Origin of the sequence: Nostoc paludosum FACHB-159 (assembly GCF_014698835.1) — a bacterium.
Taxonomy (GTDB): Bacteria; Cyanobacteriota; Cyanobacteriia; order Cyanobacteriales; family Nostocaceae; genus Nostoc; species Nostoc paludosum.
Window position 1 is genome coordinate 57,672 of record NZ_JACJTU010000024.1, and the last position, 57,671, is coordinate 115,342.

At 40.9% G+C, this 57,671-nt stretch carries 50 protein-coding genes (2 of these 50 cut by a window edge); 36 read left to right on the forward strand and 14 right to left on the reverse strand.

Translation table 11 applies throughout. The annotated features are described in order from the left end of the window. From der to H6H03_RS23135, 10 genes are all read left to right on the forward strand, one after another. Window positions 1–894 carry the 3' portion of a ribosome biogenesis GTPase Der gene (gene der / locus H6H03_RS23090; RefSeq protein ID WP_190957403.1) on the forward strand. It extends 468 nt beyond the left edge of the window, so only the last 894 of its 1,362 coding nucleotides appear in the window; the start codon falls outside the window, past its left edge; the stop codon is at window positions 892–894. Window positions 895–1,233: 339 nt separating this feature from the next. Next, window positions 1,234–2,154, forward strand: a complete 921-nt coding sequence (locus H6H03_RS23095) for an energy-coupling factor transporter transmembrane component T family protein (RefSeq protein ID WP_190957404.1) — start codon at window positions 1,234–1,236, stop codon at window positions 2,152–2,154. Window positions 2,155–2,191: 37 nt separating this feature from the next. Further along, the gene (locus H6H03_RS23100; RefSeq protein WP_190957405.1) at window positions 2,192–3,772 is read left to right on the forward strand and encodes an anthranilate synthase component I; all 1,581 of its coding nucleotides are present in this window, start codon (window positions 2,192–2,194) and stop codon (window positions 3,770–3,772) included. A gap of 82 nt (window positions 3,773–3,854) precedes the next feature. After that, window positions 3,855–4,013 (forward strand): hypothetical protein, encoded by a 159-nt coding sequence (locus tag H6H03_RS23105; RefSeq protein WP_190957406.1) that lies wholly within the window; start codon window positions 3,855–3,857, stop codon window positions 4,011–4,013. A gap of 173 nt (window positions 4,014–4,186) precedes the next feature. After that, window positions 4,187–4,465, forward strand: coding sequence for a transcriptional coactivator PipX (gene pipX / locus H6H03_RS23110; protein ID WP_096536564.1), 279 nt, complete (start codon window positions 4,187–4,189; stop codon window positions 4,463–4,465). Beyond that, on the forward strand, window positions 4,462–5,130 hold the full coding sequence (locus H6H03_RS23115) for a YggS family pyridoxal phosphate-dependent enzyme (RefSeq protein ID WP_190957407.1): 669 nt from the start codon (window positions 4,462–4,464) through the stop codon (window positions 5,128–5,130). Before pipX ends, H6H03_RS23115 begins: the two co-directional genes overlap by 4 nt. Before the next feature lie 384 nt (window positions 5,131–5,514). Next, window positions 5,515–6,126, forward strand: coding sequence for a cell division protein SepF (locus H6H03_RS23120; RefSeq protein ID WP_190957408.1), 612 nt, complete (start codon window positions 5,515–5,517; stop codon window positions 6,124–6,126). Between the two features lie 202 nt (window positions 6,127–6,328). Beyond that, window positions 6,329–7,147: a pyrroline-5-carboxylate reductase gene (gene proC, locus H6H03_RS23125; protein ID WP_190957409.1), complete on the forward strand. Its 819-nt coding sequence runs from the start codon at window positions 6,329–6,331 to the stop codon at window positions 7,145–7,147. Between the two features lie 221 nt (window positions 7,148–7,368). Continuing rightward, window positions 7,369–10,041: a DEAD/DEAH box helicase gene (locus tag H6H03_RS23130; RefSeq protein ID WP_190957410.1), complete on the forward strand. Its 2,673-nt coding sequence runs from the start codon at window positions 7,369–7,371 to the stop codon at window positions 10,039–10,041. 266 nt (window positions 10,042–10,307) lie between these two features. After that, the gene (locus H6H03_RS23135) at window positions 10,308–10,454 is read left to right on the forward strand and encodes a hypothetical protein (RefSeq protein ID WP_190957411.1); all 147 of its coding nucleotides are present in this window, start codon (window positions 10,308–10,310) and stop codon (window positions 10,452–10,454) included. Window positions 10,455–10,459: 5 nt separating this feature from the next. Here the strand turns inward: H6H03_RS23135 and H6H03_RS23140 are convergent, their stop codons facing one another. Further along, window positions 10,460–10,834: a hypothetical protein gene (locus tag H6H03_RS23140; protein WP_190957412.1), complete on the reverse strand. Its 375-nt coding sequence runs from the start codon at window positions 10,832–10,834 to the stop codon at window positions 10,460–10,462. A gap of 390 nt (window positions 10,835–11,224) precedes the next feature. On the opposite strand from H6H03_RS23140, the gene H6H03_RS23145 reads away from it, so the two are divergent. Continuing rightward, complete coding sequence (locus H6H03_RS23145; RefSeq protein ID WP_190957413.1) at window positions 11,225–11,785, forward strand: hypothetical protein; 561 nt, start codon at window positions 11,225–11,227, stop codon at window positions 11,783–11,785. Between the two features lie 204 nt (window positions 11,786–11,989). Here H6H03_RS23145 and H6H03_RS23150 read toward each other — a convergent pair whose 3' ends face one another. Beyond that, the gene (locus H6H03_RS23150) at window positions 11,990–12,790 is read right to left on the reverse strand and encodes a DUF1838 family protein (protein ID WP_190957414.1); all 801 of its coding nucleotides are present in this window, start codon (window positions 12,788–12,790) and stop codon (window positions 11,990–11,992) included. Between the two features lie 156 nt (window positions 12,791–12,946). On the opposite strand from H6H03_RS23150, the gene H6H03_RS23155 reads away from it, so the two are divergent. After that, complete coding sequence (locus H6H03_RS23155; protein WP_190957415.1) at window positions 12,947–14,218, forward strand: HEAT repeat domain-containing protein; 1,272 nt, start codon at window positions 12,947–12,949, stop codon at window positions 14,216–14,218. 66 nt (window positions 14,219–14,284) lie between these two features. On the opposite strand, the gene H6H03_RS23160 is transcribed toward H6H03_RS23155, so the two are convergent. From H6H03_RS23160 to H6H03_RS23175, 4 genes are all read right to left on the reverse strand, one after another. Beyond that, window positions 14,285–15,070 carry an FHA domain-containing protein gene (locus H6H03_RS23160; RefSeq protein WP_190957416.1) on the reverse strand — a complete coding sequence of 262 codons (786 nt, stop codon included), beginning with the start codon at window positions 15,068–15,070 and terminating at the stop codon, window positions 14,285–14,287. Between the two features lie 55 nt (window positions 15,071–15,125). Beyond that, complete coding sequence (locus tag H6H03_RS23165) at window positions 15,126–16,901, reverse strand: sensor histidine kinase (protein WP_190957417.1); 1,776 nt, start codon at window positions 16,899–16,901, stop codon at window positions 15,126–15,128. After that, window positions 16,898–17,962, reverse strand: coding sequence for a substrate-binding domain-containing protein (locus tag H6H03_RS23170; protein WP_190957418.1), 1,065 nt, complete (start codon window positions 17,960–17,962; stop codon window positions 16,898–16,900). The genes H6H03_RS23165 and H6H03_RS23170 overlap by 4 nt, the downstream gene beginning before the upstream one ends. 162 nt (window positions 17,963–18,124) lie before the next feature. Continuing rightward, window positions 18,125–20,827 (reverse strand): PAS domain S-box protein, encoded by a 2,703-nt coding sequence (locus H6H03_RS23175; protein WP_242057954.1) that lies wholly within the window; start codon window positions 20,825–20,827, stop codon window positions 18,125–18,127. 823 nt (window positions 20,828–21,650) lie between these two features. Between H6H03_RS23175 and H6H03_RS23180 the strand changes: the two genes are divergently transcribed. Both H6H03_RS23180 and H6H03_RS23185 read left to right on the forward strand, forming a co-directional pair. Then, window positions 21,651–23,123 (forward strand): sensor histidine kinase, encoded by a 1,473-nt coding sequence (locus H6H03_RS23180; protein WP_190957419.1) that lies wholly within the window; start codon window positions 21,651–21,653, stop codon window positions 23,121–23,123. Window positions 23,124–23,456: 333 nt separating this feature from the next. Beyond that, window positions 23,457–24,128, forward strand: coding sequence for an AIM24 family protein (locus H6H03_RS23185; protein WP_190957420.1), 672 nt, complete (start codon window positions 23,457–23,459; stop codon window positions 24,126–24,128). Between the two features lie 55 nt (window positions 24,129–24,183). On the opposite strand, the gene H6H03_RS41420 is transcribed toward H6H03_RS23185, so the two are convergent. Both H6H03_RS41420 and H6H03_RS23190 read right to left on the reverse strand, forming a co-directional pair. Further along, window positions 24,184–24,309: a hypothetical protein gene (locus H6H03_RS41420; protein ID WP_277926177.1), complete on the reverse strand. Its 126-nt coding sequence runs from the start codon at window positions 24,307–24,309 to the stop codon at window positions 24,184–24,186. A gap of 216 nt (window positions 24,310–24,525) precedes the next feature. Then, window positions 24,526–25,728 carry an aminotransferase-like domain-containing protein gene (locus H6H03_RS23190; RefSeq protein ID WP_190957421.1) on the reverse strand — a complete coding sequence of 401 codons (1,203 nt, stop codon included), beginning with the start codon at window positions 25,726–25,728 and terminating at the stop codon, window positions 24,526–24,528. A 164-nt stretch (window positions 25,729–25,892) separates the two neighbouring features. On the opposite strand from H6H03_RS23190, the gene H6H03_RS23195 reads away from it, so the two are divergent. The 3 genes from H6H03_RS23195 (at window position 25,893) to H6H03_RS23205 (ending at window position 30,495) form a co-directional block, all read left to right on the forward strand. Beyond that, the gene (locus H6H03_RS23195) at window positions 25,893–26,690 is read left to right on the forward strand and encodes a basic amino acid ABC transporter substrate-binding protein (RefSeq protein ID WP_190957422.1); all 798 of its coding nucleotides are present in this window, start codon (window positions 25,893–25,895) and stop codon (window positions 26,688–26,690) included. A 288-nt stretch (window positions 26,691–26,978) separates the two neighbouring features. Then, entirely contained in the window at window positions 26,979–29,021 is a 2,043-nt protein-coding gene (locus H6H03_RS23200) for a serine/threonine phosphatase (RefSeq protein ID WP_190957423.1), read from the forward strand. A 190-nt stretch (window positions 29,022–29,211) separates the two neighbouring features. Further along, window positions 29,212–30,495 (forward strand): protein kinase domain-containing protein, encoded by a 1,284-nt coding sequence (locus H6H03_RS23205; protein WP_190957424.1) that lies wholly within the window; start codon window positions 29,212–29,214, stop codon window positions 30,493–30,495. A gap of 106 nt (window positions 30,496–30,601) precedes the next feature. On the opposite strand, the gene H6H03_RS23210 is transcribed toward H6H03_RS23205, so the two are convergent. Next, window positions 30,602–30,820 carry a DUF4327 family protein gene (locus H6H03_RS23210; protein WP_096535973.1) on the reverse strand — a complete coding sequence of 73 codons (219 nt, stop codon included), beginning with the start codon at window positions 30,818–30,820 and terminating at the stop codon, window positions 30,602–30,604. A gap of 766 nt (window positions 30,821–31,586) precedes the next feature. On the opposite strand from H6H03_RS23210, the gene H6H03_RS23215 reads away from it, so the two are divergent. The 14 genes from H6H03_RS23215 to H6H03_RS23280 all read left to right on the forward strand — a co-directional run bounded on the left by H6H03_RS23215 (window position 31,587) and on the right by H6H03_RS23280 (window position 47,099). After that, window positions 31,587–32,015: a tetratricopeptide repeat protein gene (locus tag H6H03_RS23215; RefSeq protein ID WP_190957425.1), complete on the forward strand. Its 429-nt coding sequence runs from the start codon at window positions 31,587–31,589 to the stop codon at window positions 32,013–32,015. Between the two features lie 45 nt (window positions 32,016–32,060). Further along, complete coding sequence (pseB, locus tag H6H03_RS23220; protein ID WP_190957426.1) at window positions 32,061–33,050, forward strand: UDP-N-acetylglucosamine 4,6-dehydratase (inverting); 990 nt, start codon at window positions 32,061–32,063, stop codon at window positions 33,048–33,050. A gap of 29 nt (window positions 33,051–33,079) precedes the next feature. Further along, window positions 33,080–33,886 carry a hypothetical protein gene (locus tag H6H03_RS23225; protein WP_190957427.1) on the forward strand — a complete coding sequence of 269 codons (807 nt, stop codon included), beginning with the start codon at window positions 33,080–33,082 and terminating at the stop codon, window positions 33,884–33,886. A 9-nt stretch (window positions 33,887–33,895) separates the two neighbouring features. Continuing rightward, window positions 33,896–35,065 (forward strand): UDP-4-amino-4,6-dideoxy-N-acetyl-beta-L-altrosamine transaminase, encoded by a 1,170-nt coding sequence (gene pseC / locus H6H03_RS23230; RefSeq protein ID WP_190957428.1) that lies wholly within the window; start codon window positions 33,896–33,898, stop codon window positions 35,063–35,065. Then, window positions 35,062–35,793, forward strand: a complete 732-nt coding sequence (locus tag H6H03_RS23235; RefSeq protein WP_190957429.1) for a cytidylyltransferase domain-containing protein — start codon at window positions 35,062–35,064, stop codon at window positions 35,791–35,793. Before pseC ends, H6H03_RS23235 begins: the two co-directional genes overlap by 4 nt. A gap of 17 nt (window positions 35,794–35,810) precedes the next feature. After that, window positions 35,811–36,839: a UDP-2,4-diacetamido-2,4,6-trideoxy-beta-L-altropyranose hydrolase gene (gene pseG / locus H6H03_RS23240; RefSeq protein WP_190957430.1), complete on the forward strand. Its 1,029-nt coding sequence runs from the start codon at window positions 35,811–35,813 to the stop codon at window positions 36,837–36,839. Between the two features lie 53 nt (window positions 36,840–36,892). Next, window positions 36,893–37,816, forward strand: coding sequence for a phytanoyl-CoA dioxygenase family protein (locus H6H03_RS23245; RefSeq protein WP_190957431.1), 924 nt, complete (start codon window positions 36,893–36,895; stop codon window positions 37,814–37,816). Continuing rightward, the gene (gene pseH, locus H6H03_RS23250; protein WP_190957432.1) at window positions 37,797–38,357 is read left to right on the forward strand and encodes a UDP-4-amino-4,6-dideoxy-N-acetyl-beta-L-altrosamine N-acetyltransferase; all 561 of its coding nucleotides are present in this window, start codon (window positions 37,797–37,799) and stop codon (window positions 38,355–38,357) included. The genes H6H03_RS23245 and pseH overlap by 20 nt, the downstream gene beginning before the upstream one ends. Before the next feature lie 4 nt (window positions 38,358–38,361). Beyond that, window positions 38,362–39,420 carry a pseudaminic acid synthase gene (gene pseI, locus H6H03_RS23255; protein WP_190957433.1) on the forward strand — a complete coding sequence of 353 codons (1,059 nt, stop codon included), beginning with the start codon at window positions 38,362–38,364 and terminating at the stop codon, window positions 39,418–39,420. A 185-nt stretch (window positions 39,421–39,605) separates the two neighbouring features. Further along, complete coding sequence (locus H6H03_RS23260) at window positions 39,606–40,316, forward strand: cytidylyltransferase domain-containing protein (protein ID WP_190957434.1); 711 nt, start codon at window positions 39,606–39,608, stop codon at window positions 40,314–40,316. Window positions 40,317–40,330: 14 nt separating this feature from the next. Then, window positions 40,331–41,302 carry a Gfo/Idh/MocA family protein gene (locus H6H03_RS23265; RefSeq protein WP_190957435.1) on the forward strand — a complete coding sequence of 324 codons (972 nt, stop codon included), beginning with the start codon at window positions 40,331–40,333 and terminating at the stop codon, window positions 41,300–41,302. 8 nt (window positions 41,303–41,310) lie between these two features. After that, window positions 41,311–42,579 (forward strand): DegT/DnrJ/EryC1/StrS aminotransferase family protein, encoded by a 1,269-nt coding sequence (locus H6H03_RS23270; RefSeq protein WP_190957436.1) that lies wholly within the window; start codon window positions 41,311–41,313, stop codon window positions 42,577–42,579. Beyond that, a complete protein-coding gene (locus tag H6H03_RS23275; RefSeq protein ID WP_190957437.1) occupies window positions 42,576–43,556 on the forward strand; it encodes a hypothetical protein in 981 nt (326 codons plus the stop codon). The genes H6H03_RS23270 and H6H03_RS23275 overlap by 4 nt, the downstream gene beginning before the upstream one ends. A 123-nt stretch (window positions 43,557–43,679) precedes the next feature. Continuing rightward, window positions 43,680–47,099, forward strand: coding sequence for an O-linked N-acetylglucosamine transferase, SPINDLY family protein (locus H6H03_RS23280; protein WP_190957438.1), 3,420 nt, complete (start codon window positions 43,680–43,682; stop codon window positions 47,097–47,099). Between the two features lie 99 nt (window positions 47,100–47,198). Here H6H03_RS23280 and H6H03_RS23285 read toward each other — a convergent pair whose 3' ends face one another. After that, a complete protein-coding gene (locus H6H03_RS23285; RefSeq protein ID WP_190957439.1) occupies window positions 47,199–49,415 on the reverse strand; it encodes an O-linked N-acetylglucosamine transferase, SPINDLY family protein in 2,217 nt (738 codons plus the stop codon). Between the two features lie 167 nt (window positions 49,416–49,582). Then, window positions 49,583–50,149, reverse strand: a complete 567-nt coding sequence (locus tag H6H03_RS23290) for a type IV pilin-like G/H family protein (protein WP_190957440.1) — start codon at window positions 50,147–50,149, stop codon at window positions 49,583–49,585. A gap of 473 nt (window positions 50,150–50,622) precedes the next feature. Here H6H03_RS23290 and trxB point away from each other — a divergent pair, with 473 nt between their 5' ends. Beyond that, window positions 50,623–51,993 carry a thioredoxin-disulfide reductase gene (trxB, locus tag H6H03_RS23295; RefSeq protein ID WP_190957441.1) on the forward strand — a complete coding sequence of 457 codons (1,371 nt, stop codon included), beginning with the start codon at window positions 50,623–50,625 and terminating at the stop codon, window positions 51,991–51,993. 132 nt (window positions 51,994–52,125) lie between these two features. Here trxB and H6H03_RS23300 read toward each other — a convergent pair whose 3' ends face one another. Continuing rightward, window positions 52,126–52,530, reverse strand: a complete 405-nt coding sequence (locus H6H03_RS23300; RefSeq protein WP_190957442.1) for a four helix bundle protein — start codon at window positions 52,528–52,530, stop codon at window positions 52,126–52,128. 189 nt (window positions 52,531–52,719) lie between these two features. Between H6H03_RS23300 and H6H03_RS23305 the strand changes: the two genes are divergently transcribed. The 3 genes from H6H03_RS23305 (at window position 52,720) to H6H03_RS23315 (ending at window position 55,029) form a co-directional block, all read left to right on the forward strand. Next, window positions 52,720–53,616 (forward strand): ABC transporter permease, encoded by an 897-nt coding sequence (locus tag H6H03_RS23305; protein ID WP_190957467.1) that lies wholly within the window; start codon window positions 52,720–52,722, stop codon window positions 53,614–53,616. A gap of 69 nt (window positions 53,617–53,685) precedes the next feature. Then, window positions 53,686–53,889 (forward strand): hypothetical protein, encoded by a 204-nt coding sequence (locus tag H6H03_RS23310; protein WP_190957443.1) that lies wholly within the window; start codon window positions 53,686–53,688, stop codon window positions 53,887–53,889. Between the two features lie 240 nt (window positions 53,890–54,129). Continuing rightward, window positions 54,130–55,029: an ROK family protein gene (locus tag H6H03_RS23315; protein WP_190957444.1), complete on the forward strand. Its 900-nt coding sequence runs from the start codon at window positions 54,130–54,132 to the stop codon at window positions 55,027–55,029. A gap of 223 nt (window positions 55,030–55,252) precedes the next feature. On the opposite strand, the gene H6H03_RS23320 is transcribed toward H6H03_RS23315, so the two are convergent. Continuing rightward, window positions 55,253–55,675, reverse strand: a complete 423-nt coding sequence (locus H6H03_RS23320) for a hypothetical protein (protein WP_190957445.1) — start codon at window positions 55,673–55,675, stop codon at window positions 55,253–55,255. A gap of 138 nt (window positions 55,676–55,813) precedes the next feature. After that, window positions 55,814–57,445, reverse strand: a complete 1,632-nt coding sequence (locus tag H6H03_RS23325) for a CTP synthase (RefSeq protein WP_190957446.1) — start codon at window positions 57,443–57,445, stop codon at window positions 55,814–55,816. Between the two features lie 85 nt (window positions 57,446–57,530). Between H6H03_RS23325 and H6H03_RS23330 the strand changes: the two genes are divergently transcribed. Then, window positions 57,531–57,671 carry the 5' portion of an N-acetylmuramoyl-L-alanine amidase gene (locus tag H6H03_RS23330; protein ID WP_190957447.1) on the forward strand. 1,689 nt of this gene lie beyond the right edge of the window, so only the first 141 of its 1,830 coding nucleotides appear in the window; its start codon is at window positions 57,531–57,533; its stop codon lies beyond the right edge, outside the window.

Here is a 57,671-nt window from a genome sequence, read left to right on the forward strand (position 1 = left end):
TTACTTGATGAGTTAATTAATCACATACCTGTTGTTGGAGAAATCCCAGAAAGTAACGAAATCAAAGTTGCAATCGTGGGACGGCCAAACGTGGGCAAATCTAGTTTACTCAATGCTTTTGTTGGCGAAGAAAGAGCAATTGTCAGCCCGATTTCTGGTACAACCCGCGATGCAATTGATACCGTTGTTGAGCGAGAAGGGCAAACCTATCGCTTGATTGACACCGCTGGGATTCGGAAAAAGAAACAAATAGAATACGGCACAGAATTTTTTAGTATTAACCGCGCTTTCAAAGCAATTCGCCGCGCTGACGTGGTTTTATTAGTACTAGATGCCTTGGATGGAGTCACAGAGCAAGACCAAAAATTAGCTGGGCGGATTGTTGACGAAGGTCGAGCTTGCATCATCGTAGTTAATAAGTGGGATGCTGTGGAAAAAGACTCTTACACAATCTACGACTACGAAAAAAGTCTGGAAGCGCGGTTACATTTTACCGAATGGGCAGAAACAATTTTTGTGAGTGCCTTGTCAGGACAACGGGTAGAAAAGATTCTAGATTTAGTAAACACAGCCGCCGAATCTCACAAACGCCGAGTCAGTACGTCAGTGATTAATGAAGTATTAACAGACGCTGTAAGTTGGCATTCACCACCAGCATCCCGCAGTGGGCGTCAGGGCAAGATTTATTATGGTACACAAGTGAGTAGCCAACCGCCAACCATCGCCTTATTTGTCAACGACGCCAAACGCTTTAACGACAACTACCGCCGCTACATTGAGCGCCAATTCCGGGAACAGCTAGGATTTAAAGGTAGCCCCATTCGTTTGCTTTGGCGGAGTAAAAAAGTTCGTGATGTTGAAAGTGGTAACGTTAATCGAGCAACACGCGTTTAATCAAGTTAGGAGTTATGAGTTAGGAGTTATGAGTTAAAGCCAAAATTGCTAACTATACAGCCCTATGGACTTGAGTTTGATACACGCATTTAATCAAGTTAGGAGTTATGAATTAGGAGTTATGAGTTAAAGCCAAAATTGCTAACTATACAACCCTATGGACTTGAGTTTGATACACGCATTTAATCAAGTTATGAGTTATGAGTTAGGAGTTATGAGTTAAAGCCAAAATTGCTAACTATACAACCCTATGGACTTGAGTTTGATAGTAATGCAAGGTGAAAGTTATAACTTAAAGTCAAAACTCCTCACTCCTAATTCTTAACTCCTAACGCTAAAATGGATTTACTGCGATCGCTACCACTTGGACTTTATTTAGAACAACCCCAAACTTGGTTGCATAAAATCGATCCGCGAGTCAAGTTTGCCTGGTTGATGAGCTTTTTAACCAGCTATGTATTAGCAAACAACTTATGGCGGGTGCTGTTGGTGCTAATATTGATTATTGCTACCTTATTTGCAAAAATTCCCCGACGAGTATGGCGGCAGCAAATGGGTTGGCTGTTGATGCTATCATTTTTCGTCTTAGCGATCGCGGCCATCAGTCCCGATGCAATGGGTGTAGATTATCAGCCACGCCTACCAGCAAACGAACAAATATTAACCCAGCCACCAAATTCCAATAATGTAGCTCAAGAAGAAACAACCGAAGGGCAAAAATACAGCTACGTGCTATTTCATAAAGGCCCAGTCAGAGTAACTCGTCGTTCTTTGGAATTAGGAGTTAGTCTGAGTTCGATTATTTTTACCGTGATTTACAGCACCAACCTGTATCTACTGACAACCGCACCAGAAGAAATTACATCTGGCATAGAAAGCTTAATGCAGCCCCTACGGCGTTTGAAGTTGCCTGTTACAGAAATTGCTTTAACTTTAACTTTATCTTTGCGCTTTATTCCCTTAGTTTTAGAAGAAGTACAAAACTTATTCCGTTCTGTAATGACAAGGGCAATCAATTGGAAAAAGCTGGGATTAAAAGGAGCATTTAAAGTTTGGATGACAGTGGCAGAGAGATTGTTAGATAATCTCCTCTTGCGAGCCGAACAAATGGCGAATGCAATGATGGTGCGAGGTTTTACCAGTCCCAACGAACATCGAGTTCAGTGGCACGACTTACGATTAAAAGGCCTTGACTGGCTTGCTATTGCAACTTTAGTCTTATTCTGGGGAATACGGCTAGCTGTAGGAACTAAAGTCTAATTTGCCACCCTTGAAAATCGAAAGTTTCTAATATAGTATGACCAAGGCTTGGTATTGGCGATCGCTACCCTTAGAAAAGCGCACAGGTTCCGAAGTTTTTGCTGCCTTGTTTCGCCCCACCACAACGGGAATTGCTACCTTACTGGAAAGTCCTTACCCAACGCCAATCGAACATCCCCAACTAAGTCGATATTCTATCTGTGCAGGCGCTCCTCGTCTAGTCGATGGCATCCCACAAATGTGGACACCAGCACTAGGGAAGGTTTTCCCCTTCCTAGAAAAGTTGTTGCAGCAAGGGTTAGAGCCAGATGGGGAGACGGGGAGATGGGGAGATGGAGAGAATAACCAATACCCAATCCCCAATCCCCCACCTCACCTTCCCTTCCTCGGTGGTTGGTTGGGTTGGCTAAGCTACGATGTCGCATGGGAAATTGAACAGTTACCTTCTAAAAAAATTGATCCCCTGCCATTTCCTGTAGCTTTTTGGTACGAACCAGATTGTTTTGCAGTTTTAGATCACGCCGAACAAATCCTTTGGTTAGCTGCGGGCGATCGCACTGGACTTGATGATTTACAGGAAAAATTGCACAAGAGACAAATGGATGAAAAAGAGGCAGAGGGCAGGGAAGAAAATCCTCTCCCTTGCACCACTTCGGCTACGCTCAGCGATCGCCTGCCCCCTGCTCCCCCTCCTCTTTTTTTGACATCACAAGCAGATTATGAAACGTCTGTCAACCAGGCGAAAAAATATATTCAAGCTGGAGATATCTTTCAGACAAATCTTTCGTTGCGATTTCAAGCATCTACAGCGGCTTCTGGTTGGGAAATTTACCAAGCCCTACAAAAAATCAATCCTTCTCCCTTTGCTAGCTATTGGCAAACGCCTTGGGGAGAAGTGATGAGTTGTTCGCCGGAACGGTTGGTATTGTTGCAAAACCGACAAGCGCAAACCAGACCGATCGCCGGGACGCGATCGCGTGGCACAACCCCAGAACAAGATATGCAACTGGCGCAAGATTTACTCAGCAACACCAAAGAACGTGCAGAACACATCATGCTTGTGGACTTGGAACGCAACGATTTAGGGCGAGTCTGCCAATGGGGAAGCGTTGTTGTAGACGAATTGCTGACAATTGAGCGATATAGCCATGTGATGCATCTTGTCAGCAACATCAAAGGTACTTTAAAAAGCGAATCTACCAGCATTGATTTGATTCGTGCTACCTTCCCAGGTGGCACAATTACAGGTTGTCCCAAAATCCGCTGCATGGAAATTATCGAAGAATTAGAACCCGTGCGACGCAGCTTATTCTACGGTTCCTGCGGCTATTTAGATTGGCGCGGTAATTTAGACTTAAATATCTTAATCCGCACTCTGCTACTAGCACCCGCGTCTCAAACTCAAGAGGACGCGGGGACGGGGCGACACGGGGACGCGGGGAGTCTATCACAAATCCTGTCTGCGTCTTCCCCATCCCCCCACCCCTCACTCAACATTGTGTGGGGACAAGTTGGCGCGGGAATTGTCGCAGATAGCGATCCTGAAAGAGAATGGTATGAATCTCTGCACAAAGCTCAAGCACAACTAGCAGCACTGAAAATGCTGAATAATCAATAAGGGAATGGGGCATAGGGGATGGAGCATGGGGAGATGAGGAAGACGCGGGGACGCGGGGACACGGAGACGCAAAGAAAAACTAATGACAAATGCCCAATGCCCAATGCCCCATGCCCATTCACATAAGTTATTTTGCTCCATTAGGCGACAGTTGTGGCAGTATGGAAAGAAGTTAGAAAATTGGTCGGGGAGCCGTTGGGAAGTTTATCGGGTGTTTTCCCTTGCTAGACCAAGCTTTTAACAACTTCCGCCTCACTACCGCTAGCTTAAGAAGCTGATTAAAAACTAGATCAAGGTCTTCAAAACCATAGTTTCGCATTTTAAGAAAATATTCTGGCGAAAGGAAGGTATTATCGTCTGAATGTTTGGAATGAACTGCGAAAGCACATACATATCTCCCACCTTGACTATTCAATGAATCCAGAAAACGCAGAAACTTACATAAATCATCCAACTTGGGGTTTACTTTACAAGATCTGTATGGTTGATGAGAACCAGGATCTATTCACTACACTTTATGCCCAGCGTTTATTTTTTTTGGTGGCAAATGACATTAAAGGTGTTAAGTTCCAGCCTATCGGACGGACTGAAGCTAGAATGATGTTGGAAAATCGCTTACGTACTCTGCGTCGCACAGGGCAATCTCAGGAGTACGATCAGCTTCAGAGTGTTTTCCAACGCACCTTCCAATGAACAGTTCGATTTACGAACGTATTGTTACCATTCGTTCCTCGCTACCAACTTCAGTCAGATTGATTGCTGTCAGCAAGCAAGTTCCTGCTGAGGCGATTCGCTGTGCATACAACGCAGGAATTCGTGATTTTGGCGAAAGTCGTATCCAAGAAGCCACCATTAAACAAGCCCAGTTGCAAGACTTACCGGATATTACTTGGCACTTTATTGGACATTTGCAAAGCAATAAAGCCAAAAAAGCCATTGAACAATTCCACTGGATTCACTCCGTAGATAATTTAAAGCTGGCAGTGCGCTTAGAACAATTGGCGCAACAGCTAGGAGTGAGTCCCCAAGTTTGCTTGCAAGTGAAAATTCTCCCCGATCCTAACAAGTCGGGTTGGACTGTACCTGAACTTTTGGCTGATTTACCCGCTCTTAATCAATGCAAAACTTTACAAATTCAAGGTTTGATGACAATTCCGCCTTCAGGATTGGCTGATGCTGAAATTTTGAGTGTGTTTAATCGATGTCGCGAACTGGCAAAAGAAATCCAACAGAAAAACTGGCCGCACATAAAAATGCAGCAGTTATCTATGGGTATGTCAGGCGACTACGAACTGGCAGTGCAAGCAGGCGCAACGATGGTACGATTGGGAACCATCTTATTTGGCGATCGCCTCTAGCATACTAGTGTCAAGCTTGTTCTTGAGTATTAATTAAAAGATCGGGATTTGATGACAACAATTTTGTAACAGACTGGTGCAATTGGAAACAAAGGATATAGTATTGACAAGAGCAATCGCCAAGTAAAATTCGGGTAAAAGAACTTTCCTTTGGACAAACCTTAGGATATAATCTTGACTCATTATTGTGTTTAGGCGATGTACAGGCCTTGCTAAAAGTGTCCGTTCATCGCCAAAGCCCGTAGTATAGGCTACAAATAGCAATATATTTGCTCAAGTATCCACCCATGTAGCGATGCCTACGGCGGGCTGCACCTACGCAGATGGCTAAATTAATCCTTTAAGCCAAGTCAATACCGACTATTCGCACCAGGAGAGTACAAAATGAACAACATCTTTTCCAAACTCAGGGACTTCGTAGGTCTAAATGAGCAAGTGGAATACGAGTATTACGAAGAAGAACCAGATACAGACAATAATTACCAAAATCTGTATCAGCAAGAAAATCCCCAACCAGTGCCACAAGAAGCCCCAGCAACTCAAAATCGACGTTGGCGGGAACCAGTGCCTACAATGGGAGAAGAGATAGCAGCAGCAGCAGGTTCAAAGCCAATGGGGAATGTGATTGGTATGCCAGGAGCAATTAACGGAATTTCGGAAGTTTTAGTACTCGAACCACGCACCTTTGAAGAAATGCCTCAGGCAATTCAAGCGCTGCGAGAACGCAAGTCAGTGGTATTAAACCTGACAATCATGGACCCAGATCAAGCTCAACGAGCAGTAGATTTTGTCGCAGGTGGTACTTACGCTTTAGATGGACATCAAGAGCGCATCGGTGAGAGCATCTTTTTGTTTACGCCAAGCTGTGTACAAGTTAGTACCCAAGGTGGAGTTCTTCATGAAGTACCACAACCGCCAGCCCGTCCTTCTCGCCCCGCAGGTTCTTCATCTACAAATCAAACTTGGGGCAACGAACCTAATCGGATGGCACAATAAATTTAAATTAGTCTTTTGTCCTCTAATACAAAGTTAAGCCACTGCCTTGGATGGGTTTCCCAACTGAAAGCAAGTGGCCTTTGATGGTCGCAAACCTCAACCAAGACTTTGCGCTTTGTCCTTTGTTAGTTAACAATAAACTAATGACGAATGACAAATGACCGACGATGACAAATGACTAATGACCAATGACTAATGACTAATGACTATTAAATTTGGCTTAATTGGTGGTGGGGTAATGGGAGAATCGCTGTTATCCCGCCTTATCGCGCTTGGAATCTATCAATCCTCAGAAGTCATAGTTAGCGAACCGCTACCCTCACGCCAGGAATTTTTAAAACAGCACTACAATGTCGCTGTAACAAATGATAGTAGCCAGGTTTTCACCCAAGCAAAAGAAGTAGTGTTTTTGGCAGTGAAACCCCAGGTATTTAGTACTATTGCTCAAGAATTAGCTGATATTGATATTCTGAATATACAACACCCACCATTGATTATTTCCATCTTAGCGGGCGTGCCTTTAAGTCAGTTAGAAGCTGCATTTGTGCAATTGCCAGTAATCAGAGCAATGCCCAACACTCCAGCAACGGTGGGAGCAGGAGTTACCGCGATTTGTTCGGGTGCATATACCAACCAGAAGCATTACCAAATAGCACATAAAGTTTTTTCTGCTGTGGGTGAAGTCGTAGAAGTTTCAGAAGTGCTGATGGACGCAGTTACAGGGTTATCTGGTAGCGGCCCGGCTTACGTGGCGCTATTGGTAGAAGCACTTGCTGATGGCGGAGTAGCCGCAGGTTTACCCAGAGTGATTGCCAATCAACTTGCCTTGCAAACAGTACTGGGAACAGCAAAACTGTTGCAGGAAACCAAAATGCACCCAGCAGAACTCAAAGATCGCGTTACCAGTCCAGGTGGTACAACAATCGCCGGGATTGCTCAACTAGAAAAGGCAGGATTTCGCTCAGCTTTAATTGAAGCAGTAAAAGCTGCCACACAGCGATCGCAAGAACTGGGAAAATAAAAAATGGGGCATAGGACATGGGGCATGGGGCATGGGGGATGAGGAGGCAGGGGAAAAGGTTAAAGGGTAAAGGGTAAAGGGATAAATTTAACCTTTCCCCCTTACCCCTTTCCCTTTCCCCATTCCCAATGCCCAATGCCCAATGCCCAATGCCCAATTCCTAACGAAGTTGACAAAAGACCCGTTAGTATAGTAAACAGTCTGGTTGCAAATGTGATTGAGTGAATTATCCCGCGCCGTCTCCTGAACTTGACCTGAGGTCGATATTTCCCTTTGAACTGGATCGGTTCCAGAAAGATGCGATCGCATCCCTTAACGCTGGACGTTCCGTAGTTGTATGTGCGCCTACAGGTTCGGGCAAAACATTAGTAGGGGAATACGCCATTTATCGCGCCCTGTCGCGAGGAAAACGTGTGTTTTACACTACTCCCCTGAAGGCGCTGTCGAATCAAAAATTACGTGATTTTCGAGAAAAATTCGGGTTCGATCTGGTGGGACTGTTAACTGGAGATGCTTCCATTAACAGGGATGCGCCCATTTTAGTGATGACTACAGAAATTTTCCGAAATATGCTCTATGGTACACCCATTGGGCAAGTTGGAATTTCGTTAGTGGACGTTGACGCAGTGGTGCTGGATGAGTGCCACTACATGAACGATCGCCAACGCGGTACAGTTTGGGAAGAATCTATCATCTACTGTCCCCGTGAAGTTCAACTGGCAGCCCTTTCCGCAACTGTAGCCAATAGCGATCAACTCACCGATTGGCTCAATCGCGTCCACGGGCCAACAGACCTGATTTACTCGGATTTTCGCCCAGTACCATTGGAATTTCACTTTTGTAATGCCAAAGGCTTGTTTCCGCTGTTGAATGACAGCAAAACCAAAATTAACCCCCGTCTGGCGAATCGGGGCAAAAGAAGACAAGGCGATCGCACAAAAGCTGGTAGACCAGAGGCTCCTGGTATAATTTATACCTTGAACCACTTGCAGCAACGGGATATGCTACCAGCCATTTACTTTATCTTCAGCCGCCGGGGATGTGATAAAGCAGTGGCAGAAGTGGGTGATTTATGGCTGGTAAATAATGAAGAGTCCCAAATTTTACGGGAACAAATTGATGAGTTTTTAAACCGCAATCCGGAGGCAGGACGTTCTGGACAAATTGCCCCGCTGTACCGAGGAATCGCCGCCCACCACGCCGGGATTTTACCTGCATGGAAAGCATTGGTAGAAGAATTATTTCAGCAGGGGCTGATTAAAGTCGTCTTCGCCACCGAGACACTAGCAGCGGGAATTAATATGCCCGCCCGAACAACGGTAATTTCCACCCTTTCCAAGCGTACTGATACTGGACACCGCCTGCTGAACGCTTCCGAATTCCTGCAAATGGCGGGACGGGCAGGCCGCCGGGGGATGGATAAACAAGGTCATGTGGTGACTGTACAAACTCCCTTTGAAGGAGCCAAAGAAGCTGCGTATTTAGCCACATCCAAGCCAGATCCGCTAGTTAGCCAGTTTACGCCAAGTTATGGTATGGTACTCAACTTGCTGCAAACCCATACCATAGAGCAAGCCAGGGAACTGATAGAACGCAGTTTTGGGCAGTACATGGCGACTTTGCATTTAAGGCCAGAATACGATGAAATTGCCGAATTGCAAGGGCAATTAGCCCAACTTCAGGAGCAAATCGCCGCCGTTGATGAAAATGAACTGGCTGTTTATGAAAAATTGCGGCAACGGTTGAAAGTAGAACGCCAGATATTGAAAACCCTGCAAGAACAAGCGCTTTTAGATAGGCAAGAACAACTGGCGATGATGTTGGGCTTTGCAGTGTCAGGAACTCTGTTGAGTCTCAAAGGTAAAAATATCCCAGTGTCTACACCTGTAACCGCAGTGTTAGTCGGAAAAACCCCTGGTTCTGGTGACGCTCCTTACTTGGTATGCTTGGGACACGATAACCGTTGGTATGTGGCAACTACAGCAGATGTAGTGGATTTGTATGCCGAACTGCCGCGAGTTGAAGTGCCACCAGAAGTGCTACCACCAACAGAAATGCCCTTGAAGCCGGGACAGCCAGTGCTTGGTGGTCAAGAAACATTTGCGATCGCCACCCAAATCCCAAATCCGGTAGAGTCTTTGTATATGGCACCAGAGGTAGCCGAACAACTCAGCCGTGTTACCGCCATTCAAGAGCAAATAGAAGCTCATCCCGTACATCAATCAGGCAATGCCGGAACGATTTTCAAACGCCGGGCCCGCTACGTCGAACTAGAAGCCGAACTCGAAGAGTTGCAAGGAGTAGTAGAGCAACAGTCCCAACGTCATTGGGAAGAGTTTCTCAATTTAATCGCAATTCTGCAACACTTTGGTGCATTGGATAACCTAGTACCCACACAAATAGGACAAATTGCTGCTGCCATTCGTGGTGAAAATGAATTGTGGCTGGGTTTAGTATTCGCTAGCGGTGAACTGAACAACTTAGATCCGCACCATTTAGCGGCGGCGGCGGCGGCTTTAGTGACAGAAACTCCACGTCCAGATAGCAAGGTTAACTTTGACCTCAGTAATGAAGTCACAGAAGCCTTGGCAAAACTACGGGGAATCCGTCGTCAGATGTTTCAACTGCAACGGCGTTATAACGTAGCATTACCTATATGGTTGGAGTTTGAGTTAATTGCCCTAGTGGAGCAATGGGCACTGGGTATGGAGTGGACAGAACTGTGCGACAACACCAGTTTGGATGAAGGTGATGTGGTGAGAATTTTACGGCGGACGTTGGATTTATTATCGCAAATACCCCATGTTCCCCACTTACCAGATTCTTTTCAGCGTAATGCTTATCGAGCGATGCAGCTGATTGATAGATTCCCTGTGAATGAAGTGGTTGAATGAAGAGGACACAGGGACGCGGAAGGGGACAAGGGGACAAGGGGGACATAGCAACGCCGAAAAATTAATCTGTTCATCTTTATATATCTCCGTCCCCGCGTCTCCCTGTCTCCCCCTCCCCGCGTCTTCTTCCCTCTGGTTGTAATTAAAAATGCTTTTTTTGGTTTGTATACTTTCTACCAAATTTAGGATAAGTAGTATTGTTTGGAATTCCTGGAATAGCTTTGTAATTAGGGCTTTTAATCCAAAATCGTTCGACTGAGCGACTTGTGCCGAGCGTTCGCGTAGCGTCTCGCAGAGAAGTCGAGGTAAGCCGAAGTCCAAAATCTAAAATCCAAAATCGGTACACTTATGCAAACTATTGGGATGTTGTTAACAGTTTAATAGAAGTTATTGCGATCGCCATCAAGACTTGAACAGTCTAATACACCAAGTTTCCAGTACCACGCAACTGACGTAAAGAATTTATGCAATATGGACAGTCGCAGGCAAATAATTTAATTGCAGCTTCGCTTTCCTCGTCAGTAAAGTCCAACATAGCAATATTCTCATCTGATACTGATGTCACAACGGTTGAGGAACGTTGCGAAGTATAAGGGCGCTTTCTCTCAGAATCTCGAATGCATATAAAATCTTTTCCGCCATGTGGGTTAGTGATACATGTACGGCCGTCTTGTGTGTGCATTAATCGCTGAGTAATACTAGCATGGGCAGGATGAAATACTCCCAGGGTGGACATCAGCGAAGTAAAAATTGTGGAACTCGAAAGCAAATTAAGTATTAGTTTTCTGTTCATCGGTTTCCCAATAAAATGTTTCTGAACGCTAAGGCTATCCGATTAATAGTTATAGGTCAAGTGACCTTTTATCTATTTTTATCTCTACAATCAAAAATTTATCAGATTTTTAAGCCCAAACCTGTAAGAGCAGTGGACTAGGGACTGTAGAGAAGTATTTTTGCTCAGTATTGAGCAATTTCAAGTTAGACGATATGAAAATGGCGCGTTGGGCTGCGCGACAACTCACTCTATTATTGTTTAATCTTAAATTAGGTTGTGCTGTTTAGCCGAATCTATTTTGTATTTTATTATTCCCAGCTTTTGTACTTTTCTATTTATAAAATGCGTAATTTGATACTAAAAATGGGTATTACAAATAAGGCTTTGAGATGAAATAGGTTTGTAATTATGATTTTAGGCTTTAGAAAAATTGGTGCTGTGTGTGCTGTGTTTTTATTAGTTAGCCCTAGCAGCTTTCCCAAGTCAGCAGTAGCGACTGTTAACAATCAAGCTCAACTGATAGCACAAGGACAGACTAAAATCCAATCACATCCAGTTTTTAAGTCTATTTTGCCGAAATTAAAGCAAAAAACTAAAATCAAGATTTTATTACCGAAGTTTATTCCTGAGTCGGATGGAGAAAACCCGATTTACGCGATTATAGAAACTGCTAGTCAAAAAAAGTACGATATTTTACTTGGTTTTAGTCCTGACTGTAATGGTGGAACTGCTTGCCGTTTGGGTGTGCTTTCTGCTGAAGCAGTAACCCAAAAAACGCCTCGCCTCACCGGGAAACGCGTGTCTTTAGCTAAGGGCATCACTGGTTATTTTGTGGATTTTAGTTGTGGTGCTAATTGTTCAGATGCTACCTTGACTTGGCGACAACAGAGCGTGCAATATACTGTTGGATTGAAAGCAGGCGATCGCACTTCTTTAGTGAAAATGGCTAATTCTGCAATTAATCCCTGAATCGGTTTGGATGATACAGCAGATTGCATGTTGGTGAGGTACAGATCATTGTAGGGGCACACAGTACTGATGACAGCTGTGCGCCCTACCCGCGTACTTCATTTACCTGAAAAACGCTCCCTCGATTGTCAACAGTCAACAAACAATCAACACCCACTACTGATATTTTTCACAACTTCAATAGAATTGCTATCCAAAAACCAATCAAGAGGTTTCCTCTAATGGGAAAATCTCGCCGCGCAAGTAGGAGTCAAAGTGTTTTTTAAAGTACTGAATACTCGTTATATTCGGTTCATCACTTTCTTCTGGCGTGAATTCATAAATTGGTACTTTTTCTCTCACTAGTTTCACCAATTTAGGATCGAGTTTATCAAAAGCATCTACTCTGAATATTGTAGTTTCAAATCTTAATTTTGCTGGATGAGCATATCCTAATTTCATCCAAGGCATCCAAGGACAATCTCTTGCCCATTTAGCAGGAGGAACTTCAGTGACATCGGGTCGGCAGGCATTTGATATAAAATATTCAACTCCTTTAAACTTTTCTCCAGGGCAATAATCTAAGTATTTACTATCTCCTGCTAAGGGATGGGGATATTCTAAAGGAATTTCCATTACAGAAGTAAGATATGGCTTTCCTTTAGGGATGATAAATTTCTTGGGTTTGACTGAGCCTTGGACAATTCTGTTAGCTATATGTACTACTGGTACTGGTTGACTTGCTGTTGGAGATTGCCAAAAATGTAGAATTTCTTGAGTATTTGGATCACAAAATAGACCTAATTCCCGATTTATCCGATATCCAACTTCACCAAACTCGGAATCAGGTTTGATAAATACTTTTGTTGCATTCATCCCAATAATAGAGAACAATTTTTCTTTTGGTTTGTCTGGTGTTTCTTGCCACCAAATTTCTCCAGACCAATTGTAATAAAGCTGTAATCCATGATTTTTTTTGTAAAAATCAAGATTATTCAGTTCGTAATCATCTAAATAATCACTCATATTGATTTTGGATTTTGGATTTTGGATTGAGAGTGCTATCTGTTGACTGAGGAGTTATTTACCCTGTCCCCGCATCTTTGCGCCCGCTTCTCGCTGCGTCCCCACTCCCTAGTACGATGGTAAACGTGATAATTCTTCTCAGCAATTAACAAATCAATGGATAAACGGTTTTTTAGCATTTTTGGGCTAACAGAAGAACAAGCGATCGCCATTATCGATACACCTTTAGAACAACTTGAAGACGCTTCTGATAAATACATTGCTGTTTCGCATTTGATTAATTTCCCCACAGAACAATCCATCGCAGCTTTGGTACGGGCGATTGAAACCAGTAATCCGGCTGAGTTAGACCACCGCATTGTCCGACGTAAGGCTGTAGAAAGTCTGGGACGATTACAAGCTGAATCAGCTTTACCTGTGATTCGCCAGTGTCTGAAGGACGATGATATTTATACTGTGGAAAATACTGTATGGGCAATTGGCGAAATTGGGACTAAAGACCCGGAAATTCTAGAAGAAGTAGCACAATTACTGGATAAACCAGGTCAAATTTATCGAGTAATTATTCATACTCTAGCTCGTGCTAATTATCAACCATCTTTGGAGCGTATCCGTAAACTTACTGAAGTAGAGGACGAACCTACCCGTAGTGCAGCGATCGCTACAGTTTGTCGTTTTACGGGTGACTATTCCCAAATAACTGAAGTTATGGCATTGTTGCAGAGTCCCAATGTCAATGCACGACGCAGTTGTATTCAAGATTTAATTGATTCGCGCTATTACAAAGCTATTCCAGAAATCGCTCGTTGTCCTGTCTCTTTGGTGTTCCGATTGCGAGGATTGCGAATGCTTTTAGATGCAGGTGTTCCATCGGGTGAAATTACTTTTGCAGAGGTTAAACCTTACTTAGAACAAGTATTGTACGATCATCCGAAAGACATTGATTTAGTACATGAATATGATGTTACGCCTGTATTGAATTTTGTCATTGAAGAACTTTATCAAACTGATTTTGGACGTTGTTATTTAGCAACAAAAACTTTATTAGATATCTATCACCAAGAAGCACCAGTAGCACTTTTAGCGACCTATGCAGATAAAGCATATAACGATTATGGCGCTCATTATCATGTGATGAAACTATTGGGTTGGCTAAAATATGTTCCTGGTTACGATTTGCTAGTAGAAAATTTGCACAATCGCGAACCGCAATTTCAAAAATCTCGTGCTGCATGTGCGATCGCTCTTGGCGAATTGGGTAACCCAAAAGCAATTCCTGAACTCAAAATTTGCCTAAATTCACAAATTTGGGATTTGAAATATGGTTGTTTATTGGCCCTAGACCGCTTAGGAGATTCCTCTGGTCGGGAAATTGCTGCTCAGGATAGTGACTGGTTAATTAGAGCTAAAGCAGAGAGCAATAATTAGTTAAGAATCATTCAATTTTGGATTTTAGATTTGAGGATAAATCCAAAATCCAAAATTATTGATGGTTTATTTTTTAATTAAATTCTGGAGCGATCCTAAATCATAATTCAATATTTTTCCAGTATTTAATAGTTGATATCCGGCGAATAACAAAGCAGAAGCTACTACAATAGTTAAAAAGTTAGCTGAGACAAATACATTGCCAGTCAAAGCGATCGCTACAATTCCTAGTGCTAGTAAAATCCATCCTAAGTTAGGATCTATCCGCTGCTGACAAAGGATAAAAATACCAGAGATGCATAGCAACAAACCAGGAATTCCAAAAAATATACCAACTCGAATATTGGCAATTAAAATTATGATACCTGCAATCATCAAAGCAAAACCTACAGATTTTGTTGCCCGATTCACTGGAGTTTGTCTGCTGAGAGGATCGATTTGAGTTGCTATTTCTGTGGAGTTTAAAGCAGTAAAAATATTTTGTTGATGTTGTATTTTATTCTGAAATATAAATGTTACTTTTTCTCCCTGTCCCAGATCAATTTTATCTCCTAAATTAATTTGATAAGGTTTTTTAGGTTCTAACCTAATATTATTCACAAATGTTCCATTAGAGCTTCCCAAATCTTCGATAAAGTAATTATTATCATGTATCTGAATTTTTGCATGAATCCGAGAAACTACATTAGCATCTGGTAAATGAGAAATATTAATATTTGGCTTAATTTGGTCATTGGGCTTACCGATATGAAACACTGCACAATTTGATGGTAACTCAAAAGCAGTGTTGGTTTGAACATGAAACAATTCTAAACTTAGCCCTATGGTGTTTGATGTATTAAAGTTTTGCATCGCTTGTTTTTTAAGAAGCAATTTCTCTAGTTTCTAAAATCTCAAATTGGCTCGGTTAATAATTGCTCTGGACTATTGAACCTTGCCAATCAGTAGGCAATTTTAATTCATTAGAGTTTAGGGATTTTTGGTTTTGATTTAAAGGAATCTCAATCCAAAACTCAGTTCCTTTGCCTAATTGTGAATCACATCGCAGTACTCCTGAGTGTTTTTGCACAATAATTTGATAGCTAATCGATAAGCCTAATCCTGTTCCTTGGCCTACAGGTTTAGTCGTGAAAAACGGATCGAACAGTTTTTGCTTAACTTCTTGGGTCATACCTGGCCCGTTATCTGCGATTTTTACTACTACTCGGTTATTATCAATAATTTTAGTATTAATTATAATCTGGCTAGGATTGTTCTCAATCTCTTGCTGCGAACGTTGAGCATTCCACATATCCAGAGCATCGATCGCATTATTAATCACGTTCATAAATACCTGATTTAATTGCCCTGCATAACACTCTACCAGAGGCAATTTACCATATTCCTTGATAATTTCAATTTTGGGATGTTCTGGCTTAGCTTTGAAGCGATTCTGTAAAATCAGCAGTGTACTTTCAATTCCTTCGTGAATATCAACTTCTTTCATATCTGCTTCATCCAGATGAGAGAAGGTGCGTAAAGACAAGACAATCTGCTCAATTCGCTGCGATCCCATTTTCATTGAACTCAAGATTTTGGGCAGATCTTCTACTACAAATTCTAAATCAATATCATCAATTTTTTCTTGAATTTTCTCTCTATCATTGGGAAATTCTTCTTGATAAAGCTGTACTAATTCTAGCAGATGTTTTGTATATTCGCTAACGTAAATAATATTACCAGAAATAAAATTAACAGGGTTATTAATTTCGTGTGCTACTCCTGCCACAAGTTGTCCGAGACTAGACATTTTTTCAGTTTGAATCAGTTGAGCTTGGGTGCTTTGGAGTTCTTGTAAAGCTTTTTGGAGTTCTAACTGTGCCTGTTTGCGTTCAGAAATTTCCAATTCCAGGCGTTGGTTCATCTGGGTTAATTCAGTGTTTTTCATCAAAGTTTCACGAGACTCGGCCAGCTTCATTGCCATATGGTTAAATGCATCGGCAAGATCTTCTACTTCATCTTTTGTGTGAATATCTAGACGGTAATCTAAGTTCCCGGCTGCAATTTCTGAAGTTCCAGTTTGCAAATTCTGTAACGATTTAACTATTGGACGCCAAATCAACATAAATTTGCTAACAAATAAAATTATAATGACTTGCACAACTGCAAAGGAAATAATTCTCTGCACTTGATATAAGTTTTCTAGTTGTTCTTCAATTACAATACTCTGCTGATTGGCGCGTTCAATCAGCTTAGCCAAAAACAACTCAATATCTCTGTCAAAAGAATTAATAGCTCTAAAATACTGCTCAGAATCTGCTACAGAAATGTCGCTAAGATTGCGGTGAGTTACTTGATTTGCCAATTGACTAAGAAACTGGTGACGGCGGCGGATAATTGAGATTTCCTTAGCATTTGGCATCAATTTTTCTAACTTATTGAGAGAGTCGAGAAACCGGGTTGAAGAGTTAACCATTGCTGTATCTGGACTCTTAAGTAAAACAATATCCTTGAGTTCAATAATTTCAGATTTTAAAGCATTTTCGGCAGTCAGAGCAACTTTAATAGTTTCGGTAGTTCGATTAGTTTTCTCACGGATAGTCTGCTTAATTTGCTGGACAGCTACAGCATTGCCAACCAGAATTGCTACTATCAGTCCGACAGACACAGCGGAACCTGTAAAAAATTTGGTAGAGATTTTCATTTTGCCGGAACAGAAATTAAGTTGAGTTCTTTTCGGAGTTGCTCAATAGAAGCGTAATCTGAAGGGGTAACAAGAGTGTATCCGGATGACTCAATTCCTAGAATATCCTCAAGACCTTCTGGACTACTAATCAAAGCCTCCTTTAGTCGTTGAATTAACTCTGGTGGTAATTTTTTAGATACTACTATTGGAAAATTGAGTATAGGAGCAGATTGCCACAGGACTCTGGAGTTCTCAGGTGTTATTTTTCCAGTTTTTTGTTGCTTAAAATAAGAGGAAATATTAGTAGCTGCGGCATCAACAATACCATCTTCTAATGCAGTCAGACTTTTGCTATGGCTACCAGTATAAATAACTTGGGCAAAGTCGCGTTTGTAATTAATTCCTAGTTTTTTAAAAGTAGCCAATGGCATTAAATAGCCAGAGGTTGATAATTTGTCTACAAAGGCAATGCGCTTACCTTTGAGGTCTTTTAAAGTATTGATGGGGCTGTCTTGCTTGACAATGATACACGCACGATACCAGGGTTCTCCTGTATGTTTATCGATCGCAGCAACCAAGGGTTCAATTTTAGCACCCCTGTCCACTGCTTCCAGATAGCTCAGAGGCCCCAAATAAGCCATATCTAGCTTATCTTGCACTAGCAAATCAGTAATTTGTTGATAACTTTTGCCAATTTGGAAGTTTAGGGAAATTGCGATCGTATTTTGTCTATTCTGAATTTCTTCTGTGTTTTGTTTTGTCTGTCTCCCTATTGTCTTTGATTGTGGCTCAATTTCAACCCCTCCCCCAACAGATTGCTCTAAGTATTCTTTGAGAGCTTTAATCATCCGTTCTTGCTCTATTGGTTTTTCTGTGGGAACCACTCCAATTTTTAAATTGTATAAATTCTGCTTATAATTAATTGGAACCTTATCCGTAATAGAGTAATTATTTTTAGATACTATTCCACTACAACCTGTAGCCACTAGCGCCATGATTACTACTAAAATCAAAATTCTATTTTGACTGAATAAATAATATCTGGCAACGAGCCACAGCGCTAATAAGGACTTCTTCATAATTAAATTTAGGAGTGGTGACTGGGGAATAAGAGTAGGAAATAGAGACGCGATTAACTTTTTTCTGTACAAGTTAGGAGTTAGAAATTAATAGTTAAGAGTTATTATTTTTCCCTGTACCCTTAACTCCTCATTTCACTACTTTCTACTTGCCATTGTCTTTTAAATTGGAATTTGAATCCAGAATTCTGTACCTTGTCCTTCTTCTGATATACACTTCAAAATTCCACCATGTTTTTCTACTACAATTTGGTAGCTAATTGACAGTCCTAGTCCTGTTCCTTTACCAACAGGTTTGGTTGTGAAAAAAGGATCGAATAAGCGAGTTGTCACTTCTTCTGGAATTCCACCTGCATTATCAATAATCCGAATCACAACAAAGTTCTTGTCGAAAATTTCTGTTTTAATTATAATCTGGGGTTTGTTTGTTGTTTTTGCCTTAATTTTTAACTCTTCTAATGCATCGATCGCATTAGTCAAAATATTCATAAATACTTGATTCAACTGCCCCGGATAGCAATCAATCAAGGGCAAATCACCATATTCTTTGATGATAGATATATCGAGTCCAATTCCGTTATTTTTCCAGCGGTGATGCAAGATTAATAAAGTGTTGTCAATTCCTTCATGAATATCAACTTGCTTTTTCTCAGCTTCATCATGGCGAGAAAAATTTCGCAATCCTAAAACAATCTCACGGATACGAGTAGTACCCATTTCCATTGACGATAGGAGCTTGTAAAGGTCGCTAGTAATAAAATCCAAATCAATTTTTTCAGCAAAATCCTCAATTTCTGTCTCAGGCGTAGGATAGTATTGCTGGTAGAGATGCAACAGAGTTAGTAATTCTTCAAAATATTCATGAGCATAACTTAAATTGCCGTGAATAAAATTAACTGGATTGTTAATTTCATGGGCAACACCAGCTACTAACTGTCCCAAGCTGGACATTTTTTCATGTTGGATTAATTGAGATTGAGTTTGCTGCAACTGATACAAAGTTGTGGTAAGTTTTTCGGCTTGAGTTTGAGCAGCTAAAGTAGCAGAACGACTTTGAGTATAAAGTTGTGCGTGGTCTATGGCGATGGCTAGTTGGTCGCAAACAGCTTGCAACAGACTAATTTCACTATTACTCCAAATGCGATCGCCACTACAATGACTGCAAACAATTGCCCCAATTTCTCCAGAATTACTCTTAACTGGTAGGACTAGTTGAGCTGTAATACCAAACTCAGTTAAAAGCTCTTGCATATCGTCATCAAGGTATGATTTACGATTAATATCGTCAATACAAATTAACTCTTGAGAAAGAAGTATTTTGGTTAAAAAATTGCTTTTTTGCTGGGGAATACTACCTAACATTGTGGGTAAGTTAGGAGAGTTGGGGTTTCTTGCTTCAGAGGTAATAGTCAGGCTTGGTTCGGATGGCTGCGCTGAATAAGAAATAAAGTAACAACGGTCAATTTGTAATAAGCTGCGAATTTCATTAACAGCAGTTTCGAGGATAATATCTAAATCAAGGGAACTGCGGATTTGGCTAGCTAAACGCAGTAATAATGCTTCGCGGCGGCTGAGGAGTTCTTCTCTAGCCCAAATCCGGTCAATAGCTACAGCAATATTATTCGCAATCCAATTTAATAAATTATGAGTGGGTTCGCTAAACAATTGCTGACTAAATAAAGCTATGATGCCGATTAATTGCTGCTCTACTATTAAAGGATAGGCAGAAAAACGAAAAATAGAAAATGTAGAATTTAGTAATAATTCTGGATGATTAATTGTTAACTCTTGATTGAAAATGGCTTGATGGTTTTGCGTCATTAAGCCAACAATGTTGTTGGCTAAAACCATGTGATTGGGAAAATCTTCACTATTGTTCAAAGCACTACAGGTAGCCTCTGTGCAATGAACGCCAGCCTGTAGTTCTAGCTGGTTTGTCTGTCGCTCAAAAGTCCAGATAGAAACAAAGGCGAGCTTCAAGTATTGTGAAATCGTATTTGTACAGTTTTGCAGAATTTCTGCAAGTGTACCACTTTGAGATAATGCTAAGCTCACTTCTGCACTCAAAAGTGATAAACGCGATCGCTCCAATAAAGCTAACTCTGAAAGCTTGCGCTGTGTTATATCTGTACGAATTGATACATATTGATAGGGTTTACCATCGGAGTCTAACATTGGAGCGATCAGAGTATCCACCCAATAAAAAGTCCCATCTTTGGCTTTATTTTTGATTTCTCCCTTCCAAATTTGACCTTTGCTAATAGTCTTCCACAAATTTTCAAAGTATTCCTTTGTATGATGACCAGAATTAATAATTCGATGGTCTTGTCCTAAAAGTTCTTCTCTAGAATACTTAGAAACCTGACAAAATTGGTCATTAGCATAGGTAATTCTGCCCTTTTTATCAGTAATAGCTACTAATGAATGAGCATTTAAAGCAAATTTCAAAGCTTCTAATTCGTGAATAATTTGTTGCCGCGCAATTTCATTCTCTTTATTTAGAGTAATATCACGAGCTACGGCATAAATTAATTTTTCTTCTATGAAACCTGTTGCATTCCATGATAACCATTTATAGGAGCCATCCTGACAAAGATAGCGGTTTTCAAAATAAATCGCATCAATAGATTGTGTAATATTTTGAGCTGCTAGAATAGTTGATTCTTGGTCTTCAGGGTGAACAAATTCGATAAAGGGTTTAGCAAGTAATTCCTGTGTTGACCAACCTAGCGTTTTTGTCCATACTGGATTTAAATACATGAAATAACCATCAAAACTAGCAATACACAGTAAATCTATAGAAAGTGAGAAAAATCGAGAATATTTTTCTTCCAATTGTTGCAACTCAGATTTAGCTAGTTTCATCAGTTTTTAGGTATTAAAGTTATTTAATATTTGCCAAATAAGCCAATAGGTTTTTCGTAAATCGAATAATCATCCTTATAAGATATTGTCTAGCTAGAGGCTGCCTAACTTCTATTCTGATAAGGACTGTTTAATATACGAATAAATACGTAATTAGCTCGCAGAAGTGAAAAAATATAGCTTTTTTCTACTGAATAAACTACCTTTCTGTTAACTCAATCTTCTGTTGAATATAGGTTTCCCTAAAAAACTATAAAGTAAACATTTGTATTTTATCTTTAAGATAAGAAGTGTTATTTTACGTAAACTGAATTAAGAAAACGCCACAAAAAAATGCCAGGCCAATAATTTCAGGAGTTATACCAAATTCTCCAAAATCAAGCAACAGATGTAAATCAGGAAAGCCTTGCTGTATCTAAGTTTCTTAATTACCTAGCTTGCTTCCCGATGCAGTGGATATTCCCAATTGGTATGACGCTACAAACTTGCTGGCCGACAATTGAAAATGAGTGCGATGCAACCTAATTGCAATAATCGTACTAGTAGACTTGCTTGTGGGTTGTCTGCGATCGCTACTTCTAAAACATTATGAGGAAGGATAAGGTAGAGGCTGCCGACGCTCCTGTTTGTAGTAAATTCGATAATTATTCGATTTTTGGTAGAGAGAAGTCTATGCAATTTTTCAATCTACAGCGGAAATTGCACCCAAATTGTTCGGTTCTACGACTGTTACCTGTACGCAAATGCATATAACCTCTTAGGTAGTAGTGAAGTGTCTACCCTAGACGCTATTCGTCGCTCTTGAATTAAGGGGTGAAAACTTGTGTACCAATGGGTATTGCCAAGTCTGCGCGAAATCTTGGCACAAAATCAATCAAGTGTCGCTGAATGTTCACCAGCAAAAGCAGAGCGGCAGTGGCGTGTCAGCCTTGCAGCAACAGAACAGTTGCTATTAAATAGTTTAGCAAGTGTTTCAGCTGACACGACCCAAGGATTAGTCTTAGCTGCACCAGCACCGTTATTTAGTCAGCCAAAACTGGCTCAAAGCTTACAGACAGTAACTTTTACAGCAAAACCATTTAACCCTTTGGCGCTAATGCCATTTCAGATGCCAGATGCGATCGCACCTCAAGATTGTGAAGTCGCACCCTGTGAATCCGTACTTCCCTTACTACCCGCCGATCCATTGGCAGCAGAACAGTTTTGTTTAGTTTTTACAGATAAATTTACATTAGTACTAGTTTTAGCAACACACAAAAACGGTAAAAAAACCTTTTCATTTTCTTTTGAGCCAGAGGTAGTACAGCAGGCTTGGCGATCGCTAGGAGCGCGGGTAATGCTGACTAATCCAGAATTTTTTAGCCAACTAGATGCATTAGTACAACAGTATTCTCCACTAGCACCAGATTACCGCATGGTGGTTCAATTTAGCCAGCTGTTACTTGCTGAGCTAACAGAACCAGAAGAAGACACCGGGACACGGGGACACGGAGATACGGAGAGTTCTTTCCCCGCATCACCGCGTCTCCCCGTCTCCGTGTGTTCTGAAACCTCTCCCCGTCCCGATGTCGAATTGCTCCAAGCCTTTGCCCATGAAGTTCGTACACCTTTGACGACTATTCGTACTATGACTCGCCTACTCTTGAAGCGGCGGGACTTAGCTAAGAGCGTGATCAATCGCTTAGAAATTATCGATCATGAGTGTACTGAGCAAATTGACCGTATGGAGTTACTGTTTAAAGCAGCAGAATTGGAAACTTCTGCCCCAGTAAAATCTTCCAAAACTCAACTAACGCCGATGTCTTTAGATCAAGTGTTGCAGCAAAGCATTCCCCGTTGGGAACAAGCAGCACAGCGGCGGAACTTAACTTTAAATGTAGTTTTACCCCAGCAACTACCAACTGTGGTTAGTAATCCCAGTATGCTCGATCGCGTACTCACTGGTTTGATGGAGAATTTTACGCGCAGCTTACCCCCTGGTAGCCACATTCAGGTACAGGTTATTCCGGCTGGAGATCAACTGAAGTTACAATTATCGCCCCAACTGTTGTCTAAAGATACAAATAAATCTGCTACACCAGCAACGCCGCCAATTCGCAAAGCCCTCGGTCAACTGCTGATGTTCCAGCCAGAAACAGGTACTATTAGCTTGAATATGGCCGCAACCAAGCATTTGTTTCAGGCGATCGGTGGTAAATTGATTGTTCGTCAACGTCCACATTATGGAGAAATATTAACAATTTTCCTCCCCTTGGAAGTTAGCAGTAATGAGGAAAAACTAGGAGTTAAAAGTTAGAAAAATATCAAGAAATAAATTACTACTACTAGCCCCTTCTCCTGTGGGAGAAGGGGAATTAAATCTCTGGCTCCCTCTCCCCAAGGTAGGCTGGCAGTGAGGGCAAAACCTTGTCAACAAGCTGGTTTCACCTGAAGTTGACACCAATAACAAGATATGCGTTCCACAAGAAAAATTGAATGTTTTTTTATTTGTAAGTCCCTATCTAACTGTTGCCTGTTGCCTATTGCCTATTCCCTTTGAATTGCCATATGTAAAAATAGATGCCAAAAATGTATATAAATTCTGCCCAAAAGCCAAGTATACATTTTGGCAAAAATCAAAAGGAAAATTATGGCAATTTTTGAAATTGTTGAACGCGAAAGTTTACGTTTAGTCAAAGTAACTTTGCAAAACGAAACAGTAAGGACTGAATCTGGTGCTATGTACTATATACGTGGCAACATTCAAATGGAATCTAAAGCTCCTTCAGCAGGTGGATTTTTAAAATCTTTAGCCACGGGAGAAAATATTTTCCGTCCTACATATACAGGTACAGGTGAGCTATATTTAGAGCCTTCTTTATCGGGCTACCACATCTTAGAATTAGACGGCAGTGAATGGATTTTAGATAGTGGGGCTTATTGGGCAAGTGATGGCAGCGTAGAAGTAGGAGTTGAACGAAACAAATTGGTGTCAGGCTTAATTGGTGGCGAGGGCTTGTTTCAGACAAAAGTCAAAGGTAGGGGTAAAGTGGTGATGGTTGCACAAGGCCCTGTAGAAGTAATCAATTTACGAAATGACCGATTAGTTGTTGATGGAAATTTTGCGATCGCTCGCACAACCACTCTAAATTATCGCGTTGAAAAAGCTACCAAATCTTTTTTCGGTTCAATGACCTCTGGTGAATTTCTTGTCAATACTTTTGAAGGAACTGGTACTGTATTGCTAGCTCCTGTACCTTATTGGCAAGTCATGATGCTCCGCCAAATTATCGCCTCCATCCCAACGCCTTCTAGCAAATAATCATTATTAAGTTGGAGAAGATAAAGAGAATCTAGAATTGAGAATTCAGAATCAATTAGTGATAGCGATCGCTATTTTCCTTTTCGTGGGTAGGCGTAGCCCAACCCAGGCATCCCTCCCATGCTTCGGATAAGCCTCTGGTTACACAGTGCGATCGCATAATATATCCACAAAGTCTCACGTTAAATCAAGTTCGTTTAATTACTTAATACTTAAAAACTCTCGGTCTTAAAGCCCCAACATAATTGGTTAAGTATTCAACCGGACATGGTATTATGTGGTCATTGAAAAGGACAAACAGACAAGGTTTTTTCCCCTTGTCCCGCGAAGTTCCGTTCACCGGAAGCAGCGCTGGTGACTTCTCTCCTTGTCTCCCCCTCCCCTTGTCCTGTTTTGGTCATCGCTGCCATTGGCACAACACTTTTCCAAGGGTAGCGATTCCCTCTACAATCTTGTCATTTGGTTGAAAACTAAAAGCTAGCCTGATAGCATCATCCCCCTGACCGTTGGCGTAACAGCGAGTTCCTGGGAGAAAGCTGATGCCGTGTTCTGCACAAGCACTTAAGATTGCTTTGGCAGTAATATTTTGCGGCAATTTACACCAAACGAAAAAGCCGCCATCAGGACGTAAAGCGACTATATCGCCAGGAAACTCAGCGGCGATCGCATCTAACAACAAATTGCACTTATGTCGGTAGGACGCGATTAACTTCTGAATGTGAGCATCTAATTTGCCTGTGGCACAGTAGCGGCCAACTACATGACTGACAAAAGGCCCCACAGGCCCCTCGCTTTTGAACATTGCCAAGCGCTCAATAATTGCTGGATCGCCACAAGCCCAGCCCAACCTGACACCAGGGGCAATAATTTTTGAGAAGGTACTCACATATAAAACCCAACCCTCTTGGTCGAGGGATGCCAAGGAGGGCACAGTTTCTCCTTGAAAACGCAAATCCTTATAAGCATCGTCTTCCACTACCAGCACACCATATTCAGCCGCCATTGCTACTAGTTTTTGGCGGCGAAATAAGGGCATAGTAGTGCCTGTGGGATTATGAAAGGTGGGAATAGTGTAAATAAACCTGGGTCGAATGCCCTGTTTTTTCAAGTCACTTAAAGTTTCTTCTAGGGCATCCACATTCATTCCCAACTCATCCACAGGAATGGTAATCAGGCGTGCGCCAGCGTGGACAAATCTTGCAACGACTCCCAAGAAGGTTGGCCCCTCCACGATCGCCACATCACCAGGTTCGATAAATACATCTGGTAGTAAGCCGAGGATCTGCCCAGAACCATAGCCAATGAGAAGGCGATCGCGATCGGCAGGGATTCCTTGAGCCTGCAAGCCGAGGCTGATTTGCTCGTAGAGTTGAGCTGAAGGCGGGCCGTAATTAAGAGCGATCGCAGCTTCTTGTGCCAGCACATCAGCAGTTGCAGCCGCCAAATCGGTATGGGGAAACAGAGTTGGGTCAGCTAGACCGTAGGTAAAACTGACAGTAGCGATTTTAGTTAACTCTGTACCATAGGTTGGGGGTGCGAGGTTTTTGGCTCTTTCGGCAAACAAATCAGCAATTTCATAACTATGGGTGATGGGAGCCATAAGCAATTCAAAATGAAGAAGAATACAGGAGTCAGAATTCAGAATTCACAATTGTGTTTGTCAACCAGAATCGACTGTAGATTTTGTTTGTTGATGGATGTATTCTTTCTTATAACATCATGACAAGCATCATCAACATTGACTGATAGAACAGAATTACTACAGTGAAATCGATTAAGTGGAAGTGGCAGCAGCTTATTTTGAGCTTAGGCTGTCTGTTACTGATTCTTGCTTGTAACAGTTTCGATCCCAGTACTAAGCAAGATGCTAAACTTCTCAAGGTTGCTACAGATCCTACCTTTATCCCTTTTGAAATCCAAACGGCTAGGGGCAAGTTAGAAGGATTTGATATTGATTTGATGAATGCGATCGCTCAAGTTGCTCTTTTTAGAGTTGATTTTGAAAATTTGCCCTTTGACGGCATGATCTCAGCTTTGCAAGCCAAAAGAGTTGATGCAGCAATTAGTGGGATTACGATTACCGCCGAACGCTTGAAAACAATTGCTTTTTCACGGCCTTATTTTAAAGCGGGATTGGCGATCGCAGTTCGCCAAGACAATCAAAATATAAAAGACTTCAACAGTCTCCAGGGTAAAAAAATTGCTGTACAAATAGGTTCCACTGGGGCGGATTTTGCCAAAACCATCCCCAACGCCAAAATTAGCACTTTTAACTCTGGGCCAGAATTTTTTCAAGACTTACTCAACGGCAATGTTGATGCTGTAGTTAGCGATGCTTTCGCTACTTTGTATGCAATTAAAAACGGCAAACTCAAAGGCATCAAAGTTGTTGCCGACCTACTCACCGAAGAATACTACGGTATTGCCACACCCAAGGATTCCCCCCACCTAGACACAATTAATAAAGCCCTAGCTGCTTTGTTATCCAACGGCACCTACAAGCAAATTTATCAAAAATGGTTTAACGCCGAACCTCCGCAACTACCAGAATCTTGGCGATAGGGGATGGGGCGTGGGGCATGGGGAATGGGGCATGGGGAGATGGGGAAGTGTGGGGAGTGTGGGGGGAAAGATTTCTTCCCCATCCTCCCACACCTCCCACACTCCTTGCTTGTCCAATGCCCTATTCCCACTAAAATATTTTCTGCGTCTGAATTAATACTGCCACCAAAATCCACTGTTAAAACTACAATCTATTGTAAGTCTACTGTAGTCAGGGGCAGCCAATTGTGGCACCTTGGATCTTAGTGGCTAGAACCACCTTGGAACGGGAATTAAGGAACTTCCACTATGCTGATTTGCCCTCAGTGTAAATTTGAAAACCCTAATACCAACAAATTCTGTCAAAAATGTGGCACGTCCCTGACTCACAAAGTCTGTCCTGAATGCAGTACCGATGTTCCTGTGAATGCGCTACGCTGTCACAACTGTGATACAGAATGTGGAACAGTATTTTGGGCAATTATCACTCAAGAAGCGAGTTTAAATCCGGGAGCCGGGGAAGAAGACAACGGGATATACGCAGAAGTCGAAGCGCCGCCTTCCGGTACTCTCAACTTCGGGGAAAACTCTGACGCAGAGAGTTCTGTCCCCGCCTCCGAGTGTCTTCCCGTCTCAGTATCTCCCACTGCCCCTAGTCCTGAAATTACATCAGGCTCCTATTTAGATTCTCAGGAGCGCTACCAATTGTTAGATACGTTACCTAGTCTAGAAAATCTTACAGAGGTAGAGGCGAGGGTTTTAGACTGTCAACCGTATCAAATATCACCTATTGAAGCAATATTAGGAAATCAGCAATCAGATCTGGTAACGCCATCAGTGGCGGCAAATGCAATTCCTAGTCTTGCTAAACTTTATATTGCTTTACAATACCAAGACCACCCAGGAATACCACGGATTCACGATGCATGGCAGCAAGGCGATAAGCAGGTCATACTAATCGAAGACCGCTCGAATTGGCAGCTTTTACTCGATTTGTGGCAAGAAGAGACAACGAGTTCGTTAAAAATTTTACACTGGTGTAATGAAATGGCCCAACTTTGGGCAGTATTAGAAACAGTAAGTTGTCGCCAAAGTCTGTTAGAATTGTCAAATTTGCGATTGGATGAAGACCAAACGCTGGCGCTACAAAGATTGTATGTGGAATCACACAATAGTCAGGCGATCGCTGATTTGCCAGAAGATGACCAAGCCCTATCTGTGATTTCAGAGCAACCGTTAAGTATTCAAGCTTTAGGGCGGGTTTGGCAAACGCTATTTAGACAGACTCAACGCACTCAATTTGGTTCTGTAGTGCAAATGTTAGGGGATTTAGAAGCAGGTAAAATTGAAACCATCGCACAGTTGCGATCGCGTTTGCAGGAAATCTCCGTGGAACTGGAAGCACTAGGAACTGGAACTTTGCCCCCAATACAGGAGAAACATACTATTGTGCCTACTATCCTGCAATCACAAGAACCAGAAGATATCATTAGTAAAACTGATGATATGCCAACTGTTGTGCTGGCAATGCAGTTAAGTAGCTTGGAAGATGCGGGACGCACAGATGTAGGGCGTCAGCGTCATCATAACGAAGACTACTTTGGTATTGAAACTAAAGTTGAGAAGTTGGAGTTGCCCAAAAGTCGAATCCTGCAAGGGCATGGTTTGTATATCCTCTGTGATGGTATGGGTGGACACGCTGGCGGCGAGGTAGCCAGTGAGTTAGCAGTCAACACCCTCAGGCAATATTTTCAAGAACACTGGATTCCCAATCAACTGCCAACAGAAAATAGCATTCGCGAGGCAGTTTATTTAGCTAATGAGGCGATTTACAAGCTAAATCAACAAGATGCTCGTTCTGGAGTTGGGCGTATGGGTACAACTCTGGTAATGCTTTTAATTCAAGACACTCAAGCAGCAGTGGCTCATGTGGGAGATAGCCGTCTGTATCGCGTCACGCGCAAGCAGGGATTAGAACAAGTCACAGTAGATCACGAAGTTGGGCAACGGGAAATTACAAGGGGAGTGGAAGCAAGTATAGCTTACGCTCGCCCTGATGCTTACCAACTCACCCAAGCCTTGGGGCCCCGTGATGAAAACTCCATTAATCCCGATGTAGGCTTTTTCGAGATCAATGAAGATACTCTTTTAGTGTTGGCATCGGACGGTCTATCAGATAACGATCTATTAGAAACCCATTGGCAAACTCACTTAGAACCATTACTGAGTTCTGCCGCTAACCTAGAACGCGGCGTCACGGAATTAATTGATTTAGCGAACCAACACAATGGTCACGACAATATTACTGCTATACTGATTCGGGCAAAAGTGCGTCCAAATCTTGAAAGTTAAATATCAATGGGAAATGGGGCATAGGGCATAGGGCATGGGGAGATGGGGAGCAGAGGAGAGTTTTTGTAGAAGTTCTTTCTCCTTTGCCCCTCTGCCCCTCCGCACCTTGTGCGCCTTGCCCAATGCCCAATGCCCAATGCCCTAGCCCCCAATCCCCAATCCCTAGTCCCCTTACCTCATAGGTTGTATTGTGGTTACTCTGACGCTGTTAGAACCGCAACAAAAAACGCCGCTCCATCAGTGGTGCTTTGAAAACTCTTCCATAATTCGGATTGGTCGAGCAGCAGACAATCATATTGTTTTAACTGATAGTCTGGTTTCTCGACATCATCTAGAGCTTAGACAAGTCGATTCTGCTAGCAATGGTGATGCTTGGCAACTGATTAGTCAGGGTACAAATGGAACTTTCCTTAATGGTGTCCTGGTAATTCAAAGTCCGCTACCAGACAATTCCCTGTTGCAACTCGCACAGGGAGGCCCAATACTGCAATTTCAAATCCGAGAGCTAAAACCACCGGATGTTTCTTTGCCCTGGCAAGAGATACAGGAAACCCTGGAAAACGCAGTTCCAACAGTCTCTTCAGGAAAAAATCCTGGGATTTTATCTTATACTTGCACCCATGAAGGTAACTCCCCGAATAATTTGTTTTGTATCCACTGCGGCCAACCTCTGTCAGTGCAACAGACGATTCGCCATTATCAGGTGTTGCGAACTCTGGGACAAGGAGGTATGGGTACTACCTATCTGGCTTGGGATGCAGCTGGTTTGATTGCGGGTATGCCACAACTGCTGGTGTTGAAGCAAATGAATGCTGATATGGTGAGAATTGCCAAAGCTCAAGAATTATTTGAGCGAGAGGCGTACACTCTCAAATCTCTCAAACATCCGGGAATTCCCAAGTATTATGATTTCTTTGTGGAAGGTGGAAAAAAATACTTGGCGATGGAACTAATCCACGGACAAGATTTAGAAAAACGTATTTCCACCACTGGCCCAGTAACCCCAGCCCAAGCGATCGCTTGGATGATCCAAACCTGCGATATCTTAGACTATCTTCATAGCCAAGAGCCTCCACTCATCCACCGCGATATTAAACCCGCTAACTTGATGGTGCGAAGTTTTCAAAATCGCATAGTGGTGCTGGATTTTGGTGCAGTTAAGGAAATTGGCACAGCGCCAGGTACTCGTATTGGGGCAGAAGGTTACTGCGCTCCCGAACAAGAACGAGGACAACCTTTGACGCAATCTGATTTATATGCAATTGGGCCAACGCTGATTTTTCTGCTCACGGGCGAAAATCCCTTCAAGTATTACCGCCAACGGGGGCGACACTTCAGGTTTGATGTGGCAAAAGTTCCTACCATTAGTCCCCAATTAAGAGATGTTATTGACCGCGTTACCGAACCATTGCCACGCGATCGCTATCAGACTGCCAACGAATTAGCTGCGGCCTTAGCTGCTTGTCAAGTCTAGGGAGTAGTGAGACGGAGGAGATGGGGTAATAACCAATGCCCCATGCCCCATGACGGCAGTTGCTCCACTTGGGTAGACCCCAAGACCGCACTGCCTCCCCCATGCCCTATTCTTCATCCCAAGCTTCTACAGCTAGCAGTTCGCTGATTGGGTCTTGCATACTAAAGCCAAAGTCTAGGAGTTCTTGCTTCCAGTGCTGCCATTCATTGCCGTAGAGCAAAGCGATTTTCCAGATACTATCGCTTGGCTTGATGATATTCGATTCTATGAGTGATTGCACGTTACGCTGCAATTTCACCATTGGGTGAATTACTTGCTGAGTCATAACCTCGATTGAATTCAGATTTTGTTTGGTAAATGCTTAATTAAAACTGCTTTCCATTCTGCAATTGTTGCCGGCTCGTAGAGTGGTTTAATTCGGTAAAGCTAGTCTTAACTTTCTAACTATACCATAACAAACTCTACTCAATTACTGGGAAATTGATTTTTGTACGGTAATCACCACCAGAAGAGTCTAATTGTGCTAAGCACTCCTTCAACTTCTTGCATAAGTCGGGCAAGGGTTAAGGTATGAGGTGGATAAAGGGTAAGTAGAAGTACTCACCTGGGTGAGGGCAAATGGTAAAAGTGTATTTCTTTTAGCCACAAAAAATAAGTGTGCTTGTCGAAACAACTATGAAACACGAGCTAATTAGCAACTTTTTGACTGAATGTGAAGTTTGCAATTGAGTAGGAATGTCTACCCTTTATATTTCTTTAAACGTTATTTACATTATCGCAAACATCTTGAGTTAAGCAAATTTATAGCAAATCTTTATATATTTTTAATCTTTTGAGCAGAGAATAAAACCTGTAGGATTGCCCTGTTTAGCCATAGGAGAGGGTTTTGGTTTAAAGGTGAGGGGCGAACGCTTGCTTAAATTGTGCGTGCAGCATTGGCTTAGCACAGATCTCCTTTAGATTTTGAGTCAGCTTTTGAATTTTGTGTAAAAAATTTATAGCTAAGATGTTAGTTTCTGTTGAGCAGGTGGGTATCCTCATAGCGGGAGGCTTGCTGATACCTAAGTATTTACCACAGCAACTATTCAGACATGGCAGGGAAGGGGGAAGAATACCTAATTGCTCGCAAAAAACAGATTGAGCGGCGACAAAGGATTGTAACGATGGTGTCGATGGTGTCGTTTTTTGGTTCTATGGTATTTGCAGCCATTCCGCCAATCCAACAGGCTATTCAAAGTCCCAAGCCAGTAGCTGCGTCTGTTTCTCCTGAGTCAGCGTTACAACAGCAGGTGAAGGGCTACGAGTTGGTTTTACAACGGGAACCAGAAAACCAACTTGCTTTAGAGAAATTGTCTGTGCTGCGGTTGAAATTGAAAGACCCTAAAGGTGCGATGGAACCTTTAGAAAAACTAGTGAAATTGCACCCCGAACGGCAAGATTACAAAACTGTATTAGCGGAGATTAAGAAGCAAGAAGTCAAGGGCGATCGCAGCACAAATAATCAGCCCAAATCTCCTTAAAATATTTTTCAAAAAAATAATTTTGAGATTACAAATAAGTACAAAATGTTTAATGGTAAATCTATTTTAATCACTGGCGGCACAGGCTCCTTCGGCAAGCAATTTGTGAAAACAATTCTCAGCCGATATCAGCCGCAGAGGGTTATAGTTTATTCGCGGGATGAACTCAAGCAATATGAGATGGCGCAGGAATTTAACGCACCAGCGATGCGCTATTTTATTGGAGATGTACGCGATCGCGATCGTTTGTATATGGCAATGAGGGGTGTGGATTATGTAGTTCATGCTGCGGCACTCAAACATATTCCTGCTGCTGAATACAACCCAATGGAATGTATTAAAACTAATATTCATGGCGCAAATAACGTCATTGATGTTGCCATTGAACAAGAAGTTGAAAAAGTAATTGCCCTGTCTACTGATAAAGCAGTTAATCCCATTAATCTCTACGGTGCAACCAAACTAGCTGCGGATAAACTTTTTGTTGCAGCGAATAATATTGTTGGCACAATGAAAACCAGATTTGCTGTAGTTCGTTATGGTAATGTAGTCGGTTCCAGAGGCTCAGTCGTACCCTTTTTTCAAAAACTGATTCAAGAAAAAGCGACAGAAATTCCAATTACAGATCCACGCATGACTCGTTTTTGGATTACCCTCCAACAAGCTGTAGATTTAGTATTTAACAGTTTTGAAAGAATGCAAGGTGGAGAAATATTTGTGCCGAAGATTCCTTCAATGAAAATTACTGATTTAGCTGAAACACTTGCACCGGGAGTTCCAATTAAAATTGTTGGTATTCGACCAGGAGAAAAACTACATGAAGCTATGTTTTCTAGAGAATCTTCACATTTAGCCTTGGAGTTTGAAAATCACTACGTGATTAAGCCAACCATTGAATATAGCCGTAGTATAGATTATAGCTTTAATGCTGTAAGTGAAAAAGGAATACCTGTCCCAGAAGGGTTTGAGTATAGCTCTGACAATAATACAGAATGGTTAAAAGGTTTTGAAATGCTAGATATGTTGAAGCAATAATTAATCTTTAGATAATGAAATAAATAAGAATGAAACAAGCAAACTGGAACGAGTATTTATCCTTACAGCATCCTTGGACAAAAAGACTAATCGGGATAGAACAATTTTCTAAAAATCGTAATTTAGAACAAATAGAACGTGAATATAACCAAGATAAGTATGGTACTCTGACAGAGTTTAATTTTACAGATATTGAGCTTTATAAAAGAAAAGAGTTAGAGCTATCTGGTCTAAGCGATAATGACAAAATTTTTATCTCACTTGGTGAACAACTGTTTGAAACTTATCGGGGTTTAGCTTTTTCTATTTATTATTCAACTATTGCTAATATAATTGCCAACTATAATCCAGAACGTATTTGTGAACTTGGATGTGGTTACGGTTATAATTTCTCATATCTTAACAAAATATGTCCAGAAATTTATGGAGGTGAATATTCAAAAAATGCAGTTATATTAGCTAATTCAATAGGACTTAATATTAAAGAGTTTAATTTTTATAATTTAAATGATTATTTAATTATCAGAAAAAAAAGTTTAGTTTTCACATGTCACGGAGTAGAACAACTTCCTAGTGCAATTTCCTTTATTTCGGGATTATATGCCAATAAAGAAAATATTGAATTAGTTGTTAATTTTGAGCCAACCTTTTTAACAAATAGGACATCCTTAATCGGTACGCTGAGGAATCGATATATTGAATTCAATGACTATAATAGAGATTTGATTACTCTATTAATGGATAGAGATGATATTGATATTCTTGAATACCATCCAGATTATATTGGACTTAATCCTCTCCATCCAACAAATATAGTAGTTTGGAGATTTAAATGAAGATTTTATATGGTTAATTCTTTTATTCCTTATGGGCAACAAAGTATAAGCAAACAAGATATTGATGCTGTAGTTGAAGTACTAAAATCAGACTGGATTACTCAAGGGCCAGCTATAGATAGATTTGAAAAAGCCGTAGCTGAATACTGTGGAGTAAAATATGCCGTAGCAGTTTCTAGTGCTACAGCAGCACTTCATATCGCTTGCCTAGCTGTAAGTTTAGGACACGGAGATAGCCTTTGGACATCACCAAATACATTTGTAGCTTCTGCTAATTGCGGATTATACTGTGGTGCCCAGGTTGATTTTATTGATATCGATCCTCACACCTATAACTTAAATATCAAAGAGTTAGAACGCAAATTAGCTTGGGCAGACAAGCAAGGTTGTGTACCTAAAGTCTTAGTACCTGTGCATTTTGCAGGTCAATCCTGTGAAATGAAGGAAATAGCAGCTTTATCTGAGCATTATGGTTTTAAAGTCATCGAAGATGCTTCTCATGCGGTAGGAGGAAAATATCAAGGAGAACCTATTGGCAACTGTAAATTTTCGGATATAACAGTATTTAGCTTTCATCCAGTTAAGATTATTACAACTGGTGAAGGTGGTATGCTACTGACAAATCAAGAGGAATTGTATCAAAAGCTAATTCGGCTAAGAAGTCATGGCATTACTCGTAATCCAGATTTGATGCAGGGAGAAACCCACGGAGCTTGGTACTATCAGCAGTTAGAGTTAGGCTTCAATTATCGAATTACGGACATACAAGCTGCTCTAGGTACTAGCCAATTGCAAAAGCTAGATGAGTTTGTCGAACGCCGTCAGTTTTTAGCTCAACGCTATAATCGTTTACTGCAAGAGTTACCGCTAACCCTACCTTGGCAACATTCAGATAGTGAATCTAGTTGGCATCTTTATGTGATTCGCCTGAAGCTAGATAAGATTAACAAAACTCATCGGCAGGTATTTGAAGAACTTCGCCAAAAAGGTATTGGTGTAAATTTACACTATATCCCAGTTCCCATACAGCCTTATTACCAACAATTAGGATTTAAATTAGGAGACTTTCCCCAAGCTGAGATTTATTACCAGGAAGCTATAAGTATTCCTTTGTATTACGGTCTGGATGAAGAGAGTCAGGACAAGGTAATAGCTTCGTTGAAAGAGATTTTGAAATGAAAACTATAATTATTGTCCAAGCGAGAATGACTTCTACTCGTTTGCCAGGGAAAGTACTCAAGAGGGTATTAAATAAACCCTTACTGGAATACCAAATTGAGAGACTACGGCGAGTAAAATTGGCTGATGCAATTGTAATTGCGACTACTACTAATGATACAGATCGGCCAATTATTGAACTTTGCGATCGCCTTTTCATTCCATATTTTCGAGGTTCTGAAGAAGATGTGTTAGCTAGATACTATAAGGCTGCTAAAGAACATCATGCAGATGTAGTAGTTCGCCTTACCTCTGATTGCCCACTTATCGATCCACAAGTGATTGACAAGGTAATTCAATTTTATCTTGAGGATAAATATGATTATGTTTCTAATAGTTTAGAAAGAAGCTATCCACGAGGAATGGATACTGAGGTTTTTTCATTTTTAGCATTAGAGCAGGCGTTTTTAGAAGCAACAGCACAACCAGACCGAGAACACGTGACTCCATTTATTTATATGCATCCTGAACGTTATCGATTAGGTAATATAGTTTATTCAGAAAATCAAAATTCACATCGCTGGACAGTCGATACAGCAGATGATTTTGAACTGATTAAAAGAATTATTGAAGCCCTTTATCCTGAAATTCCCAATTTCACCTTAGAAGATTGTTTAAATTTGTTGAGACAGTATCCTGATTGGTCGCTAATTAACGCACACGTAGAACAAAAGAAATATGCTGCATAACTATTAATTTATTAACAATGAAGTTACTTATCAGAGTAGATGCATCAACACAAATAGGTACAGGTCATTTAATGCGTTGTCTAGCTTTAGCCCAAGCTTGGCATGATGCAGGGAATCAAGTCATTTTTGTGATGGCGACGGAAGCACCAGATTTAATAAATCGGTTAAAGTCGGAAGGAATGGAAGTTATCTACCTGCCAATTGAAATTGGTAGTGCTGAAGATGCTAAAGAAACAGCGAAACTGGCACGTCAGTTTGATGCAAATTGGGTTGTAGTGGATGGTTACCAATTCGGTGCTAGGTATCAAGAAATCATCAAGGAATTTGAGCTAAAACTTTTATTCATTGATGATTACGGACACGCAAAACAGTACCATGCGGACATTGTTTTAAATCAAAATATTCACGCTCATGAGGGATTGTACAGTAATCGACAGCCATATACTGAGCTGTTACTTGGTACAAGCTATAGCCTTTTGCGACGGGAGTTTTGGCAGTGGCAGGGATGGCAGCGATCGCTGCCTTTAATAGCTAAGAAATTACTAGTTACACTAGGCGGTGCAGATCCAGATAATGTAACTCTCAAGGTAATTGAAGGATTGCAAAAAGTAGAAGTGGAAGGGTTAGAAGCTGTTGTTGTAGTTGGAGGAAGCAATCCACATTTTGAGCAGTTGCGATCGGCTAGTCAGGAATCTCGCTTTCCTATTCAACTGAAAAGAAATGTAACGAATATGCCTGAGCTAATGGCTTGGGCTGATGTGGCAGTGACGGCTGGCGGTAGTACTTGTTGGGAGCTGGCTTTTATGGGTTTGCCTAGCCTAATCGTGATTCTGGCAGATAATCAACAGTCTAGTGCCAAAAAACTGAGTGGCGTGACTGGCAAGAACTTAGGATGGCATGAGGATATTTTAACTAGTGAAATAGCAGCGGCAGCTTCAGAATTAATAACATCAACTCAGACAAGATTAGAAATGGTCAAACGTGGTCAGGAGTTGGTAGATGGTAAAGGAACAGATAGGGTCTTAATGTGTTTCTACAAACAATAGACAAATATATGATTAATAGTTTATGATGAGCAATTTCTTGCCAATGATAATATATGAAAATTCAGTATAGCCAACTCAATAAATTTCTTGAACAAGGTTACTGTTCCCTTGGTGAAATTATAAATCAACAAAAATGTAGAGAACTGTTAGAATTCATCAAACAAACACGAGATTTTGAGCATGGCTTGTTTATAGAAGAGGAAGATTTTCGTGCTAATCCACAGTATACGGGCGTAAATCCTTGCCCAGGGCGAAATATTTTAGAAGGACTTGATTTAAGTTTTATAGAGCAAAATCCTGTTCTACAATCTGTACTATCAGAATTGCTAGGTGAGGAATATTCTGTAGTTATCAAAAAAGTTATCTGTGGAGTGCCAAAAAAATGGATTCCTGACTGGGCTTTATTAGAAATTGATAGGCTACCAGTTCCTAATTTAGGAGCATTTATTAAGCCGCAGTATCGAGATATTACTTATTTTCATGGAATTGATTTTCACCAAGATATTATCGATTATAAGAATCGTTTATCAGATTTCATCACTCTTTATATATATTTAGATGATGTTTCTGAATTAGATTCCCCTCTGTTTATTATCCCTGGAAGCCACATATTTGGAGCAACAACATTTCCTCATAGCTTAATATCTTGTGGTGATGCTTCAAACTCTTGGTTATATTCAGATAATCGCGGTAAATCTAAATTTCTACAGTCAAATATTTTAACAGGTACGGCTGGCTCTACTTGGTTTTGGCATTCTTGTTTATTACACGGCACTCAACCAACTAAGCTCTCTCAATCTCGAATATCTCTACGGTACATAATTGAAAAATCTAGAAGTAGCCCTTCAGTACTTTTAGACTACGTAAATAGTAATCTCGATGGGCCTTTATCTCTTGACAATACCAGGAACGATCTGAATGAAAATGGTAAATCAATTTTACGAGGAAATATAATCAATGGGAATGCCAAAACGTGAAGAATACAGACTTAGACCTCTCCAAGAGTCAGATTTAGAACAGTTATTAGAATGGCGGAATTCTGACCGGATTCGTGCCAATATGTACAGCGACCACATTATTACTATGGATGAACATAGGAAATGGTTTGAAAATAATAGCAAAAATGAAAGTGTAATTTATAAAATCTTTGAATTTCAAGAGCGTCCGGTAGGAGTAGCAAATGTTGTCCAAATAGATACTCATAATGAAAAATGCTCTTGGGCTTTTTATTTAGGAGATACTAATGTACCTCGTGGTAGCGGAGCAGTGATGGAATTTATTTTTTTAGAATATATTTTTGAAGTATTGAAAATCAGAAAATTATGTTGTGAAGTCTTTGCATTCAATGTATCAACTATAAAACTCCATAAAAAATTTGGATTTATAGAAGAAGGATGTTTTAAGCGACATATATTGAAAAATGATAAATATGAAGATGTTGTCAGTATGGCTTTATTCAGCGATGAATGGATAATCAAAAAATCCCAAATTGAAACAATATGTTTTGGCAGTAATTAATTATATGAAAGAAATTCAAATTGATAATAAAAAAATAGGTATTAAGCAAAAGCCTTTTGTGATTGCGGAAATGTCTGGCAATCATAACCAATCTTTAGAAAGAGCTTTAGAGATTGTTGAAGCAGCTGCTAAAGCTGGAGTAGATGGACTGAAACTCCAAACTTATACTGCTGATACGATGACCTTAGATATAAATAATGGTGATTTTTACATTGATTCTCCTAATAGTCTATGGCACGGTAAATCTCTGTATGAACTATATCAGCAAGCTTACACACCTTGGGAATGGCACAAACCTATTTTTGAGCGTTGTGAGGAACTAGGAATAGTTGGGTTTAGCACTCCTTTTGATGCTACTGCTGTAGATTTTCTGGAATCTTTAAATGTACCTTGCTACAAAATTGCTTCATTTGAAAATACCGATTTACCTCTAATTCGCAAAGTTGCCAATACTGGGAAACCGATGATTATTTCTACTGGTATGGCAACAATTTCTGAGTTAGATGAAACTGTTCGGACAGCGCGAGAAGCTGGATGTCAAGACTTAATATTACTTAAATGTACTAGTAGTTATCCTGCTACGCCAGAAAATACTAACCTGCTAACTATTCCTCAAATGCGCGAGTTGTTTAATGTGCAGGTGGGGTTATCAGATCACACAATGGGTATTGGAGTTGCTGTTGCCAGTGTTGCTTTAGGGGCTACATTAATTGAAAAACACTTTACTCTGTGTCGGGCTGATGGTGGACTCGATTCAGCTTTTTCAATGGAACCAGCAGAAATGCAGCAATTGGTAATAGAATCGCAAAAAGCTTGGCAAGCTCTAGGTAGTATAAAATATGGAGCAACTGAGGCTGAAAAAGACTCTTTGGTTTATCGGCGATCGCTTTACATTACTCAAGATATAAAAGCTGGAGATATCTTGACTCCAGAAAACTTAAGAGCAATACGTCCAGGATTAGGATTACCACCTAGATTTTTTGATGTTGTTATTGGTAAAGCAGTTAATCAGAATATCAAAAAAGGTACGCCTTTAAACTGGAATCTATTATTAGCTCATTAATAAAATGATAGTTTATTTTCAAAGATAGGCAGTTTTGAATTTTGCATTGAGCATTTATTTAGAAAAGTTAGAAGGTTTATTAAGACTATAAGTTTTATATTTAGAAGTAGATAAATAATAAAGATTTTATAATTAATTGGTTTTCTATCAATAGAAAAATTTTTATTGGAGAAGTAACTAAAACTGTGAATCGTGTCATTGCCACAATAGAAGCTCGGATGGGTTCTTCACGCCTTCCTGGTAAAGTCCTTAAGGAAGCTGTGGGTAAACCGATGCTGTTGCTGATGGTTGAACGCGCTCGTCGTGCTCGTTATATAGATGAAGTGGTAGTTGCGACAACTACTAATGAAAAAGATGAAGCGATCGCATCTTTATGCAGCAAACATAATATTCCTTACTTTCGCGGTTCAGAAGAAAATGTCTTAGAACGAGTTGTAGAAACTGGACGACACTATCAAGCAGAAGTTAGTGTCCTTTTAACCGGAGATTGCCCGCTAATTGACCCTTATGTAATTGATCAGCATATCTGTGCCTTTTTCGCGGCTTACCCCCATGTGGATTACGTTGCTAATTGTGAAGTACGTTCATATCCTCATGGTCTGGATCTCATAGTCTTGCCTTGGAAAACATTAGCCGAGACAGTTGATTTTGCCTCCAGTAAACCCTTTCGCGAACACGTTGGTTGGTACATCCGACGACATCCAGAACAATATCGGCGCTTAGATATCATTGCTCCTCCAGGCTTAAGCAATCCTTTTTTCCGTATTACCCTTGACTATCAAGAAGATTACGATCGCATCAAAGCCATTTTTGAAGCACTTTATCCCCAGAACCCGGAATTTACAACAGTAGACATTCTCAACTATGCCCAGCAACAAGGATGGATTGACTCCTAAAAGAAATTAAACTCATGAAAGTGCGTGTCGGTATTATTGGTTTGGGAAAAATTGGGCATCGGTTTGGCATTTCTCCCCAAGGCGATCCCCTCAGCCATTCTGAAGGCTATGCCCAAATCCCCAATGTGACGATTCTATTAGGAATAGATCCAGACCCAGAAGCTTGTAGAGATTTTCAGCAACGCTTTTCTCAAGCACAGGTATACTCCACTCTCCAAGATGTACCAGATGGACTTCATCTCGACGTAGTATCAGTATGCAGTCCCACTCACCTACACGCTCAGGGAGTTATTGCTGCACTCGCTTGGCAACCGCGTGTCATCCTCTGCGAGAAACCCCTTGGAGTAAATGCAGCAGAAGCAGAAATGATGTTAGCTGCCTGTTCTGCACGGGGTTGTATTTTGATAACTAACTATTCGCGTCGTTGGACACCAATGCTGCAAGCCTTGAAACATCTAACGAACCGCGATAATGGCTTGGGTACTCCAACTGGTGCTTGCTTACGCTACAACGGTGGTTTACTCCACAATGGAACCCATTGGATCGATATGTTATTGGCTTTATTTGGATCTGTTGCTGGTGCATATCGTCTGGAAAAATCACCTGTTACTGAAGATGACGCTCCTGAGTCAATTGCATTATCCTGGAACAGCGGATTAACTGCATATTTAATTACAGTACGCGGTACTGGGTGTTCAATCGGCGAAGGCGAACTCTGGGGAACCGGCGGTATGCTGCGGTATAGCGCAGGAGGACAGCAAGTAACTTGGCAGACAGTTCAACCTAGTCAATGGTCGGGCTTCCAAGAGTTAGGTCAAGCAAAGATAATCTGTGAAGCTGGCTTAAAAGGTCACATTTTGGGAGCTGTTACCGAAGCTGTGCAATTGGCACAAAATGGCGGACAACCAACCTGTTCTGGTGCTGATGGTGTGTTTGCTTTACAGGTTGTTGAAATGGCAAAAAACAACAAATTTCTCATTAAGTAGGTAATTTAATGGTTATTACTACAGAAAAACCAGCTTTGCTGGGAGGTTCTAAGGTTTTTCCAGAGCCATTGCCAAGGTATATCAGTACTAGTTCCCAGGAAACTGAAGCCGCAGTTCAAGTATTGAAAAACGGTATTTTATCTGACTATATCGGTGCTGCTGGACTGTACTTTATGGGTGGCAAAGAAGTTCGCACCTTAGAAGAACAATGGGCTGAGTACTTTAATGTTCGTCATGCTTTGAGTGTGAACTCTGCTACTAGTGGTTTACATGCGGCTGTAATTGCAGCAGGTGTGAAGTTTGGCGATGAGGTAATTGTGCCGCCACAAACCATGTCAGCAACCGCAACAGCTGTAGTGATGGCAAATGGTACTCCTGTTTTTGTCGATCAAGAGGAGGCTACTTGCTGCATTGACCCAGAAGCCGTTGCAGCTGCTATTGGGCCGCGCACAAAAGCAATTATCGCAGTCAATTTGTTTGGTGGCCCAGCCCAACTGGTGCGTTTACGTGAGTTAGCAGATCGACACGGTTTGATTTTAATTGAAGATAATGCCCAAGCACCGGGAGGCCAGCATCAGGGGCGTTGGGTAGGAACAATTGGGCATTTGGGAGTGTTCAGCCTTAATTGCCACAAAACGATTCAGTGTGGTGAAGGCGGGATTGTAGTCACTAATGACGATCGCTTAGCGCGGCGAGTGGCACTAGTACGCAATCATGGAGAGAATGCAATAGAAGCGGAAAACTGGTATGAAGATGCTGATATTGTTGGTTACAATTACCGTTTAACTGAACTTCAGGCAGCGATCGCTCAAGTTCAACTCCAACGTTTAGAAGAATTGACACAGCCACGGCTAAAAATTGCTGAAGTTTTAAACCAGGGATTATCTGAGTTTAAAGCATTGCGGACGGCTAAAGTTGGTTCTGGCGATCGCCATGTTTACTATACATATCCCATTTGGATCGACCCAAAACAAGCTGGATTGTCGCGGGACAGATTTGTGGAAGCACTTCAAGCAGAGGGATGTCCAGTGGCAGGGCGTTATGTGCGTCCTTTATACAGACTGCCTCTTTTCCAAAGGCTGCAACAAGAAGGCAAGACAATTGTCAGCCATCCTACTGGTATCTGTCCCATAGCCGAAAAGACATATAACGAGACGCTTTTAACTACAACTCTCATCCAAATACCTGGGGGTATTAACTTAGTTGATGGTTTCATAACTGCCGTGGCTAAAGTCTTGGCTCATGCCGAAGAGTTAAGCCGAGGACAAGATAAATGAAGGTTATTGCGATCGCTCACGATCCAGGTGGTGCAAACGCTGTTGCTGCAACAGTTGCAGCCTTTCGAGTAGCAGGTACACAGGTTGAAGCATATACCAAAGGCCCGGCTATCCGTCAATTTCAACGCCTTGAAGTTGCTTGCACGCCAATTTCTGAGGAACACCAAACTCTTTTTGAGAGATTAACAGGAGATATTCTCCTAACAGGAACATCTCAATATGATGAGTTTGAACGCGATGCTATTGTTTGGGCTAGACAAGAGCGTATTCCTAGTATTGCTGTTATGGATTATTGGGCAAATTATCGACAGCGTTTTCAATCGCTCAAAAATCCTGATGCAGAACCAATTTTTCCAGATATTATCACAGCAATAGATGAAGTGTGTGCAGCAGGAATGCTTGCAGAGGGAATACCAGAAAAACAAATCCGCATTGTGGGACAGCCTTATTTTGCTTGGCTGATTGCTAGACAGAAATGTAGAAAAAGTATTTTAAAACCAATAGAAAATATTCTCTTTGCTTCTCAAACCAACGCCAATGAAGTTGAAATACTTAGTGTCTTAATTAAAGTATTAACTGAGTATAAACCTTTAAAAAAACTGCTGATTCGCTTTCATCCCCGCCAAGGTAGGTGTCCTGCTTCACTTGATTTGTTGGCGCGATCGGGTTTGCCATTTGCTATTGACGAAAGTGCTGACACACTTGCCACTTTGCGTCAGCAAGATATAATGCTGGGAATTACCTCAATTATTTTAATTGAGGCGGCTTTAATGGGAATACCAGCGGGTAGCTTGGTATTTAATACTAGTGACACACTGATGTCTAATCAATATGGTATTACAGTTCCTATTAACTCGCCAGAAAAACTGCGTGAGTTTTTATATTGTCCTCAAAATGAAGTATTGGATAGGCAATTTATTGAACAGCATCACAATGCTGATTTCCGACTTGCACAATTGTGCAAGTCGATGATTTAGTTATTTACTTCTTTATCAAGAAGAAATAACTTTCAAAAGCTTTATTTAATAACGTTGTTAAGTTTTTATTTACTAACACTTATGTCTACGGTTAGATTAGTTATAATCCAAGGTCCCAATCAAATGCTATATTCTCTTTCTGTGCTTCGTTATTTAGAAGCTACTGGAGAATATCAAGATTGCGAAGATATACTAATACTAGGTGGGTACAGAGCAGACCCAAAACTTACAGAAGTTTGCTTACAAATATCCCAAATTTGGAATTTTAAATCGAGAATAGTTTTACATGGATATCAATATTTGTGCTTAGACAATTCGATTGATTTTGTATCTGCATCAGAATTATTAAGAAGAATTCTCAATCTTGAATCTGTTGACGTAATATTTGTCCTACGCAATTGGCAATTTATTAATGAAGTGTTTTTATATGCCTACCCTAACGCTCGTAAGATTTGTTATGGAGAATTAGGTTGGTTAGATTTCAGCAGTTCTTTATGGAGTAATTTTTATAACAGCCCGCCAATGAATCCATCGGGTGACTTTATACCAATAGATGCAGCTTATCCAGTCTTAGTACCTGTAGATGCAGAAAATGTATTTGAGAAATGTCCATATCAAGTTGTTGGCTCTGATTTTTTTAAGTCTGTTGTCTACGACAGTGCTAAATATATAAATGGGCTTAGCGAGTATTGTACAAAAATTAGAGAGCAACTTGGTAGTTCCCTAACGTTTGTTCTAACATCGTATGATACGGAAGCCGGATTTATTAGTAGCTACGAAGAGGAAATAGAATGTTATTTGTCCTGCGTATTACCATATACCCGTAAAGACGAAGCCATACTTGTTAAAGGGCATCCTAGACAGATATTCAACCAGTCTCAATTGCTTGCAAATAAATTACGTGACTATAATCGTAATGCCTTTGTTATTTCAGAGTTTACCCAAGTTCCGATTGAGTTGTTTATTCCTTTTCTTACTATAGATAAGGTAATTGCACCTATGTCTTCAGCTTCTATAACACTAGGGCACTTAGGATCTTCTGAATTGATTATAGGATTTGACAAAGCATTAATTAAAAAATATATGTCTCCTAAATGCCAGGAAACTATATTAATTGGCCAATACCAAAGAGCATTAGAAGTTAAGTACACATATAATGGTAGTCTTGAGCCAATTAAGTATTTAGACATTAAGAAGAATATCAATGAAGATTTTACAAAACAAATATATATTAATACTAAATTGGCAGACGGGAATATTATTCATACGTCTATTGATGAATTCACTAATAAAGTAGAATTTATCAAACCATTATTTAGTCTTTTAGAAAAATATAGGCTGGAACAGCCAGAAATATCTGTGTTAGAAGATTTACGTTGTTTCAGAAAAAAGATAGCTGAATTATGGCTGAATACAGAATTAATATTGCTTGAAAAAGCTTATTTTAGCAAAGTAGGCGAGGCTCATCAAGCACTACTAAATAGTCAGCTTAAGTATGAAGCATTAACTGAAGCTGAAGAAAACTTTGTGGCTGAAGTATTAGCACAAATTGCACATAGATTTGCTGAACAAAAAGCCATTCAGTATTTACTAGTAGCAATGTTGTACTGCCAACCTAACCAATTAGCTTTAGCAGATGAACTTACTAATATTCCTATCTGGTTACTCAATGACTATCTTAAATTTACACTCCAGCCACCCCCATATTTCCAGCATATAGGAGCCGCAGATAGTTACTATCAATATATGCAATATTGGGTTAGTTACCTTCACAGAAACATTGTGAGCAATTTGGAGTCTAAATTGTGGCAAGATGTTGCTGGCTACTTTACAGAATCAGCAAACTTTATTCCTCTTTATTTTAATCACTCAAATTTAAAAGATATCTATACCAAACGTGCAGATATCATGAGTATTTATTTGAATCAATTCGGTAACAAGATTGAATATGAGTTTCCGCAGCGTTCTGAAAAACGCGTAAAAACTCGGCTTGCTATACTTGCTAGTCATTTTAGTCCACAAACAGAAACTTTTGCTAGCTTGCCAGTTTATAAGCATTTAAATAGAGATATCTTTGAAGTTATCCTCTTTACTCTCAATGTCAGTAATCATCGTTTAGAGCGATATTGTGGAGGCCATGCAGATGCTTTTGTTCAGTTACCCGCTGACTTACCCAGCCAAGTGAAAACTATCCGCGAGGCAGATCTAGATATCCTATTTATTTCTACCAATATTACCGCAGTCACTCATCAAATTACTTTGCTTGCTTTGCATCGTCTAGCACGAATACAGATGGTTGATGCGAACTCCCCTGTAACAACTGGTATGCGTCATATAGATTACTACATTTCCAGTAAACTGTCTGAACCAAAAACTAATCCTCAACAGCATTACAGCGAAACACTAATTACATTAGATAGTCCTCCTCAATGTTTTGATTTTGCTACTGAAAGACAAATCCAAGCAACAATTAGTGTTAGCAAAGAAAGTTTGGGTATTAGTAAAAATGCAGTTATATATATATCTGGAGCTAATTTTTATAAAATAATTCCAGAGCAAGAAGCAGCATGGGCGAAGATAATTGCTAGCGTACCTAATTCTGTACTTCTTCTTTATCCGTTTAATCCAAACTGGTCATCTTCATATCCAGCTGTTGCTTTTCAAAAACGTATACTCGCTACATTTGCTCAACATGAAGTAAGTCAAGATAGGTTAATCCTTTTAGACTGCGCGCCAAACCGTACTGATGTTAAAGAACGTTTGAAACTGGCTGATATTTACTTAGATTCCTATCCTTACTCTGGTATGACTTCGCTTATCGATCCGTTGGAAGTTGGTTTAGCGACGGTGGTAATGGAAAGCGAACCGTCCCGTTCTCGAAAGGGAGCATCCCTTCTACGCGCACTCCAGATACCTGATTTAATTACAAATACTGAAGAAGCTTACATTCAATTAGCTGTTGCTCTCGGAATTAATGTTGAATTCCGCCAGCAAAAAGCCGATCGCATCAAGGAAAGAATGGAGCAAAACCCAATATTTATTGATAGTTTTGCTTACTCTACTCAAATGGGAGAGCTTTTCCAAAAACTATTTTTAAAGCATCAAGCGATCGCTCTCACAGGCCAACTAAATTTAAAAGAGATTAACTTGATTATTTTCCCTGATTGGAGCCAGTCAGAAGACCTACTATATCAAGATTTAGTAACTGTGATTTCTACTCTCGCTAGTCGTCCAGATAAAAGCCAGATAACTCTGCTAATAGATAGCCACAATATTTCTGAAGAAGAAGCCGATATGCTTTTATCCTCTTTAACTATGAATTTGCTAATGGAAGACGATGTGGATATAACAGAAGGGCCAGAAATTTCTTTGGTAGGTAAAATGAGTTATATAGAATGGAAAACTGTTTTATCTAAAATTCATACTAGAATTGCTTTGGCAACAGATAATCAACAAGCGATCGCACAAGCGAAAGCAGAAAACCTTCTATCCTGCAACTTGGATAGCTTGATCGTATCCAAATTAGAGACGACATCTGTCTAGTTGTAGACAAGCATGGTTATGGTGGAAATACCCTACCATTTCACTAAAAAGCCTGGTTAACCAGGCTTTTTCTCGTTTGTGAGAGATTTTTTAAGTTGATTATTCTTCCAGATACCTTTGCCACATTTGCTCATAGGCTTTCTCCATCTCACGGGTAAACTGCTTACCATTCCACAGTGGTGCTGTTTGCCGCGATGCTTTCAACTTCAAAGCGACTTGTTGGCGTAAAGCCTTATCATTCCCTAAGCGCACACCCCATTCTACATACTCTTCATTAGTCCAGGCAATGCCTTCTGTTATACCAGAATTTATCATCATGGTGTAGCTATTACGAGCTGCAAACTGTTCACCAACTCGCGTTACCAACGGGATACCCATCCACAATGTTTCTAAAGTTGTTGTCGCTCCATTATAGGGAAATGTATCTAATACAATATCAGCAATGCCTAAATTAGCGCGATGAACTGACTCTGAATGAACTTGTGGTAAAAATCGTAACCGAGAACAATCTACACCTTCTTCTTCGGCAATTTGGTAAAAGAAGCGTTTAATTGTTTCCTGCTCAGCAAGCCCCTTAATCAAAAAGTAACTATTAGGTACTTGTTTGATAATTTGCATTTGCCACTTTGTAGTTTCTGGATGGCGTTTATATCCTCTTTGGGCGCTGAGATATACAACGGCATCCATAGGGATATCCAAGTCATCGCGGCGGAGAGTTGGTACACCAACTTCAAAACCATCTACTGCTATGTAAGTTTGAGGTAATCGCCAGATTTTTTCTGTATAGTAATTTTGTGCATCATTTGGCAGTACATAGGGGTCTGCAATAAAGTAATCGATTGCAGGTATACCCGACGCATCCCACCCTAACCAAGTAACTTGAATAGGGGCTGGTTTAAGTGCCATCACTTCACTAGTAATATCTAAAGTAATACTATCAAGATCAATTAAAATATCAATTTCATCTTTATATATTTGTTCAGCAATTTCTAAGCCATTCATGCCTAATAAGTGAGCTTTACCTCCATGATTAACATACCAATGTTGGAGATAATCATCTACTAATTTATAGTTAACAAAATAAGTATAAATTTCAAATTTATCGTTATTGTGATATTGAAATAGCCAACGAGCTAGCCAACCAACTGAATGATTTCTAAAAGCATAAGATATATAGCCAATTTTAATTTTTTTACTTACAGATATCAGTGGTTGCATATTCCTATTTTTATGTACAAAATTCTTACCCTCATAATTAACAATATCTTGAATATAGTTATGAAAAATATTGGCTATTCTATTATGGATTTCTCGAAAAGAGGCAGGTTCGTCTTTAATATGAGGTATTGCAAAAGATGGTGTAAGTAGCCTTAGTATTCTTGCTTCCTCTAAAGGAATTGGTTGAGTTTGAATAAACTGTTGAAAAACATTTTCTAACTCTTGACAAGTGCCACATATCTCTTTCCAATATCCTCCCGCTGTCATTAAACCACGTAACAGTAGATGGAGGGCAAAAATTTTATCAGCTAAACCTTCTGATAGCGAATAACATAACTTAGCAGTCTCTATACCCTGAGAATAATAACGAGCGTCTTGATAAAAAACTGCTAAATGCCGTAAAGCTTCTACATTATCTGGCTCGATTTGCAAATGCAATTCTAGAAGAGATGCTGCTAGTGCAGGCTGCTGTAAAGTATGACCAATATTCATGGCAGCAGGGAGGAGTATGCAGAAGCATTCGTGAGTATCAGTAAAGTAAGGTAAAGAAGCTTTTACTAGAGCTAAATTTATTGGATGTAACGGAAAAGCATTTAAAAAATTCTCTAAAACTTGTATTAATAATTTGACTGTAGCATCATTGATTTCTTGTTCATTTAAGAGTTCAATTATTCTCAAATCATCTAAATTCTCAATTTCTTCAAACTTGTCCAGCTTGATAGCAAGCAACGTAATTTGAAGTAAATTATTAATATCAATAGGATTAATTTCTCGCAGATGCTGACGAATTAACCAAGCAATAGAATATTCTGCCAATATCTCACGTCGTTCTGCTTCTGGTTGCAAAACTTGAAACAGTTCATTTGTCCAAATTTGTAACTGTTCTTCATCTGCTTCTGCCATTGGTAGCATCCAAGCCATTTGTGCTTGTGCTTCGTCTCCTTCTAATAACCAAAAAAGTCCCAAATGCCAATAGTAAGAAATAGCATTAGGCTCTCTAGCTATTGCTTGTTCGTATAATGATATACCTTTTACATAATTTCCTTGTACTAAGTATCTTTCAGCTTGGTTTTGCCAATTATTTATATTAGTAATCATGGGTAGTACCAGTTATCATAATTTATGATGGGATAATATAATTTAAAAAACAAAAAATATTATTTTTTCTGAATTAAATAAATTTAAATAAAGTGAGTAGATTAATCTACCCACTTTATTTCATACCTAATTTAGCTGAATCAAAAAAATAAATTAGCCTGCCTACATTACTTCACAGGAGAGTAGTCAGTACCAGGGTTAGGACAAGAAGGTGTACCATTAGTGAACGTAGCTGCTGCTGTACCATCTGCACCATTGTTAACTCTGGCCTTAACTGCTTCACACAGAACAGCTATGGTGGTAGCCTCACTTGTAGCAGCTTGTATTGCTACACCCACGCCACCAATATAAGTTTTAAGCGGCGCAGTACCAACTACTGTTTGCGCTTGGTTAGTTACTGTGCTAGAGGAAGCACCACCACCGTTAATAGTGTATTTGTAATTTGTGGTTTGTGTGGCAACACCAAGACCTAATTTACCAAAACCAGTTGAATCTGCAAATTCGTTATTTTCTAAATAATATGCTTGCTGCGCGCGGTTCATGGAACCTACGTAAGTTTTAGCTTCTGATTGCTTGGCTTTGTTAGCTTGGTTCAAGAAAGAAGGTAGAGCGATCGCTGACAAAATACCGATAATAATAATTACTACTAGTAATTCAATGAGTGTAAAACCCTCATCTCCCTTCTTTTTGTCAAGGATGTGTTGGAGAAATTTTGCTTTCAATTCGCTTTTCATAAGTGTTTTCCCTGGGGTAGGAAGTGTTTGTGTGTTCTGAATGTAACTTACCCAGTTGCGATCGCTTTCCTATCACACCAGCTCAAAAAATTTTGACCGCAGAAATATAGTGGTTTTAGTCGGGATATTAAAACCTACAAAGTGCCGCTTGGTCTTCTTCAATCGATCAATCGCCTCTCACAAAACACACATCACGCGATCGCAGCTTTCTCTTTTCCAAGTCTTCTTCTATACTTGGCAAGATAAACCTAGCGCTAAAACAAGTTATTCAAGAAATAGCAGAATTGCTAGAACTAGATGTTGAAGTTATTAGTAAATCTCTGCGAGAACAGTCTCAGCAGTTAAGAGCATCTTTGGCAAGTATTGAACCCTTCGTACTGTAGGCTTTTTCCCAGCGCTTCCCATCTGAATATAGCCGATCGCAATTTGTTATGCTATATTAAGCGTAGTCGTTATGAGTTTATAGTATTTTCATGAGTAACCCAACTGTAGAAAACTTAGTAATTATCGGTTCTGGGCCAGCAGGGTACACAGCCGCCATCTATGCTGGACGTGCTAACCTGAAACCCGTTGTATTTGAAGGTTTCCAAGCGGGGGGATTGCCTGGTGGACAATTAATGACGACGACGGAAGTCGAGAACTTTCCTGGGTTTCCCCAAGGGATTACCGGGCCGGAACTGATGGATAAGATGAAGGCGCAGGCAGAGCGCTGGGGGGCTGAGCTATATACTGAAGATGTTATATCAGTTGACTTGAGTCAGCGTCCGTTTACGGTGCGATCGCAAGAAAGAGAAATCAAAACCAACAGCATCGTGATTGCTACCGGTGCGACAGCAAAACGTTTAGGTTTACCCAACGAACAGCAATTCTGGAGTCGGGGTATTTCGGCTTGTGCAATCTGTGATGGTGCAACACCGATTTTCCACGGTGCAGAATTGGCTGTAATTGGTGCTGGCGACTCAGCGGCAGAAGAATCAATTTACCTCACCAAGTATGGTTCCAAGGTAAATATGTTGGTACGCACCGATAAAATGCGGGCTTCCAAAGCCATGCAAGACCGAGTTTTAAGCAACCCGAAAATCCAAGTGCATTGGAACACAGAAGCCGTCGATATCTTCGGTAACGGTCACATGGAAGGGGTGAAAGTCCGCAATACCAAAACTGGTGAAGAAAGCAAACTCCACGCAAAGGGTTTATTTTACGCCATTGGTCACACTCCCAATACCTCTTTATTTAAAGGACAACTAGAACTCGATGAGGTGGGTTACGTTGTCACTAAGCCCGGTTCTGCGGAAACCAGTATAGAAGGCGTTTTTGCCGCTGGTGACGTACAAGATCATGAATTTCGTCAAGCAATTACCGCTGCGGGTAGTGGCTGTATGGCGGCGATGTTGGCAGAACGTTGGTTGTCATCTACTGGCTTAATTCAAGAATTCCATCAACAACCAGAAACAGCAGATAACGAATTAGAACATCAGCCAGCCAAAAAGACCGAGGCTGAGGAAGAAGCTGGATTTAGCTTGAATGCAACGCGTCATGAGGGGGGTTATGCTTTACGGAAATTATTCCACGAAAGCGATCGCTTACTCTTAGTTAAATACGTCTCTCCTGGCTGCGGCCCTTGTCATACCTTGAAGCCAATTTTAAACAAAGTGGTGGATGAATTTGACAGCAAAATTCACTTTGTGGAAATTGACATCGACAAAGACCGAGATATTGCTGAAAATGCTAACGTTACAGGAACGCCAACCGTTCAATTGTTTAAAAACAAGGAACTGGTGAAGGAAGTCAAAGGCGTTAAGCAAAAGAGCGAATATCGGCAGTTGATTGAAAGTAATCTTTAGGGATTAGGGACTGGGGACTGGGGAATGGGGACTGGGGATTGGGGGCTAGGGACTGGGGACTGGGGATTGGGAGCTGGGGATTAGGAAATAATTCTTTTAACTGATAATAGTCAACCAATACCCAGTACCCAATCACCAATCACCCAGTTTAGTGCCGTACTCTTCTTTACCCTGCTGTTGGGAACGAATGAAACGACAGTAACCGTTGAGACCTTTTTCAATCCGGTCTTTAAGCTGACTGACCCAGTTTAATTGTTCTGTGTTGCAGTAGCCCAAACTCTCAGCAATAATGAAAGCACTTTTGGTTTCAGTTAATGAGCCGCGAGCAATGTACATAAAACGTAATCTATCTAAATAGTGATAGCGTCCATAGCCCTCAGCTATATTCAGTAAAACGCTGCAAGCTGCTCTTCGTAATCGATCGCTCAAATTGTAACGTTCACAACTGGGTAAACTCTCTGCTAATCGATAAGCCGCTTTTAGCAGCTTGAGGCTGTCTTGATAGAAGTCTAAAGATTCAAAACCTCTATCTTGCATATCATACCAATCTAAAGTCCTTCAATTTTATGGGACATCTTTACCAAATCCCCAGTCCCCAATCCCCAGCTCCCAATCCCCAGTCCCCAATATGTGACATTTTTACCAAATCCCCAGTCCCCAGTCCCCAATCCCCAGTCCCCATATGTAAAATGGTCAGCGTATCTTCCTCGATCCAGGCGATCGCACATGGCCATTACAAAACGGCAATTACCGATATTTTTCCTGTTTGCTAAAAATCCCAATCTTTCCCAGAAACTCATGCTTATAGGGTTAGTCATCACCCTATTTTTCATTTTCTTGGCATTCTTCGCTCCTGTATTCCAGGCTTGGGGATGGCTACAAAACCCAAAAGATTTCCTCTCGAATCCAATTCATCAGCCACCATCGGCTAAATATTGGTTTGGTACTAGTCGCCTGGGCTATGATGTTTTCTCTCGCACACTGTTCGGCGCTCAAGCCGCGTTGCAAGTGGTAATTTTAGCAACCGCATTGAGTATGGTTATCGGTGTACCTTTGGGGATGCTGAGTGGTTATCTCGGCGGGAAATTGGATAAAGTGTTGCTGTTTATTATGGATAGCATCTACACTTTACCAGGGCTGTTGTTGTCTGTGACACTAGCCTTTGTGGTGGGGCGTGGGATATTGAATGCTGCGATCGCCATTAGCATTGCTTACATTCCCCAATATTACCGGGTTGTCCGCAACCACACCGTTAGCGTCAAAACTGAAGTGTTCATCGAAGCCGCTCAAGCAATGGGCGCTTCCACTTGGACTGTGCTTTCTCGATATCTATTTTTCAACGTCATTCAAAGCGTACCCGTACTATTCACTCTCAACGCCGCCGATGCAATTTTAGTATTGGGCGGTTTGGGCTTTTTGGGGCTAGGACTTCCAGAAGAAGTGCCAGAATGGGGATACGACTTAAAACAAGCACTAGAAGCTTTACCTACCGGCATTTGGTGGACTACCCTTTTCCCTGGTTTAACAATGACATGCATGGTAGTAGGGTTATCACTACTTGGTGAAGGGTTAAATGAATTTGTCAATCCTCGTTTGCGAAGAGAAAATAGAATCCGAAAGTAGTCATTAGTCATTTGCAAAGGAAAAATGACAACTGACAAATAACAAATAACAAATAGTAGAGAGATTTGTGTGAAAGATAATCTGACATTGATTGCCGCCGCTACTGGCGGGTTTATGCTTTCCGTCGCCCTTGCTGGTATCTTAAGAGGTACTCCTGTTACAGCTTGGCAAGAGCAATCGAGTGTTCGTACTACAACTGTTGCTGACTTACGACTCGCACCCAATAAAACAGAAAATTTAGAATATTTTCGTGCCAAAATCGTAAAACCGTAAGGAATTGTTGATTTTGAACTGGGGAGTGGGGAATAGGGAGATGGGGAGACGCAAAGAGAAGTCGGAGCGCCGGCTTCCGGCGATCTGAACTTCGGGGGACACAATGACACAGGGACGTAGGGAATAATCAATGCCCAATGCCCAATGCCCAATACTTCTCTACGAGAGGCTGCGCTCAGTACAAGTGCCCAATGCCCCATACCCAACAACTAATGACTAATGACTAATAACTGATGACTGATGACTAATGACGTAATTGGTATTGATGTGGGGGGAACAGCAATTAAGCTGGGACGTTTTACAACTGATGGTACTTGTCTGCAATCTTTGACTTTGACGGCTCCCCAACCAACAACGCCGGAGGCTGTGTTAGCAGTGTTGGTAGATGCGATCGCTCAAATAGATCCAGATAATCAAAGTGTTGCTATTGGTGTGGGAACTCCTGGCCCGGCCGATGCGGCGGCGCGGATTGCGAAAATTGCCATTAACTTACCTGGATGGATTGATGTACCTTTAGCAGACTGGTTGGAAACTAAAACTGGCAAACCTACTGTAATTGGTAATGATGCTAATTGCGCTCTTTTGGGAGAAGCTTGGTTGGGAGCCGGTCGCCAGTTTCAAAATTTGATTCTCCTAACCTTAGGGACTGGGGTTGGTGGCGCAATTATGCTCAATGGCAAATTGTTTGTTGGACATCAAGGAGCTGCTGGAGAACTCGGTTTAATTTCATTCAACCCTGACGGGCCAATATGCAATAGCGGCAATCAAGGGTCTTTGGAACAATATGCCTCCGCTACTGCCATTCGTCGCCGTACTCTCAAGGAACCCATAGAATTGGGCGTTCTTGCCCAACAAGGAGATATTGAAGCCTTGACTTTTTGGCAAGAATATGGTATGTGTTTGGGGGTTGGTTTGACAACTTTGGTTTACGTGCTGACACCAGAGGCGATCGTCATAGGTGGCGGTATCAGTGGTAGCTTTGAGTTTTTCTTGCCAGCAGTAAAGGCAGAAATTGAGAAGCGAGTGCAGCCTTTATCGCGAGAGGGTTTACAGATTTTGCCAGCCCAGTTAGGAAAGTTTGCTGGGATGGTCGGTGCAGCTAAGCTGGCATGGCAAAATTATGTAATTCGTAATTCGTAATTCTTAATTATTAACCCACCCACGCCACTTAACTCTACTTGAAGAAATTTTCAGACCGCAGTGGTTCATAAATGGGGAGCTTGAATAAAGATGACGAACTTTTTTTCTTATTCATAACTGAAATTAGTCGATTTATACCCTTAATAATGAGTAATTTTCCTAAATAATTACGAATTACGTAGCTTGCTTCTCGCCTTTGGTGAATATTACGAATTATTTAATATTAAGACAAAAAATATCCTGTTGCTTTCTCAACGTATTTGATAACTTTTTCATAGGATTCAGGATTACTCACAGGGTTAATGACGATGGGAATAGTGCCATCTGGTAACCAAAAAGTTATCCTACCGTTTGATTCGTGACAAAAAGAACTAACGCAGTCGAGGTTAATTACATATTCACTTTTTTCGTAAAGGATTTTTACCCAGTAGGCATGATTTAATTTCAATTCAGTAACGCACTCTATATAATCGAGAACCTTTTGATAATCTTCCAGATTATTTTGGGGGTTAATCACTATGGGAATGGCACTATCCGGTAACCAAAAAGTCACCCTGCCATTTTTTTCATAACAAAAAGCATGGACACGCTCAAAATTTACTACATATTCTTTCCTCTCGTAAAGGATTTTCACCCAGTACGTCACAACATCTCCTCAAGTCCAAAATTTACGAATGATGCACCCTATATGCCAAATGTACCCAAGCCCTAAGTTAATGTTGCTATGCGCCGATTCAAAATTCAAAAAAATAATTATGAATTATGAATTACGAATTATGAATTATTAAGACACCTCCAATGGTGTTGGTGTACCAGAAGTTGACAGAGAAATCGCCGCTTGAATGAACCCTTTAAATAAGGGGTGAGGGGCACTGGGGCGGGATTGAAATTCTGGATGAAATTGGCAAGCAAGAAAGAATGGATGCTTGGGTAATTCCACAATTTCAACTAAACGTCCATCAGGAGAAGTACCACTGATCGCATAGCCAGACTTTAGCAACAAATCGCGGTAAGCATTGTTGAATTCATAGCGATGTCGATGTCGTTCATAAATTACATCTTCTTGATAGAGTTTAAAAGCGAGAGTATCAGGGAGAACACGACAGGGATATAGTCCCAAGCGCATTGTACCCCCTAAATCTACAACTTCTTGTTGTTCTGGCAATAAATTAATTACTGGGTCAGTTGTATAGGCGTCAAATTCAGCACTATTGGCGTCAGTTAATCCCCCTACGTTTCTTGCCCATTCAATCACAGAACATTGCATTCCCAGACATAAACCCAAGAAGGGAATTTGGCGATTCCGGGCATATTTAATGGCGGCTATTTTGCCATCTACTCCCCTGAGTCCAAAACCTCCTGGGACAACTATGCCGTCTACACCTTCAAGGTGGGTTTCGGCTGGTTCAGTTTCCAAAATTTCTGAGTTCACCCAACGCAGGCGCAATTTACCATAGGTGGAGATTGCAGCATGATTGAGCGCTTCAACAACAGATAAGTAAGCATCACTTAACTGCACGTATTTACCGACAATGGCAATTTCTACTTCGTGTTTGGGACTATGTAAGCGTTTTACCAGGGTTTGCCACTGGGTTAAATCTGGTGTACGCTGTTCCATTTGCAGCAAGTCGAGCACTTGTTGTGCGAGTCCTTCCCACTCTAGATTCAACGGTACTTCATAGATACTTTTGGCATCTTGGGAAGTGATGACACATTCTTCTGGGACATCACAAAATCCCGACAGTTTTTGCTTTAATTTTGTGGGTAAGGGGCGATCGCTCCGACAAACTAAAATATCTGGTTGAATACCAATAGATCGCAATTCCTTGACTGAATGCTGTGTTGGCTTGGTTTTCATCTCACCCGCAGAAGCAATCCACGGCACCAGCGTCACGTGCATGTACAAGACATTCTGCCGTCCCACCTCTTTGCGGAACTGACGAATTGCTTCCAAAAATGGCAGCGATTCGATATCTCCCACGGTACCGCCAATTTCTGTAATCACTACAGATGGATTTGTACTTTTAGCAACTCGCAGAATTCGTTCTTTAATTTCATTGGTGATGTGGGGAATCACCTGTACTGTGCCACCTTCATAGTCTCCGCGTCGTTCTTTATTGATGACTGCTTGGTAAATTGAGCCAGTAGTCACGCTGTTTAATCGCGACATCGAAGTATCAGTAAAGCGCTCATAATGTCCCAAGTCCAAATCTGTCTCGGCACCATCCTGGGTAACGAACACTTCCCCATGCTGAAAGGGACTCATCGTCCCAGGATCTATATTGATATAAGGGTCGAGTTTGAGAATCGACACTGAATATTCCCGTGACTTGAGCAAACGCCCTAGACTTGCTGCTACAATGCCTTTGCCAATACTGGAGACTACGCCTCCAGTTACAAAGATAAACTTAGTCATAGTAGTTTGAATTTCTAACAACTTCTAAAAATACATCCCGTCATTGTGCCATAGTGACTGTGGTCAAATCTTCCGCACTCTTGCTGTGAAAAACCTCTTAGGATTAGTAATATTAGGCTGTATTCTCACCTCCTCCTTAGCCTTGGCAGAGCCATCTCTTCTAATCGTTTTTCCCCAGACAAACTACCAAACAAGTGCCCAAAAAATCTTTTTTCTGGGCACAGCA

Excerpts from the sequence above, each read along its gene's own strand:
- H6H03_RS23285 (WP_190957439.1), bottom strand. The coding sequence starts at position 49,415 with ATGATTACTAATATAAATAATTGGCAAAACCAAGCTGAAAGATACTTA.
- H6H03_RS23275 (WP_190957437.1), top strand. The coding sequence starts at position 42,576 with ATGAAGGTTATTGCGATCGCTCACGATCCAGGTGGTGCAAACGCTGTT.
- H6H03_RS23290 (WP_190957440.1), bottom strand. The coding sequence starts at position 50,149 with ATGAAAAGCGAATTGAAAGCAAAATTTCTCCAACACATCCTTGACAAA.
- pseI (WP_190957433.1), top strand. The coding sequence starts at position 38,362 with ATGAAAGAAATTCAAATTGATAATAAAAAAATAGGTATTAAGCAAAAG.
- H6H03_RS23235 (WP_190957429.1), top strand. The coding sequence starts at position 35,062 with ATGAAAACTATAATTATTGTCCAAGCGAGAATGACTTCTACTCGTTTG.
- H6H03_RS23170 (WP_190957418.1), bottom strand. The coding sequence starts at position 17,962 with ATGAAGAAGTCCTTATTAGCGCTGTGGCTCGTTGCCAGATATTATTTA.
- H6H03_RS23165 (WP_190957417.1), bottom strand. The coding sequence starts at position 16,901 with ATGAAAATCTCTACCAAATTTTTTACAGGTTCCGCTGTGTCTGTCGGA.
- H6H03_RS23160 (WP_190957416.1), bottom strand. The coding sequence starts at position 15,070 with ATGCAAAACTTTAATACATCAAACACCATAGGGCTAAGTTTAGAATTG.
- pseG (WP_190957430.1), top strand. The coding sequence starts at position 35,811 with ATGAAGTTACTTATCAGAGTAGATGCATCAACACAAATAGGTACAGGT.
- pipX (WP_096536564.1), top strand. The coding sequence starts at position 4,187 with ATGAATCCAGAAAACGCAGAAACTTACATAAATCATCCAACTTGGGGT.
- H6H03_RS23150 (WP_190957414.1), bottom strand. The coding sequence starts at position 12,790 with ATGAGTGATTATTTAGATGATTACGAACTGAATAATCTTGATTTTTAC.
- H6H03_RS23140 (WP_190957412.1), bottom strand. The coding sequence starts at position 10,834 with ATGAACAGAAAACTAATACTTAATTTGCTTTCGAGTTCCACAATTTTT.
- H6H03_RS23210 (WP_096535973.1), bottom strand. The coding sequence starts at position 30,820 with ATGACTCAGCAAGTAATTCACCCAATGGTGAAATTGCAGCGTAACGTG.
- H6H03_RS23115 (WP_190957407.1), top strand. The coding sequence starts at position 4,462 with ATGAACAGTTCGATTTACGAACGTATTGTTACCATTCGTTCCTCGCTA.
- H6H03_RS23175 (WP_242057954.1), bottom strand. The coding sequence starts at position 20,827 with ATGAAACTAGCTAAATCTGAGTTGCAACAATTGGAAGAAAAATATTCT.
- H6H03_RS23325 (WP_190957446.1), bottom strand. The coding sequence starts at position 57,445 with ATGACTAAGTTTATCTTTGTAACTGGAGGCGTAGTCTCCAGTATTGGC.
- pseB (WP_190957426.1), top strand. The coding sequence starts at position 32,061 with ATGTTTAATGGTAAATCTATTTTAATCACTGGCGGCACAGGCTCCTTC.
- trxB (WP_190957441.1), top strand. The coding sequence starts at position 50,623 with ATGAGTAACCCAACTGTAGAAAACTTAGTAATTATCGGTTCTGGGCCA.
- pseC (WP_190957428.1), top strand. The coding sequence starts at position 33,896 with ATGGTTAATTCTTTTATTCCTTATGGGCAACAAAGTATAAGCAAACAA.
- H6H03_RS23095 (WP_190957404.1), top strand. The coding sequence starts at position 1,234 with ATGGATTTACTGCGATCGCTACCACTTGGACTTTATTTAGAACAACCC.
- proC (WP_190957409.1), top strand. The coding sequence starts at position 6,329 with ATGACTATTAAATTTGGCTTAATTGGTGGTGGGGTAATGGGAGAATCG.
- H6H03_RS23190 (WP_190957421.1), bottom strand. The coding sequence starts at position 25,728 with ATGGCTCCCATCACCCATAGTTATGAAATTGCTGATTTGTTTGCCGAA.
- H6H03_RS23185 (WP_190957420.1), top strand. The coding sequence starts at position 23,457 with ATGGCAATTTTTGAAATTGTTGAACGCGAAAGTTTACGTTTAGTCAAA.
- H6H03_RS23305 (WP_190957467.1), top strand. The coding sequence starts at position 52,720 with ATGGCCATTACAAAACGGCAATTACCGATATTTTTCCTGTTTGCTAAA.
- H6H03_RS23280 (WP_190957438.1), top strand. The coding sequence starts at position 43,680 with ATGCTATATTCTCTTTCTGTGCTTCGTTATTTAGAAGCTACTGGAGAA.
- H6H03_RS23300 (WP_190957442.1), bottom strand. The coding sequence starts at position 52,530 with ATGCAAGATAGAGGTTTTGAATCTTTAGACTTCTATCAAGACAGCCTC.
- H6H03_RS23270 (WP_190957436.1), top strand. The coding sequence starts at position 41,311 with ATGGTTATTACTACAGAAAAACCAGCTTTGCTGGGAGGTTCTAAGGTT.
- H6H03_RS23200 (WP_190957423.1), top strand. The coding sequence starts at position 26,979 with ATGCTGATTTGCCCTCAGTGTAAATTTGAAAACCCTAATACCAACAAA.
- H6H03_RS23105 (WP_190957406.1), top strand. The coding sequence starts at position 3,855 with ATGACAAATGCCCAATGCCCAATGCCCCATGCCCATTCACATAAGTTA.
- H6H03_RS23100 (WP_190957405.1), top strand. The coding sequence starts at position 2,192 with ATGACCAAGGCTTGGTATTGGCGATCGCTACCCTTAGAAAAGCGCACA.
- H6H03_RS23225 (WP_190957427.1), top strand. The coding sequence starts at position 33,080 with ATGAAACAAGCAAACTGGAACGAGTATTTATCCTTACAGCATCCTTGG.
- H6H03_RS23215 (WP_190957425.1), top strand. The coding sequence starts at position 31,587 with ATGGCAGGGAAGGGGGAAGAATACCTAATTGCTCGCAAAAAACAGATT.
- H6H03_RS23265 (WP_190957435.1), top strand. The coding sequence starts at position 40,331 with ATGAAAGTGCGTGTCGGTATTATTGGTTTGGGAAAAATTGGGCATCGG.
- H6H03_RS23120 (WP_190957408.1), top strand. The coding sequence starts at position 5,515 with ATGAACAACATCTTTTCCAAACTCAGGGACTTCGTAGGTCTAAATGAG.
- H6H03_RS23245 (WP_190957431.1), top strand. The coding sequence starts at position 36,893 with ATGAAAATTCAGTATAGCCAACTCAATAAATTTCTTGAACAAGGTTAC.
- H6H03_RS23155 (WP_190957415.1), top strand. The coding sequence starts at position 12,947 with ATGGATAAACGGTTTTTTAGCATTTTTGGGCTAACAGAAGAACAAGCG.
- H6H03_RS23145 (WP_190957413.1), top strand. The coding sequence starts at position 11,225 with ATGATTTTAGGCTTTAGAAAAATTGGTGCTGTGTGTGCTGTGTTTTTA.
- pseH (WP_190957432.1), top strand. The coding sequence starts at position 37,797 with ATGGGAATGCCAAAACGTGAAGAATACAGACTTAGACCTCTCCAAGAG.
- H6H03_RS23315 (WP_190957444.1), top strand. The coding sequence starts at position 54,130 with ATGACTAATGACGTAATTGGTATTGATGTGGGGGGAACAGCAATTAAG.